This window comes from Tropicimonas sp. TH_r6, from assembly GCF_033101155.1.
Classification (GTDB): Bacteria; Pseudomonadota; Alphaproteobacteria; order Rhodobacterales; family Rhodobacteraceae; genus Tropicimonas.
Genome location: NZ_JAWMPX010000028.1, coordinates 1 through 56,698, shown reverse-complemented (window position 1 = coordinate 56,698; position 56,698 = coordinate 1). Strand labels below are relative to the sequence as shown.

Sequence of the window (56,698 nt, the reverse complement as noted above, 5' to 3'; positions counted from 1 at the left end):
GGGCGAGCTGACCGCTTCCGGCACCGCCCAGGGCGGCATCTGGCACCTGGCGCTGGCCGGCCTGCTGAACGCCGAGGGCATGGACCCGGAAGCGATCCGCTGGATCCCGTCCAAGGGTGCGGCACCGGCAATGAAAGAGCTGATGGCTGGCGGTGTTGACGTTGTTACCGTTGCGCAATCCGAAGCCAAGACGCTGATTGAGCAGGGCGAATTGAAGGGGCTGGGCTACATGCACTCCGAGCGCATGGCTGCTCTGCCGGACATCCCGACCACTGCCGAAACCCTCGAGTCCGGTTGGACGCTGGCCGCTTTCATCACCGTTTCCGGCCCCGAGGGCATGGATAGTGAAATCGCGTGCTCCTACGAGAAAGCCGCTCTGAAGGTCATGGGCTCCCCCGAATGGGCCGAGTTCAAAGCCTCCCGCGGCTCTGATGTCGTTCTGATGGGCACCAATGAACTGAACAAGTTCGTTGCCGAGTCCGATGTCGCCCTTGGCGAGACCATGAAAGCGATCGGCCTGGCAAAGTAAGCCATTTGGCGGCGGGCCCGGTTGCGGGCCCGTCCTCTTCTTCGAATACCGACTGGCGTGTCCCTGTTGCGCCATTCCAACTGTCCGGGGCGGCCTCTCCCTCGTTTCCGCTGCCCCGGACCCTTTCTCGCCAAAACAGACGAGACCAGATCAATGATAAACAAAGACATCGTCACCGGCGCTCTCCTGATCGGCTTCGGCGGTTGGTTCGCCTGGGAAGCGCAGTCCTTCCCGACCATGGGCGGCATGACCTATGGTCCCGGCCTCTTTCCGACCATCGCGGGGCTCGGCCTCGTACTTTGCGGCACGCTGATCCTCATCACCGGCCTGGTCCAGGGCGTGCCCGCCGCGGCTGCGCCGGAAGAGGAGCCTCGATCCAACTGGCCGTTGATCAATGCGTTGGCTGTGATCGGCTGTGTTGTCTTCTTCGCCTTCGGACTCGACATTCTCGGCTTCCACCTTGTGGCCTTCCCGCTTCTCCTGGTCCTGCTGCTCCTGTTCCGGATCGTTTGGTGGAAAGCGCTTATCCTCGCCGGGTTCGTGACCATGCTGGTCCATCTCATCTTCTATTCCTTCCTGCATGTCCCGCTGCCCTGGGGCCTGCTTGAACCGATTGCCTGGTAGGGAGAGCCTGAATGCTTACGGAAGTCCTCCTGACGGTGCTTGCGCCGAACAACCTCGCCATCATCGCCGCAGCGACCTTCTATGGCTGCTTTGTCGGCGCCGTTCCGGGGCTGACCGCGACCATGGCGGTCGCGCTGCTCGTCCCCTTCACCTTCTTTCTCGACCCGATCCCCGCGATCTCCGCAATCGTCGCCACCACGACGACCGCCATCTTCGCGGGCGACATATCGGGCACGCTGTTGCGCATCCCCGGCACGCCCGCCTCGGCGGCCTATGTCGATGACGCGCATATCTTGTCCCAATCGGGCAAGGCGCGCACATCGCTCTTCGTCTCGCTGATCACGGCCGCGATTGGCGGCGTTGTCGGTGTCATCATCCTGATGATGATCGCGCCGCAACTCGCGCGCATCGCCATCAGCTTCTCAAGCTACGAGACCTTCTGGCTCGCCTGTCTCGGCCTGACTTGCGCCATCTTCGTCGGCGGCGGGACAGTGCCAAAGAGCTTCGCCTCGCTCTGTATCGGGCTTGCGGTTGCCTGTGTCGGCATCGACGTTGCCGTCGGCCATCCGCGCTACACGTTCGGCTCTTTCGACCTGCTGGACGGCATCTCCTTCATCCCCGCGATGATCGGTATCTTCGCCTTCTCCGAAGTGCTGCGGAACGTGCAGATCCTCGACAAGCCGCAGGAAACCATCATCCACGCCACCGAAAAGGTCGGCGCGGCGCTCAAGGGCGCGCTGAAGGCGGTCTTTACCTACCCGGTGACGGTTGCGCGCTCCTCCGTGCTCGGGACATTTGTCGGCGCGCTGCCCGGGGCAGGGGCTGATATCGCGGCCTGGATCGCCTATGCGCTGGCCCGCCGCTTCGGCAAGAACCCGGAGAAATTCGGCAAGGGCTCGCTCGAAGGCGTGGCCGCTGGCGGTTCCGCCAACAATGCCGCCATCGGGGGCGCCTGGACGCCGGCGCTGGTCTTCGGCATCCCGGGCGACTCGGTCACCGCCATTGCCATCGGCGTGCTGCTCCTGAAGGGCATGACCCCTGGTCCGCGCATCTTCATCGACCAGCCAGAATTGACGTCGGCGCTGTTCGGCTCCTTCCTCGTGGCCAATGTCATGATGGTCCCGGTCGGCATCCTCGCCATTCTCGCCTCGACCTTCATCCTCAAGGTGCCGCGCGCCGTGATGGCGCCGGTGATCCTGCTCTTCTCGCTGGTCGGCGCCTTCGCCATTGCCGGCACGGTGACGGCGGTCTGGATCGTTCTCGCGCTCGGCCTGGTTGGCTATTACATGGAGAAGGTCGGCATCCCGCTGGCTCCGGCCATTCTCGGCATCGTGCTCGGCAAGATCATCGAAGACAATTTCATGGTCTCGATGATCAAGGCGCAGGGGGATCTCTCGGCCTTCTTCGAGCGGCAATATTCCATGGTTCTCGGCATTATCACGCTCGGCCTCTGGGCCCTGCTGATCCTGCGAGCGGTCCGAGAGATCGCCAGGCCGAAGCCGCAAGCAGAAGAAGGACTGGAGTAATGAAGGGTAGAAACTGGCTGCGCGATCAGATCGCAAACGGGCGCTGTGTCCGGGCGATCTGGATCGATCTCGGTCTTCCGGCGATTGCCGAGGCGGCTGTCTGGGCTGGCTGGGACTGCGTCGTGCTCGACAACGAGCATGGTCCCGCCGGGCTGGAGACGACGATGAACGTGTTGCGCGCGGTCGAGGCGGCGGGCGGACATTGCATCGTGCGGGTGCCGTGGAACGACCCGGTCTATCTCAAGCGGGTGCTGGAGATCGGCGCCAAGTCGGTCATGGTTCCGATGATATGCAACAAGGAGCAGGCACAGGCGGCCTCCGATGCCTGTCGCTACCCGCCGAAGGGCACGCGCGGCTATGCGGCGCCGGTCGGACGGGCCACCCAATACGGCATGAATACCGGCTACCTGGAGACGCATGACGAGGAGACCTTCGTTATCGCCCAGATCGAGCACAAGGACGCGGTTCCCAATATCGCCGAGATCGCAGCAGTGGACGGGATCGACATGCTGCTGCTCGGACCCAATGACATGGCCGGCACGGTTGGCCTTCTGGAGCAGCTCGACAAGCCCGATGCCGAGGCGCTGGCCGCCGAGACCGAGCGGCGCATCCTGGAGACGGACAAGCTCATGGGCACCGTCTCGCGCCCGGCCTGGAGCCACAAGGAGCTCAAGGAGCGTGGACATAACCTCGTCGTGGGGGCGGTCGACATCCTGTTGATCATGGAGGCCTTCAAGAAGGCCAACGCTGCGATGGCGGCAGAGTTCGGGGATGATCTCGAAGCGCAAGAGGCATCAAAGACCTACTGACGCCTCGGCGACCGGCTGGACAGGGAAGCGGCGCTTGGCGCCGCTTCTTTTTTATTTGTGTCCAGCGGGCAGAGGTCTCATTCGCTGCGCCTGCAAAGGAGTGATCTGAAAGCCGTGTCAGTGCCTGCCCTTGGGATGGCGTTGGCACGGCGGTTTCGTCTTGGCTCCGTGCCAAGGGAGCTAAACCCGGACTATGTCGGTCAATCGTAAGGGATCCGCCCTCAGGCGGCGTTTTCGGCCTCTGCCATCGCCTCTGCCGTTGCTTCGAAGGCAAGCAGGATCGAGGCATGGCGATTTGTAAACTCCCGCGCCGGCAGGAGCGTTTCCAGATCTTCGAAAGGCGCTTCGGGTACAGGTCCGTCTTCGCGCAGCATGGCCGAGAGCTGGTCGCGCGCGATGTCGATCTCTTCCCGGCTGCGCCCGATCACATGGGCGCCAAGCACCGAAGCAGCAGCCTGACCAAGCGCGCAGGCTTTCACATCCTGAGCGAAATCGACAATGCGCCCGTTCTCCATCCGCAGGTCGACCGTGACGGTCGAGCCGCAGAGCGGCGAGCGGCGGTGCGCGGTGGCGCAGGGTTGCTCCAGCCGGCCCAGATGCGGGATGTCGGCCGCGAGCGCCAGGATGCGCCCGGAATAGAGCTTGACGAGGTCGAGATCGGTGGCCATGAGCCTGTCCTGTACGCGGCATAAGGAGAGTTCTTATGTAGCCTCGCCGCGTTGATTTGCAAAGGAAAGAGAATGGCATTCGATCCCCAAAGTCTGCGCTTTGACGCACAGGGCCTGATCCCCGCCATCGCCCAGGATCCGGAGACCGGCGAGGTGCTGATGATGGCCTGGATGAACGAGGAGGCGGTCCGGCGCACGCTGGAGACCGGCAAGGTAACCTATTGGTCGCGCTCCCGGAAATCCTTCTGGGTCAAGGGAGAGAGCTCGGGCCATACGCAAAAGCTCATCGATCTGCGCGTTGATTGCGATCGCGATTGCCTGCTTGTGATGGTCGAACAGATCGGCCCGGCCTGCCACACGAACCGCCGCAGTTGCTTTTTCACCGCGATCCGCAATGACGCGGAAGTGATCCTCACGGATCCGATGGAATAGTCGCAGCAGGGAGGCTTGAAACCGGCCGCGTTCGGGTGCAAAGGGCGGACAAGGATTCCGAACATGACCTCTCTTCCCGCCTCGCTCTGGCTCAAGATCTTGCTGGGTGCCGTGATCGGCATGATATCGGGCGCGCTGGCGCGCTGGATCGGAATGCCGCTGCCCTGGATGCTCGGGCCCATGCTTGGCTGCGGCGTGGCGGCTCTGGCCGGTGCTCCCGTCCACGGTCCGTCCGGGCTGCGTGTGATCGTCATCCCGATCATCGGCGTCATGCTCGGTGCCGGCTTCCATCCCGGCCTGTTTGACCATATCGGGACCTGGACGGGCACGCTTCTGCTCCTGCCCGGTTTTCTCATCATGGCGACATTCGTGAGCTACACGTTTTATCGACGCGTTGGGGGCTATGCGCCGGTCGATGCCTTCTTCTGCGCGGCGCCGGGCGGGCTGAACGAGATGATTGTGCTGGGCGGGCAGGCCGGCGGCGACGAATCCCGAATTGCGCTCGCCCATGCGCTCCGTGTCTTCCTGACGATCTCCGGCATCGCGCTTGTCTTCGCGCTGCTGCTCGACATCCGGGCGGTGCGTGGCGCTGCGAGCTGGGTTGCCGTGACGGATCTCAGCCTTCTCGACGCCGCTCTTCTGCTGGCCTGCGGTGTGATAGGTTTCTACGGCGGAAAGTGGCTGCGCCTGCCGGCGCCGCAGCTTTTCGGGCCGATGATCGCCTCGGCGGCGGCGCATATGCTGGAATGGGTCACCGTTCCGCCGCCCTCGCTGCTCGTCATCGCTGCGCAGCTCACCATTGGCACGGTCCTCGGCTGTCGTTTCGCCGGCGTGTCGCTGCGGGAAATGGGGCGCGACATGCTGCTCGGGCTGGGGGCCACGATGCTCCTGCTCTGCGTTACCACCGTATTCGCGGCTTTGCTTGGTCCCGTCGCCGGCACCTCACTGCCGCAAGGCGTGCTGGCCTATTCGCCGGGCGGGCTGACCGAGATGTCGTTGCTCTCGCTCGCCATGGGGCAGGACGTTGCCTATGTCTCGACCATGCATGTCGCTCGGATCGTGATGATCCTCTTCGGCATGCCGCTGGTTTTCCGGCTGATCGGCAAGACGCTCATCGACGCATCGCGCAAGGATCGATAGCGCGTCGTGCATTTGCGCCGGAATCGCGTCCGCACGGTTCCCATGACGAAGTTTCGAAGATAGCGCCTGGCCGTAGAGGCAGCGTTCACACCGGCCTCAAGATGCGGCGCCCGTTCGGGCGCCGCTGAGAGCTCAGTTTTCGGTCTCGGCCTCGTCCTCGCCGTCCTCGGCCTGTTCCGCAATCCGCGCCACGGAGACGACTTCCTCTCCCTTGGCCGTATCGAAGACGCGCACGCCACCGGCGCCGCGGGAGCGGAAGGAGATGCCGTCGACGGGGCACCGGATCGACTGGCCGTTGGAGGTGGCCAGCATGATCTGGTCATCGGGGTCGATCGGGAAACAGGCCACGAGCGGGCCGCCGCGCATGGCGCGGTCCATCGCCGCGACACCCTGGCCGCCGCGTCCGCGCACCGGGTAGTCGTGGCTGGAAGAGGTCTTGCCGGCGCCGCGGGAGGTGATCGTCAGGATCAGGTCCTCGAGAGCCGACATCTCCGCGTAGCGTTCCGGGGAAAGCTGTCCGCCCTCAACGGTTTCCTCGTCATCGGGCTCCGCATCGTCCGGTGCACCGGCCACAAGGCGACGTTGCTTGAGATAGGCGACACGCTCGTCCGGCGAGGCTTCGAAGTGGCGGATCACTGACATCGACACGACCTCGTCGCCAGAGGCCAGACGGATGCCGCGCACGCCGAGAGAGGCGCGCGAGTTGAAGACGCGGACATCGGTCGAGCGGAAGCGGATGGCGCGGCCGAGCTTGGTGACCAGCATCACATCGTCATCCTCGGAGCAGATCCGGGCGTTGATGAGCCGCGTTTCGGCATCCTCGCCCTCGAACTTCATCGCGATCTTGCCGTTGCGCATGACGTTGGTGAAATCGGAGAGCTTGTTGCGGCGTACCGTTCCCGCAGAGGTCGCGAAGACGATCTGCAGGTCGCCCCAGTCTTCCTCGTCGCGGTCCACCGGCATGATGGCGGCAATAGAGACGCCGACCGGGATTGGCAGGATATTGATGATCGCCTTGCCCTTGGCCGTACGCCCGCCCAGCGGCAGGCGCCAGGTCTTGAGCTTGTAGGCCATGCCATCGGTGGTGAAGAACAGGAGCTGCGTGTGGGTGTTGGCAACGAAGAGCGTGGTGACCACGTCATCATCCTTGGTCGCCATGCCCGACAGCCCCTTGCCGCCGCGACGCTGGGCGCGGAAATCGGCCAGCGGGGTGCGCTTGATATAGCCGGTCTGGGTGATGGTGACGACCATGTCCTCGCGCTCGATGAGGTCTTCGTCCTCCATGTCGCCGGACCAGTCGACGATCTCGGTGCGGCGCGGAACGGCGAATTTCTCGCGGACCTCTTTCAGCTCGTTGCCGATGATCTCCATGATCCGCTCGCGCGAGCGCAGGATGGCCAGGTAATCGAGGATTTTCTTGGCCAGTTCTTCCAACTCGTCCGTGACTTCCTTGACGCCCATTGCTGTGAGGCGCTGCAGGCGCAGCTCAAGGATGGCGCGGGCCTGGGTCTCGGAGAGATTGTAGGTCCCGTCCTCGTTCATCTTGTGGGTCGGGTCGTCGATCAGGCGGATGTAATCGGCGATATCCTCGGCAGGCCAGCGCCGCGTCATCAGCTTGCTGCGCGCTTCGGCCGGATCGGCGGAGGCGCGGATGGTGGCGACGATCTCGTCGACATTGGTGACGGCGACGGCGAGGCCGCAGAGAATGTGGCTGCGCTCACGGGCGCGGCGCAGCTCGTAGGCCGTGCGGCGGGCGACGACTTCCTCGCGGAAGTCGAGGAAAGAGGTGAGGAACTGGCGCAGGGTGAGCTGTTCGGGACGGCCGCCATTGAGCGCCAGCATGTTGCAGCCAAAAGAGGTCTGCATCGGCGTGAACCGGAAGAGCTGGTTAAGCACGACATCCGGGGTTGCGTCGCGCTTGAGTTCGACCACGACACGGACGCCGACACGGTCGGATTCGTCCTGCACATGGGCCACGCCTTCGATCTTCTTGTCGCGCACCATCTCGGCGATCTTCTCGATCATCGTGGCCTTGTTGACCTGATACGGGATCTCGTCGAGCACGATGGCATAACGGCCCTGACGGATCTCCTCGACGCGGGTCTTGGCGCGGATGATGACCGAGCCGCGTCCTTCGAGATAGGCCTTGCGCGCGCCCGAGCGGCCGAGCATCACGGCGCCGGTCGGGAAATCGGGGCCGGGGATGTATTCGATCAAGTCCTCGGAGGTGAGGTCCGGGTTTTCGATCATCGCCAGTGTCGCGTCGATCACTTCGCCAAGGTTATGCGGCGGGATATTGGTCGCCATGCCGACGGCAATGCCGCCAGCGCCATTGACCAGCATGTTGGGGAAGCGGGCCGGCAGGACGGAGGGCTCGCGGTCCTTGCCGTCGTAATTGTCCTGAAAATCGACCGTGTCCTTGTCGATATCGGAGAGCAGAAACGCGGCCGGCTTGTCCATGCGGACTTCGGTGTAGCGCATGGCGGCGGCGTTATCGCCGTCCATGGAGCCGAAATTGCCCTGCCCATCCAGAAGCGGCAGCGACATCGAGAAGGGCTGCGCCATGCGGACAAGCGCGTCGTAGATCGCGCTGTCGCCATGCGGGTGGTATTTGCCCATCGTATCGCCGACCGGGCGGGCCGACTTGCGATAGGACTTGTCGTGCGAGTTGCCGGTCTCGTGCATCGCGTAGAGAATGCGCCGGTGCACCGGCTTGAGCCCGTCGCGCAGGTCGGGAATGGCCCGGCTGACGATCACGCTCATCGCGTAGTCGAGATAGGACGCTTTCATCTCCTCGGAGATGTCGATCGTCGGGCCATCATAGCCGGGACGCTCGGGACGTTCGTCTTCGGGGCTTTCGGGGGGCTGCGGGGTATCGGTCATGTCTGCCTGCGTTCTCTGTTGCGCACCGCTATATCTGGATGAGGCTTCTTAGCAGGTCCGCGATATGGGGTGCAATGGTAGCGTATGAAATGCTTTGAGGAAGCTGCCGGAGACGGCTGTTCCGGCATGATCCGCAGCGTTGGGGCGGAGTGTGGCGCGGATTGTGTCGGGGGCAGGAAAAGCTTCGGGACCGCAGTCGGGAGCCGCGCGCTGATCGGGCGCCTTGCTTTGGCACTTCCTTGCCTGCGCAGCGAAAGCGCGCTCCATACGCTCACCGGGGCCGCGCGCCGGTTCTCCGGTCCAACAGAAAAAGGGCCGCGCCGGATTGCTCCGGCGCGGCCCATTCGTGCGTGGCTTCTTGGAGCCGCTATTCGGCCGGCATGCTCGCCGCGTCGCTCGGTTTTGCGAAGCGCAGGAACACGACCAGCGTCCCGGCTGCGATCACGACCGCGGCGATGTTGGAGATCGTCGGGTCAAGCCCAAGGCCGATCTTTGCCTGCAGGATGAAGGCTGCGTCGACGGCTGTCATGAAAACGGCCGGGACGGTCGCGATCCAGTGGAACTTGGAGCGCTGGACCAGCCAGATCGCGGCGGACCAGAGCACCATCATCGACAGCATCTGGTTCGACCAGCCGAAATACCGCCAGACGACGGAGAATTCGACCTTGGTGATGAAGAAGGCGACCACGAAAAGGGGGATCGCGATCATCAGGCGCTTCATCACGTCTGCCTGGTTGAGACGGAAGGTCTCGGCCAGGATCAGGCGGGTCGAGCGGAACGCCGTGTCGCCGGAGGTGATCGGCAGGATCACAACGCCGAGGATGGCGAGGAAGCCACCGAAGGCGCCGAGCAACGTGTTGCAGACTTCATTGACGACCGCAGAGGGCGACCCGGAGGCGATGACAGCCTGCAGCGCGTCGGAACTCTCGTAGAAGGAGATACCGGCGGTGACCCAGATCAGCGCGATGATGCCTTCGACGATCATGGCGCCGTAGAACACCATGCGGCCCTTGTTCTCGTTGCGGATGCAGCGGGCCATGAGCGGCGACTGCGTCGAGTGGAAGCCGGAGATGGCGCCACAGGAGAGCGTGATGAACAGGAGCGGCCAGAGCGGCAGGTCGTTCGGGTGAACGTTGGCGCTGAAGTCCAGGTTCGGGATCAGTTCATAGCCACCAAAGATGAGACCGCCGAGCACGCCGAAGGTCATGAAGAGCAGCAGTGCGCCGAAGATCGGGTAGAGCTGGCCGATGATCTTGTCGATCGGCAGGATCGTGGCGATGAAGTAGTAGACGAAGATGCAGAAGACGAGCAGCTGCACGTTGAAACCGGTCATGGCCGAGAGCAGCTTTGCCGGGCCGAGGATGAAGACGACACCCACGAGCAACAGCAGCACCACGGAGAAGACACGCATGATCTGCCGCGCGGTCATGCCCATCATGTCGCCGACGACTTCCGGGATCGACTTGCCGCCGGAGCGGACCGAGAGCATTCCGGAGAAGTAGTCATGCACACCCCCGGCGAAGATCGAGCCGATCACCACCCAGAGCAGCGCCTGGGGGCCGTAGAGGGCGCCGAGGATCGGGCCGAAGATCGGGCCGAGGCCGGCAATGTCGAGAAGCTGGATGAAGAAGACCTTCCAGGTCGGCATGTTGATATAGTCAACGCCGTCTTCCCGGGTCCAGCAGGGGGTCTTGCGCTCTGGTTCCGGGACGAAGATCCGTTCGACCAGTACGCCATAGGTGAAGTAGCCAAGTATCAGGACACCGACACAGGCAAAGAAAAAAAGCATCCCTTCGCTCCTTGTTTTTCTTGTTTTTTTTGTGCGCGCAGCGTCAGGCGCGTCACAATTCCGTGAACCTCGCCTACGCCGATGCCCAATTGTGTCAACTGATGCAGGGGAATGGCCGCTGCCCGCTCAGGGCATCGCTTTTGGTATGCATCCGTGTGCGGTTGAAACCGGCCTGAAAAGTACTTATTTATCGCCGCTTCGCGTCGCGCGGCGCTCTCGACCGGTCCAGTCCGGGAGCCGTCCGTTACCAGGCAAAAGCGTGGGGCGCGGCGATAGAACGCTGTTGTCTCAAATGGGATGAAACTGCCGACTCTCGGGTAGTTGCTCATTTGTTGGGCAGAAGCGAGTTCGGGTGCGGGGCGGTGATTCCGGCACTCACGGTGAGTCGAATCGGCCAAGCTTCGCCAATCGGGGCGCCGCGGCGAAAAGATTGACGTTAGGGTGCCGGCGCCTTGTTGCGTGCGCAGGGCCCCGCGTGTATCAGGCCAATCAACGAAAATCGCACCGAGGTGAAGAAAATGCGTCGAGTGGTTGTCACCGGTTTGGGAATGGTCACGCCGCTGGCCTGTGGGGTCGAAGAGACCTGGTCGCGGCTTCTGGACGGGCAGTCGGGCGCGGGGGAGATCACGCGTTTCGACAATTCCCGCGTGACTACGAAATACGCCTGCGAGATCCCTTTTGGCGATGGCAGCGACGGGACCTTCAATCCCGACGACTACATGGCTCCGAAGGAGCGCCGGAAGGTTGACGACTTTATCCTCTACGGGATCGCGGCGGCGGACATGGCCGTGCGCGACGCGGGCTGGATGCCGGAAGACGAAGAGAGCCGGTTGCGCACGGGCGTGATGATCGGCGCGGGGATCGGCGGATTGTCGGCGATTGCCGATACGGCGGTGATGATGGCCGAACGCGGCCCGCGTCGTGTCTCGCCCTTCTTCATTCCTTCGGCGCTGATCAACCTTGTCTCCGGGCAGGTCGGGATTCGCTACGGGTTCAAGGGTCCGAACCATGCCGTCGTGACTGCCTGCTCGACCGGTGCACATGCGATCGGCGACGCGGCGCGTCTTATTCAGTGGGGCGACGCCGATGTGATGATCGCCGGTGGAGCCGAGAATCCGATCAGCGAAATCGGGATTGCCGGGTTCAACGCTTGCAAGGCGCTGTCGACGAAGCGGGGCGACACGCCGACAGAGGCCAGCCGTCCCTGGGATGCCGATCGCGATGGTTTCGTGATGGGCGAAGGCGCGGGCGTTGTGGTTCTCGAAGATTACGAACATGCCAAGGCGCGTGGTGCGAAGATCTATGCCGAGATCCTGGGCTACGGTATGTCGGGAGATGCCTATCATATCACGGCGCCGTCCGAGGATGGCGATGGCGGCTTCCGGTCGATGCAGGCTGCGCTGAAGCGGGCCGAACTGGAACCGTCGGCGATCGACTATATCAATGCGCATGGCACCTCGACCATGGCGGACACGATCGAGCTGGGCGCCGTTGAGCGGTTGCTGGGCGACGCGGCGAAGACGGCGACGATGTCGTCGACCAAGTCCTCTATCGGGCATTTGCTGGGCGCGGCTGGCGCGGTTGAAGCGATCTTCTGCATTCTGGCGATCCGGGATCAGGTCGCGCCGCCGACGATCAACCTTGAGACCCCGCCCGAGGGTGCGGTTCTCGACCTGGCCGCGAACGAGAAGCGGGAACGTGAGATCAACGTCGTCCTGTCCAACTCCTTCGGCTTTGGCGGTACCAATGCGAGCCTTGTCATGGGCAAGGTCACGGAGTGATGGCGCGGGCGATTGCCTCCAATGCGCTGACCATCGGCATTGTTGTCTTGTTAGCCCTGGCCAGCGTCGTGGCATGGGGGCGGAGCGAGTATGCGGGCACGGGTCCGTTGGAGGAGGCGATTTGCCTTCAGGTGCCGTCCGGCGCGTCGATGACCTCGGTTTCGACCGATCTCGCGGCGCGCGGAGCGATCAGCAATCCGACGATCTTTCGTATCGGTGCTGATTACACGGAGCGGGCCGATCAATTGAAGGCGGGCAGCTACCTTTTGCCAGTTGGCGTGTCGATGGAGCATATCCTCGACGCGGTCACGGTGTCCGGACCGCCAAGCTGCGGCACGGATGTCAATCTCCAGATCGGTGTGAACGTGGCGCGGATGATTGTGCGGGAGCTCGATCCGGCGAACCAGGAGCAGATCGAACTGGCGCGGGTCGATGTCGGGGCGGATGCCGCGCCGATTGATGACGGGATGCTGCTGGAGAGCGCAATCGCGGGTGAAACGGTGACCCTCGGGTCCTTGATGGAGAGCCCGAGCACGCGGTACCGGGTCACGCTCGCCGAGGGCGTTACGAGCTGGCAGGTGGTCGCGGCGCTGAAGTCGGTTGAGTTCCTGAGCGGCGAGATCGCCGAGGTTCCGGCGGAAGGGTATCTCGCGCCGGACAGCTACGAGACGACTCGCGGCGGCGACCGGACAGCGATTCTTGCCCGGATGGAAGAGAAGCAACGGGCGATTCTGTCGGAACTCTGGCAGGTGCGTGAACCGGGGCTTCCGGTCGAGACTCCGGAAGAAGCCCTCACGCTGGCCTCGATCGTGGAGAAGGAGACGGGCGTTGCGGGGGAACGGGAGTTGGTCTCCAGCGTCTTTGTGAACCGTCTGGAGAAGGGTATGCGGCTGCAGACGGACCCGACGGTGATCTATGGCATCACCGAGGGCAAGGGCGTGCTTGGGCGCGGCCTGCGACGCAGCGAGCTCGACCGGGCGACCCCGTACAATACCTATGTTATTCAGGGTCTTCCGCCGACACCCATTGCCAATCCGGGTCGCAATGCGATCTTCGCGGCATTGAATCCGTCGGAGTCGGATTACCTGTTCTTTGTCGCCGATGGCACGGGCGGGCATGCTTTTGCGACCACTTTGCGGGAGCATAATCTCAACGTTAAGAAGTGGCGCGAGATCGAAGCACAGCGGGCCAATCAGTGAGAAATGGTTAACAAACAGTAACTTGCCGTACGGTGTTCCGTTGCGGGGGCTCACGCCGAGCTTGACTCTCCGAACGGTCCAAAGTAGAAACAAGACACGCTGGATGAAGTGGGTAAGCACCGGGGCCGAGAGGCTCACGGTGCTTTTTCATTTCGCTCGTTCGGAGGGAATGAGCAAGAGCAGGTTCAAAAAATGGATAAATACAGCAAATCCGAAACTTCGGGTGAATTCGTCGGTCAGTATTTTGATCAGGCCGCGGAAATCTATCGCAGCTCCAGCAAGGAGCTGACCGATATCGTTCGTGAAATTGGCGATGGCAAGACCGATCGCGCAAAGAAGCTCTCGCCGGTTCTTACCGAGATCCGGAAGGCTTCCATGGCTATGATGGAGGAAGCGAGAAATGTCGAAGACCTTCGCAGAAAGCTCGTCGGGAATGTTTCTGAGCAGAGCTTCGACCTTGCCGGGGCCCGCGATGAAATCGGGTGCCGAATGGCTCGCATCCGCGCCGCAAGCGGAGCAGGAAGCGTTTCTTGAGGGGCTGAGCGAGCACGCATTATGTGCTCTGCCATGGCTTTTCGAGTTCTGGGCGCTGCCGCATCAGCTTCCCCCGGCCGGGGATTGGAAGACCTGGGTGATCCTGGGCGGCAGGGGCGCGGGCAAGACCCGCGCTGGCTCGGAATGGGTCCGGGCACAAGTTGAGGGCGGTCGACCGGATGAGCCTGGCCGCTCCAAGCGGGTCGCGCTGATCGGAGAGACCTTCGATCAGGTTCGCGATGTGATGGTTTTCGGGGACAGCGGCATTATCGCCTGCTCGCCCCCGGATCGCACGCCGGTTTGGCATTCTGGCAAACGGGCACTCATCTGGCCCAACGGAGCAATGGCCCAGGCGTTTTCCGCCCATGAGCCGGAAGCGCTTCGGGGACCGCAATTTGATGCGGCCTGGGTCGATGAGCTTGCGAAATGGAAAAAGGCGGATGAGACGTGGTCGATGCTGCAATTCGGGCTTCGGTTGGGTGACAATCCACGCCAATGCGTGACAACGACGCCGCGGGACGTGGCGATCCTGAAGGAGCTTCTGAAGCGGGAGTCGACGGTTGTGACTTCGGCCGCAACAGAGGCGAACCGGGCAAACCTGGCGGACAGCTTCCTTGATGAGGTCCGGACGCGGTATGGCGGCACCCGACTTGGGCGACAGGAGCTGGACGGCGTGCTTGTCGAGGATACCGAGGGGGCGCTCTGGACCTCCAAGGCGATCGAGGCAGCTCGGGTCGAAGAGCTTCCGGAGTTTGACCGGATCGTTGTGGCGGTGGATCCGCCGGTGACAGGCAACAAGGGGTCTGATGAATGCGGAATCGTGGTCGTCGGGGCGGTGACTCAGGGCGACCCGAAGGATTGGGAAGCCGTTGTGCTGGAGGATGCGACTGTTTCGGCGGCGTCTCCACTGCAATGGGCACATGCGGCGGTGGCCGCTCTTGAGCGCCACGGTGCGAGCAAATTGGTTGCAGAGGTGAATCAGGGTGGCGACCTCGTGAAGACGGTGCTGAACCAGATCGATCCGATGTTGCCCTACAAGGCCGTCCGGGCCCGGCATGGGAAGATCGCACGGGCGGAGCCGGTGGCAGCGCTCTACGAGCAAGGCCGGGTTCGACATGTCCGCGGGCTTGAAGAGCTCGAGGAGCAGATGTGCAAGATGACGGTGCGGGGCTATGACGGTAAGGGCTCTCCGGACCGGGTCGATGCGCTGGTCTGGGCTATGACGGAGCTGCTGCTGGACCCGGCGGCGCAATTCAGGCGGCCGACGATCCGGACGCTGTAACGGGCAATCACCACAGGATTGGAAGGATGTGCGGCGCGCTCGAGCAGGGGCGAGGCCCGTCTTTCCGTGTGCCCGCCCCCTGCCACATTGGCAGGGGGCCGGGCGAGCAACGCCGGGGCGGCGCCCCAAGGAAACAAGGAGCAAGAGCGCATGGTACTGGATTTCCTGCGACGGTCCGGCATGGAGGCCGGCCCCGCTGAACCGCCCGAGCAGAAAGCCTCGGCCACGGGGCCGGTGATCGCCTGGCAAGGGGGGGGGCGCGTCGTCTGGTCGCCTCGGGACTCAGCGTCGATGACGAAGAACGGGTTCGTCAACAACCCGATCGGGTATCGCTGCGTGAAGCTGATCGCGGAGGCCGCAGCGGCGATCCCGCTGACCTGTCAGGACGCGGAACGGCGCTACGATGTGCATCCGGTTCTTGACCTGATCAACCGCCCGAATGGCGGGCAGGGGCGTGCGGAGCTGATGGAGGCGTTGATCGGGCACCTTCTGTTGTCGGGAAACGGCTATGTTGAGGCCGTGGGCGACGGCGGGCTGCCCTTCGAGCTTCATGTGCTGCGGTCGGACCGGATGAACATCGTGCCTGGTACTGACGGTTGGCCGATTGCCTATGATTACGTCGTCGGTGGCAAGAAGGTTCGCTTCGATATGACGGCGGAGATCCCGCCAATTTGCCACATCAAGAGTTTCCATCCGACGGATGACCACTACGGGCTCTCGCCGATGTCTGCGGCAGCGGCGGCGGTGGACGTGCACAACAGCGCGTCGGGTTGGTCCAAGGGCTTGCTGGACAATGCGGCGCGGCCTTCGGGGGCGATCGTCTATCGCGGTGCGGATGGCGGGCCGGGGACGCTTTCGGCCGATCAATATGACAGGCTGCTCTCCGAGATGGAGATGCACCACATGGGGGCGCGCAATGCGGGCCGACCGATGCTGCTGGAAGGTGGATTGGACTGGAAGCAAATGGGCTTCTCGCCCTCCGACATGGAGTTTCAGGAGACCAAGCGAGATGCAGCGCGAGAGATCGCGACGGCCTTCGGTGTCCCGCCGATGTTGCTCGGAATCCAAGGCGACGCCACCTACGCCAATTACCAGGAAGCGAACCGGGCTTTCTACCGATTGGCGGTTTTGCCGATGGCTGAGCGGGTGACGGCGGCGGTATCGGATTGGCTCTCTCGGTTTTCGGGGTTGCCGGTTCGGCTGGCGCCGGATCTCGACAAGATCCCGGCCCTGGCCGTGGAGCGCGAGGCGCAATGGGCGCGGATCGGGGCGGCGGTCTTTTTGACCGATGCTGAGAAGCGCCAGCTCCTGGGACTTCCGCCGCTGGTCGACGAAAGCTGAGTTTCTGGAGGATATCAAGATATGACGGATGTTTACGGCGCGGGTCTCGAGCGGAAATTCTGCCAGTTGGAGGCCACTCTGACGGTCACGGATGGCGCGACGATCGAGGGCTATGCCTCGTTGTTCGGTTTGAAAGATCAAGGTGGCGACGTGGTGCAGCCAGGCGCCTATCAGGCCTCGCTGAAGGTGCTGACCGAGAAGGAGCGCAGGGTAAAAATGCTCTGGCAGCATGACCCGGCTCAGCCGATCGGCGTTTGGGATGAGGTTCGCGAAGATGAGCGCGGGCTTTGGGTCAAGGGCCGGATCCTCACGGATGTCGAGAAAGGCCGCGAGGCTGCCACGTTGATCGAAGCGGGCGCGATTGACGGCCTTTCGATCGGCTATCGTACGAAGCGGGCCGAGAAGGACGGGCAGGGGCGGCGGCTCTTGCACGATCTGGAGCTTTGGGAAGTGTCGCTTGTGACTTTTCCGATGCTTCCGGAAGCGCGGGTTGGGTCGAAAGGTGAATCGCTCGACGAGCCCGACCCGATGAAAGAACTGGCGGAGGCGCTGGAGGCGGCCCGCTGCGAGATGGCGGAGCGCTGAGCCGCCGACCCCAAGCGACAATCAGGAGATATGCTGATGAGCACAACCGAGACCAAGGCTCGGGACGGGCAAACTGCGCCCGAAATCAAGACGGCCATGGTAGGGTTCTTGAGTGAATTCAAGAACTTTCAGGCCGACATCAAAACCAAGCTTCACAACCAGGAAGAGCGACTTACCATGCTGGATCGGAAAACCATGTTTGCCGGGCGTCCCGCCCTCTCCACCGCCGCCGAAGAAGGCGCCGCGCCGCATCAGAAAGCCTTCGAGTCTTATCTGCGGTCGGGGGACGAAGACTCGCTGCGCGGTCTGGAGATGGAGAGCAAGGCGCTCTCGACAGCTGTAGCTGCCGATGGCGGCTATCTTGTCGATCCGGAGACATCTGAGACCGTCGCGACGGTTCTGTCTTCTTCTGCTTCGATCCGGGCCATTTCCAATGTGGTGAATGTCGAGGCAACGTCGTTTGACGTACTGATCGACCAGGGCGCCATGGGCTCGGGCTGGGCGACGGAATCCGATGCGACGATCGAGACGGATTCACCGCAGATCGAGCGAATCTCCATTCCTCTGCACGAGCTTTCCGCGATGCCGAAAGCCTCGCAACGTCTGCTCGATGACAGTGCGTTCGACATTGACGGTTGGCTGGCCGACCGGATCGCGAAGAAGTTCTCCCGCGCCGAGGCCGCTGCCTTTATCAATGGCGACGGCGTTGACAAGCCGACGGGCTTCCTGACCCACACTATCGCGGATGACGCCACTTGGAGTTGGGGAGAGATTGGCTATGTTGCGACCGGTGTCGATGGGGCCTTTGGCTCGGCCGACTCGCTGATCGATCTTGTCTATGCTCTGGGAGCTGAGTACCGCGCCGGCGCGACTTTCGTGATGAACTCCAAGACCGCCGGTATGGTCCGGAAGCTCAAGGATGGCGATGGCCGCTTCCTGTGGTCTGATGGTCTTGCGGCTGCTGAACCGGCTCGCTTGTTGGGCTATCCGGTTCTGATCGCGGAAGATATGCCGGACATTGCAACTGATGCTGCCGCCATCGCATTTGGTGAGTTCGCCGCCGGCTACACGATTGCCGAACGCCCGGATCTTCGCGTCCTTCGCGATCCGTTCTCGGCCAAGCCGCATGTTCTCTTCTATGCGACCAAGCGGGTTGGCGGTGATGTCAGCGACTTCGCCGCGATCAAGGTCCTGAAATTCTCGGCCAGCTGAAACTGACCGTGATGGCCGGTCCGGATCCACTTCCGGGCTGGTCGGCAGGCACGCGTCGAGAGTTCTTCGCCGTATTGTCCAGTTGCTTCCCCTCCGTCGAGCAATGCGGGGCGCATGCCTGCCAACGATCTTTTGAGGGGCAGATCTATTCGGAGAGTTGAATGATGCTAGTCGAGCAGACCTCTACGCCTGCCGCGTCTCTGCCGGTTGCGGACTTTCGGGATCACCTGCGTCTGGGCACCGGGTTTGCCGACGAAGGCGCAGAAGATAGCCTGTTGGAGACATTTCTCCGGGCGTCGATTGCCGCGGTGGAAGCCTGGACCGGAAAGGTTCTTCTTGAGCGCGACTTCAGTTGGAGCCTCGCACAGTGGCGCGACGGGCGCGCCCAGACCTTGCCGGTTGCACCGGTCAGCGAGATTCGAGAGGTGCGGATAATCGATTGCCTCGACTGGGAAGTGATTGTCGAGTCCTCGAAATACAAGTTGCAGCAGGACACGCATCGACCCGTGGTGATGGCCAGAGGCGCGCGGTTACCAACGATCCCGCCGCAAGGGGCTGTTCGCATCGAGTTCACGGCCGGTTTTGGTGAGAACTGGAACGATGTGCCGGCAGACCTTGGGCAAGCCGTGATGTTGCTTGCGGCATATTACTACGAGTATCGCCATGAAATGCGGGTCGGCGGTGCGGTGATGCCATATGGCGTTTCTTCCTTGGTCGACCGTTGGCGCAACGTTCGGCTAGTGGGCGGAGGCTCGCGATGAGCGTTCGAGGACCTGAACTGAGGCGCAGACTCATCCTGGAAGCCTTGGAACGAACGCCTGACGGGTCAGGTGGGTATGTCGAGGCTTGGATTGAGATCGGAACACTATGGGCGGAGGTCAAGGCAGGCTCGGGGAGAGAGACGGAGTCCGACTTCCTGACGCTTTCTTACGTTCCATATCGGATCACTGTCCGGTCGGCGCCGCCGGGAGATTCTCGCCGCCCCACGCCTGATCAACGGTTTCGTGAAGGTAGTCGAATCTATCGGATTCTTGCGGTTGCGGATGCAGACACGCGGGGGCGTTTTCTGGTTTGCTACGCTCGTGAAGAGGAGGCCTCGGCATGAGTTATGGTGCTTCGGCGGCGCTTCAAACGGCCATCTATCAGCATCTCAAGGCGGACCCGGGGGTTTCCGGCCTCGTTGGCGACGATGTTTTTGACGCGGTGCCATCTGGCATCGTCCCTTCGGTCTATATCAGTCTCGGACGAGAGGACGTCGTTGCCCGGAATGACAAATCGGGCTGCGGAGCGGTGCATCGATTTACTGTCAGCGTCGTGAACGAGGGTGCCGGCTTCCAGGCTGCGAAGACGATCGCTGGTGCAGTTTCGGATGCCTTGCACAATCAAAACCCGCCCCTCGACCGAGGCCGAATTGTACGCATGCAGTTCCTTCGAGCAAGTGCTCGCAGGATCGGTGAAGGGGCCCGGCGGCGCATCGACCTGTTGTTCGAAGCGCGGGTCGAAGATTCCTGATAAATCAACAAACTAACTGGACGGAGAACAGCCATGAGTGCTCAAGCCGGCAAGGATCTACTGATCAAACTGGACATGACTGGAAGCGGTGATTTCGAAACGATTGCGGGGCTTCGAGCCACGCGCCTGAATTTCAATTCCGAAACGGTCGACGTCACCACGATAGAAAGTGAAGGCGGCTGGCGGGAGCTTCTTGGAGGTGCGGGGGCTCGAAGCGCGTCTCTGAGTGGATCCGGAATATTCAAAGACGAAACGACCGACGAGCGCGCTCGACAGATCTTTTTTGAAGGATTGACGCCATCCTTTCAGGTGATTGTTCCTGACTTCGGGACCGTAGAGGGACCGTTCCAAGTGACGTCTCTGGAATACTCCGGCAGTCATGATGGAGAAGCAACTTTTGAAATCGCGATGGCGTCGGCAGGGGCCATTGCCTTCACGGCATTCTGATCCATGGCGAATCCCTGGGCAGGAGAAGTTCTCATTCATCTCGATGGAAAGCCTCATGTTTGCAAGCTCACCCTTGGTGCTTTGGCGGAGCTTGAAGGCGGTCTTGAAGACGAGACATTCGTAGAACTGGTCGAACGTTTTGAAGCCGGTCGGTTTCGGGCTCGCGATGTGCTGGCGCTTGTTGTCGCTGGATTGAGGGGGGGGGGCTGGCAAGGCTCGACAAAAGACCTTCGGACGGTCGAGATTGACGGCGGTCCAACGGAGGCTGCACGTGCGGCTGCGCAGATGTTGGCGCGAGCATTTGCTATGCCCGAAACGGGGCGCTGAGGCAGTGGATTGGGCGGGATTGATTCGCCTTGGACTGAGAGAACTTGGTCTTGACCCCAAGGTCTTCTGGAAACTGACCCCAGTCGAGTTGCTGGTGAAGCTCGGAATGGATTCCGCCAAACCAGCCCTATCGCGTGTACGCCTTGACGAACTGGCGCGCGCTTACCCGGACAAGAAGAAGGAAATCTAGAATGGCCATTGATCTTGATGGCGAGGAGGGCTTTGAAGGCCAGGTAGACGCTCTGGAGAACAGCCTTGCTGATGCCGGCCTCATGGTTGAGAGCTTCGGAAGCGAATTGCAGAAGATGCAATCAAATCTGTCAGAGACAAGCGCAAGCGTCGGGAAGCTGTCTTCGAGCATAAGTAGCGGCCTTCGCGGTGCCTTTGACGGGTTGATATTCGATGGAATGAAAGCGTCGGACGCCTTGTCTACAGTGGCGCAGTCCATTGTGAACGCAACCTATTCTTCAGCGATCCAGCCGGTCACCCAACAGCTCGGAGGCGTTCTGGCTAGCGGACTTGCCAGCATTGGCGCCGCCGCCTTCGCGAAAGGTGGGAGTTTTTCCCAGGGTCGTATCATGCCGTTCGCGAAGGGTGGTGTTGTCACAAGCCCGACGAACTTTCCGATGCGTGGAGGTGTCGGCTTGATGGGAGAGGCCGGTCCCGAGGCAATCATGCCGCTGACACGCGGAGCGGACGGCAGCTTGGGCGTGCGCGCAGAAAGCGGAGCTCAACGCACGGCACAACAGGTTGTCGTAAATATCTCCACGCAAGATGTCGAAAGCTTCCGACGCAGCCAAAGCCAGGTCGCCTCTCGAATTGGGCGCGCGTTGGGGCGCGGCCAACGCAACCGCTAACAATCAGGAGGCCATGAAATGGGATTTCATGAAGTTCGCTTTCCCGCGGCAATCAGCTTCGGATCCATCGGTGGTCCGGAACGGAAAACGGAGATCGTTTCCTTGGCCAACGGGTTCGAGGAGCGCAACACTCCCTGGGCACATTCCCGACGTCGTTACGATGCCGGCCTTGGTCTTCAGACCCTCGATGAGTTGGAGGAGTTGATATCCTTTTTCGAAGCCAGGCGTGGACAACTCTATGGCTTTCGTTGGAAAGACTGGACGGACTACAAATCGTCGCGTCCGTCAGATCCCGTCGATCCAACGGATCAGGCATTGGGCACTGGCAATGGCGCAAAAACACAATTCCAATTGGTTAAGGTCTACAGTTCCGGTGGTGAATCATACTCCCGCCCGATCTCCAAGCCCGTGGAAGGAACGGTCCGTGTCGCTTTGGACGGTGTAGAATTGATGCAAGGGCTGGATTGGGCGATCGACACTCAATCCGGAACTCTTGCATTTGTCCGGCCTCCAGGGGACGGAAATACGGTTACTGCCGGATTTGAGTTTGACGTACCTGTTCGGTTCGACACCGACGCCGTAAGAATCTCTGCTGTCGGCTTTGATGGGGGTGAAGTCCCGGATGTCCCGGTTGTGGAGGTGCGTGTCTGATGAGCTACAACAACTCTGAAACACAAGCGCTGTACGATCATCTGCTCACAGGTGCCACAACCACATGCCGTTGCTGGATGATCGAGCGGAAGGATGGTTGGAAGCGGGGCTTCACCGACCATGACCGTGATCTCGTCGTCGATAGAAATACCTATCTCGCGAGCACCGGGCTCACGGCCAGCGCACTTGAAACGACAACAGGCATTTCTGTAAACAACACGGAAACGATTGGTGCAATTTCTGATGTTGGTATTACTGAAGACGATATCGAATCGGGACGGTTCGATAGGGCGACGATCACTTGTTTTCTTGTTAATTGGAAAGAGCCGAATCAGAGACTAATTCGTTTCACGGGTTCTCTAGGTCAAATAGCTAGAAAAGATAGCACATTTACCGCTGAATTGCTCGGTATGACGGAATGTCTCAATCAGCCACAAGGCAGAGTGTATCAACGTGATTGTAGCGCGGTTTTGGGAGATTCCAGGTGTAGATTCAATACAAACACAGCAGGATATTACGTTGAACTCCCTGTCGTAGAAGTGGAAGAGGCGCGAGTATTCCGATTTGACTCATTCGACGACATTTCCGCAGCATGGTTTGAGAGAGGTCGCCTACTGATCCGCGATGGAATAGGCGAAGGGCTTTGGAGCTGGATCAAGAATGATCTTGTAGTCGATGGTCAGCGGGAATTAACACTCTGGCAGGGTTTGAGGGCGGATATTCGCGCTGGCGACCTTATCCGGCTCGAGGCTGGTTGTGACAAGTCAGCTTCGACCTGTGCGGCTAAATTTGGAAACTTTAAGAACTTTCGAGGGTGTCCTCATATTCCGGGCGAAGATTGGCTTACATCATATCCGCGAAGCGGAGAAGATTACGGTGGTGGAAGCATGAATGTATCGATTGTATAAAAATTGCCTCCGGAGGTAAAATGCAAGAAAAAGTGGTTGAAATCGCTCGAGAGTGGATAGGTACGCCTTATCGTCATCAGGCCTCTTTGAAGGGAAGTGGCGCAGATTGCCTGGGACTAATCCGGGGTGTTTGGAGAACCATCTATGGTCAAGAACCTGAGGCAATTCCTAGGTACACCCCTGATTGGTCCGAACCATCAGGCAAGGAGCGACTATGGAGTGCCGCGTCAAGACATCTCGAACAGCGTTTCCCCTGCGGTGTTCCAGAGCCAGGCGATGTCCTTCTGTTCCGGATGCGTCGCGGCAGTGTTGCGAAACATCTTGGAATATCCTCGCAACGAAACGGCGTGCCCTGTTTGATCCATGCATACCAAGGTCATAGCGTGCTTGAAACGACGCTTTCCGTTCCGATGAGAGAACGGATCGTAGCCAGATTCGCATTTCCTGAAAGGAAAGACTAATGGCAACAATTCTGCTATCAGCAGCCGGCGCCGCAATCGGCGGTACATTTGGTGGAACGGCATTTGGCCTCTCCACAGCTATTCTTGGCCGGGCGATTGGTGCAACCTTAGGGCGTGTAATTGATCAGAAACTTCTTGGTGGCGGGAGCGAGGTGGTCGAGACCGGACAAATTGAACGTTTTCAGCTGACTGGGGCAAGTGAAGGCACTGCTGTTGGACGCCACTATGGACGCTTGCGGATGGGGGGGCAGGTGATTTGGTCCACCTTATTCAAGGAGTCGGTGAAAACCGAGGACGTTGGTGGAAAAGGGGGAGGAAGAAGTACCACTACAACCAAAACTTACAGCTATTCTGTCAGCTTGGCGGTCGGTCTTTGCGAAGGTGAAATCCTGGGAGTCGGCAGAATTTGGGCCGACGGAATGGAGGTCTCTCGCGAGGATGTCGAAGTGCGGGTATATTTTGGGTCTGAGAGCCAATTGCCCGACCCCAAAATAGAGGCGATTGAAGGTACAGAAAATGCGCCGGCTTATCGTGGACTTGCGTATGTTGTTTTTGAAGATTTGCAATTGTCAAAATTTGGCAATCGCGTTCCCCAATTTTCCTTCGAGGTTCTGCGCCCAACCAGTCCAGAATTTGTTCCGGAAGGCGAGGAGAACCTTTCCAGAACTGTTCGGGCGGTGGCTCTCATTCCTGGAACCGGGGAGTACTCACTCTCTGCCAGCAAAGTCAATTACACAAATGGTTTTGGGTGGTCTGATCCAGCTAACCTGAACTCAAATAGTGGAAAGACAGATCTGCGGACCTCATTGGATCAATTGGCCACAGAGTTGCCTTTGTGCAATTCTGTATCTCTCGTCGTCTCCTGGTTCGGAAGTGACTTGCGTTGCGGAGAATGTCAGATTGTTCCGAAGGTTGAGCAAACTGAATATGACGGTGACAAGATGGCATGGGCTGTTAGCGATTTGCAGCGCAAAGACGCACAGGAGGTTCCCAGGAAGTCTGATCGTCCAGTGTACGGCGGTACGCCTTCTGATGAGGCTGTCGTGGAGGCGATCAAGGCCATAAAAGAAGACGGGAAGTCTATTGTTTTTTACCCCTTCATTCTAATGGATCAGGTGGATGGGAATGATCTGGTAAATCCGTGGGATGGTGCGGAGGGACAACCAAGCTTTCCTTGGCGCGGCAGAATAACAACCAGATTGGCTCCTGGTGTAGCCGGCAGCACTGACGGGACAGCGGCCGCCGAAAACGAGGTTGATGCATTCTTTGGTCAGGCAAGGCCTGAAGACTTCACGTGCGACCGTGAAACAGTTTCATTTCATGGTGATCATGAATGGTCTTTTCGTAGATTCATTCTCCACTATGCGTATCTTTGCGTGCAAGCCGGTGGCGTTGATGCATTCTGTATTGGAAGTGAATTGCGAGGACTGACGCAGATTCGTTCGGACGGTGATCGTTTCCCTGCTGTAGATGAATTGGTGTCTCTTGCACGAGATGTCAGAGCGATAGTTGGGCCAGACACAAAAATCAGCTATGCGGCCGATTGGAGCGAGTATTTCGGATATCACCCCCAAGATGGCTCTGGCGACGTCTTCTTTCACCTCGATCCTCTTTGGGGAAGCGATGATGTCGACTTTATTGGTATTGACAATTACATGCCGCTATCGGATTGGCGAGACGGAGTTGATCATGCAGATGCAGAATGGAAGTCTATCTACAATGCGGAGTACTTGAAAGCCAATGTTGCGGGGGGGGAAGGTTACGACTGGTATTACGCCGATGAGGACGGGCGCGATGCGCAAGTTCGACTTCCAATAACCGACGGCTTGCATGGAGAGCACTGGATCTATCGTTACAAAGACATTCGGAATTGGTGGAGCTGCGAGCATCGTGAGAGAGTTGGTGGTGTCAGGAAATCGACACCGACGGCCTGGGTGCCCGAGAGTAAACCAATCTGGTTCACCGAAATTGGGTGCGCAGCAATCGACAAAGGAACAAACCAGCCCAACAAATTCGTTGATCCCAAATCTTCCGAGTCACGGGTTCCGTGGTTCTCCTCGGGTTTGAGAGATGACTTTATCCAAATGCAATATATCCGAGCGACTTACCAGTTCTGGGAAGATGGGTCGAACAATCCCGTTTCGTCAGTCTTTGGCGGGAAAATGGTCGATGTTTCGCGCGCGCATGTTTGGGCTTGGGATGCCCGGCCATATCCCGATTTTCCGGCTCGAACGGATGTCTGGAGTGACGGCGAAAACTACCGGCTTGGTCATTGGCTGAATGGTCGTGCAACGTCAGAGTCACTCGCTGCCGTCGTTGCGGACATTTGCGGACATGCTGGCGTGACTGATATCGATGTGTCCGAGCTGTATGGTCTTGTTCGAGGCTACGGCATCGATGAGACGTCTGGTGCTCGTTCATCTCTGCAACCGCTTGAATTGGCATATGGATTCGATGCATCTGAGCACGATGGTTTGCTACGTTTCAAGAGCCGAAACGGAATTCCGAGCTTGGAACTAGCCGAGGAAACCTTGGTTGGAGACGGCGAAGCGGTGCTTTCGCTGCAACGATCGGCGCTTGGGGAATCTGCGGGGAAAGTCCGTGTCAACTATATTCAGGCGGATAGCTCTTTCGAAACTCGAACTACCGAAGCAAGTTTGCCAGATGAAGAAAACTCTGCGGCCTCCTCTTCGGACTTGGCTATTTGCCTGACCGATACAGAAAGCAAAAGGATAAGTGAGCGATGGCTCGCGGAAGCTCGTATTGCTCGCGATAACGCTACGTTCTCTCTTCCGCCTTCCTGCGCGCATGTTCAGGTTGGTGACGTAGTCCAACTGACGTATGGTGACAGGAAAGCCAATTTCCGTGTTGATCGGATGGATATCGGCGAGGCATTGGAGATCGAAGCGGTTCGAGTTGAACCAGATCTTTTCCGTCCGTCAACAGATGTTATATCTGCAGTAACCTTGCCATTGCCAAGGGTATCCACGCCGGTTTTTGCGAAACTGCTTGATCTTCCCTTGATCTCGGGCGACGAGGACCCTGTAGCACCATATGTTGCTGCGTACTCGTCTCCCTGGCCCGGTGCGGTAGCTGTTTACTCATCGTCAGAAGACGAAGGTTATTCTCTCAACTCTTTCGTTGAAAGCCCATCCGTTATCGGTGTTACGGAGACCCTTCTGAAGGCAGCAGCGGCGGGGGTTCCGGACTTAGGTGCTTGCCTGAGAGTTCGGATTTATGGAGGCGCACTTTCGTCGGTGACCCGTACGGCATTGCTGAATGGTGCGAATGCCCTGGCCATTGGAGATGGCGATGGAGGCGACTGGGAAATCATCCAATTCGGGCAAGCAGAATTGGTTGCCGAGGATACTTACGAACTGAGTTATCTTCTTCGAGGGCAACTCGGTACGGATGCTGTTATGCCATCGGAATGGGCTGCTGGAAGCAAAGTCGTTGTTCTTGACAGTGACCTGTCCCAGATAAACCTCGCCTCATCGTCGAGAGGACTTGAACGAAACTATCGAATTGGACCGTCGGACAAAGGATACGCCGACGACTCATTTGTACATGTCGTGCATTCGGCCTCCAGCGCAGGGTTGCGGCCATATACACCGGTTCATCTGAAAGCGGATTGGCAATCTGACGGTTCGTTGCGTGTGAATTGGGTGCGCCGGACCCGGATTGACGGGGATAGCTGGGAAGGACTTGAGGTTCCTCTTGGCGAAACGTCCGAACAGTACCTCGTTCGCGTTGTTCAAGGGGACAACGTCCTTAGAGAAGCGGAGACAGAAGAGCCGAACTGGCTATACGACGCAGAGATGAGAGCCGCAGACGCACCAAGCGGTGCGTTTGAAATCCGGGTTGCACAATTGTCCGAGCGCTATGGCGTCGGCCCATTCCAAAGGATCGAGATAAATGAGTGAAACCAGAACCTTCCAGTTGCCGCTGCTCCAAGCGAGTCAAGCGCAGAAGCATATTTCCGTCAATGAAGCTCTCGTACGTCTTGACGGCTTGGCTCAAATCACGATCCAATCGAAAAGTGTTTCGTCGCCGCCCGCGAGTTTCTCGGATGGCGATTGTTATGCGCTTCCCGCCGGGTGCTCGGATGATTGGGAAGGCCAAGATGGCAAGCTCGCTCTCGCAAGCAATGGCGGATGGATCTATGTTGCTCCTATGACCGGTTGGTCGGCATGGCTGGTGGATGAACATAGCCGGGCTACATATCTGCAAGAAAGCTGGCAGTCGGGTGTGATGGCGGTCTCGTCGAATGGGGCTGCTGCCAAGTTCGAAATAATTGAGGCCGAGTATGACATCGTTGCCGGCGATGAACAGCCTGTTGGTCTGGAAATCCCGGCAGACGTTGTGATCTTTGCGTGCTCGGCGCGGGTTGCGGACCCCATTGAGGGGACTTCGACGAGTTGGACCCTCGATCTGAATGCAGGAGAGATAGTCTTCGGAACGGGGATGGCACTGGAAGCGGGTTCCTATTGTACAGGGATCCTGGGGCAGCCAACCGCGAATTACTCGCCGAAATCAGTTCGTGTTGTCCCTGTGGGCGGAAGCTTCACTGGGGGTAGGCTCCTGATTGCGGCCCATTTCTACCGTATCACGTTGCCGAATTGAGGCATCACGACTGGATGAGGACCACCGTGTAGTGTGGTTTTGATCTTTTCGACGGGCATCTGGATGCTTAAATTGAGAAAAGACCTGCGTCCAGGAGAAGTATCAATGCTCGATCCGCGAGACCGTATTCAGGAAGTAGATCCTGTTTGGAGCCGTATTCGGAAGGAAGCAAATCAGGCTGTTTTGGACGAACCGCTTCTGGGAGGGCTTGTTCATTCTAGCCTTCTGCATCATCGAACACTTGAACAGGCGCTTGCCTATCGAATCTCTCTGAAGCTGGGCTCCGGCGAAATGTCCGAGCAAATCTTGCGAGAAATCGGTGACGAGGCATATGCCCACGATACCGACCTCGGAGCTGCGGCGCGGGCCGATCTTGTGGCAACATTGGAACGAGATCCTGCGACGCATCGGATGCTACAGCCCATCTTGTTCTTCAAGGGGTTCCAGGCGTTGCAGGCCTACAGGGTCGGTCACTGGCTTTGGCAGCAGGGGCGCTCGGATCTGGCCTATTTCCTCCAGATGCGGATTTCGGAGGTTTTCGGGATCGATATACATCCGGCGGCGCGTCTCGGGCGCGGTATCATGATCGACCATGCCCATTCGATTGTTATCGGTGAGACAGCCGTGGTGGGGGACAACGTTTCCATGCTTCATTCCGTGACGCTTGGCGGTACCGGGAAAGAAGATGGCGATAGGCACCCGAAGATCGGTGACTGCGTGTTGATCGGGGCTGGGGCGAAGATCTTGGGGAATATAACGATTGGCGCCTGCAGCCGGATTGCAGCGGGTTCAGTGGTTCTCGACGATCTTCCTGAGCATGTAACTGCAGCAGGGGTGCCGGCTCGCATCGTCGGCGAGGCGGGATGCTCTCAACCTGCGGTCTCGATGGATCAGATGCTCGACGAGCATTGAACACCTGACATCAAACGAATGCGGCCTGCCCGAAATGGGCAGGCCGCTTTTTTGTATTCAGAGTCGGGTCAGGCTAGCATGCCGAGGGGGTTCTCCAGGTTCTCCACGATGGCCTGAAGGAGTTGAGCCCCAAGGGCGCCGTCGATCACGCGGTGGTCGACCGAGAGGGTCACCGACATCACAGTTGCGATGGCCAGTTCTCCATCTTCTCCAACCACCGGCTTTTTTGCACCTGCACCAACTGCGAGAATCGCGCCGTGGGGCGGGTTGATGACGGCGTCGAAGTTGTCGATGCCGAACATGCCGAGATTCGAGATGGCGAAGGTGCCTCCGACATATTCGTGCGGAGCGAGTTTCTTGTCGCGAGCACGACCGGCGAGATCCTTCATTTCTGCGGAGAGCGCCGAGAGCGACTTCATCTCGGCGTCTTTCAGAACCGGAGTGAAAAGGCCACCATCGATGGCGACGGCAACGGCGACATCGGAGGGCTTGAGCTGAAGCATACGGTCGCCGGCCCAGACACGATTGGCCTCGGGGACTGTTTGCAAAGCGAGTGCGCAGGCCTTGATGATGAAGTCATTGACCGAAAGCTTCACGCCGCGAGCTTCCAACTGCTTGTTCAGCGTGGAACGGAACTTGAGCAGGGCGTCGAGTTTGATGTCTCGGCGAAGGTAGAAATGCGGGATCGTCTGCTTGGCCTCGGTGAGGCGGGCGGCGACGGTCTTGCGCATGCCGTCGAGCGAGACCTCCTCGAAATCGCGGTCGGCATATGTCTTGAGCACCGCATCAGTCGAGGGGCCGGTCGGGGCAGTCGTCGCGGCCGGGGCAGCTTTCGGCGCTTCGGAGGCTGGCGCCGGGGCAGGGGCTGCGGTGGCGTTGATCACGTCGGCCTTGACGATACGCCCGCGCGGGCCGGAGCCCTGGATCTGGCTCAGGTCCAGCCCTTTGTCGGCGGCGATGCGGCGGGCAAGCGGTGAGGCAAAGATGCGCGTACCGTCAGACGCGGCGGGCGAAACGGGTGCCGGAGCCTGGGAGGTTTCGGGTGCGGTCACCTCTTCATCAGCAGCGGGCGCAGCCTTTGGAGCAGGAGCCGCGGCGGACGCTGTTCCGATATCATCGGCGCTTTCGCCCTCGGCCAAAATCACCGCGATAGGCGAGTTGACTGCGACGCCTTCGGTGCCCTCGGCCACGAGGATCTTGCCAATCACACCCTCGTCCACGGCTTCGAACTCCATCGTCGCCTTGTCGGTTTCGATCTCGGCCAGGAGGTCGCCGGACGACACCTCATCCCCTTCTTTCACCAGCCATTTCGCCAGCGTGCCTTCCTCCATGGTCGGAGACAGAGCAGGCATCAGAATTTCAGTCGGCATGTCTCTTTCCTCAGCGGTAGGTGACTTGCTTGACAGCCGCGATCACATCATTTGTGGTCACGAGCGCGAGCTTTTCGAGATTGGCGGCATAAGGCATGGGAACGTCCTTGCCGGTGCAGTTGATCACCGGCGCGTCGAGATAGTCGAACGCGTTCTCCATGAGATAGGCCGAGAGGTGGTTGCCGATGGAGGCAACAGGCCAGCCCTCTTCCACGGTCACGCAGCGGTTGGTCTTCATGACCGAGGCCAGCAGCGTGTCATAGTCGAGCGGGCGCAGCGACCGCAGATCGATCACTTCGGCCTCGATCCCGTCTTCGGCAAGCTTTTCAGCGGCTTCCAGCGCGTATTGCATGCCGATGCCGAAGGAAACGATCGTCACGTCCGAGCCTTCGCGCCAGATCCGGGCCTTGCCGAACGGCACCGTGTAATCTTCCAGATCCGGGACCTCGAAGCTACGGCCGTACAGGATCTCGTTCTCCAGGAAGATCACCGGGTTCGGGTCGCGGATGGCACTTTTCAGCATGCCCTTGGCATCGGAGGCGCAATAGGGTTGCACCACTTTCAGGCCCGGGATCTGCGCATACCAGGCGGCATAATCCTGGCTGTGCTGGGCGCCAACGCGAGCGGCCGCGCCATTGGAGCCGCGGAAAACGATCGGGCAGCCCATCTGGCCGCCGGACATGTAAAGCGTCTTGGCTGCGGAGTTGATGATATGGTCGATCGCCTGCATGGCGAAGTTGAAGGTCATGAACTCGACGATCGGGCGCAACCCGCCAAAGGCGGAGCCAACGGCGATGCCGGTGAAACCATGCTCGGTGATCGGCGTGTCGATCACCCGCTTGGCGCCGAACTGGTCGAGCAGACCCTGGGACACCTTGTAGGCGCCCTGGTACTCGGCCACTTCCTCGCCCATCAGGTAGACGGCCTCGTCGCGCGTCATCTCTTCGGCCATCGCATCGCGCAGCGCCTCGCGGACGGTCTGCTGCTTCATCGCGGTGCCTTCCGGGTAATCCGGCTCCAGTACGGCGCTCGGAACCGGCGCGGCAGGGGCTGCAGCGGCAGGGGCCGCGGCGGGCGCGGCTGCCGGGGCAGGGGCTTCGGCGGGGGCGGCGCTCAGCGCGGCCTCAACATCCTCACCTTCCTCAACCAGGATCGCGATCGGTGCGTTCACCGCCACGCCCTCGGTGCCTTCGGCCACGAGCAGCTTGCCAACGATTCCCTCGTCGACCGCTTCAAACTCCATGGTTGCCTTGTCGGTCTCGATCTCGGCCATGATGTCGCCGGAAGACACGGTGTCGCCTTCCTTGATCAGCCAGCGCGCCAGGGTGCCTTCCTCCATGGTCGGCGACAGCGCGGGCATCAGAATCTCGGTTGCCATTCGTCTTTTCTCCGTACTGTCTGTGGCTTACGCGTCGGCGTAGATGTCGGTCCAGAGCTCTTCGAGCGCGGGCTCGGGGCTCTGCTTGGAGAATTCGGCGGATTCGTTGACGATATCCTTGATCTCCTTGTCGACCGCTTTCAGCTCTTCTTCCGTCGCATGTTTGCCCGTCAGCAGCAGCTGGCGCACGCCCTCGATCGGGTCGCGCTCTTCGCGCATCTTCTGAACTTCTTCGCGCGTGCGGTACTTGGCCGGGTCCGACATGGAGTGGCCACGATAGCGATAGGTCTTTACCTCGAGGATGTAGGGACCCTTGCCGGCGCGGCAATGCGCGACCGCCTTCTCGGAGGCGGCCTTCACGGCCAGCACATCCATCCCGTCAACCTCTTCGCCGGGAATCCCAAAGGCTTCGCCGCGCTTGTAGATCTCCTGGGAGGAGGTCGAGCGCTGCTGCGCCGTGCCCATCGCGTATTGGTTGTTCTCGATGACGAAAATCACCGGAAGATCCCAGATCGCGGCCATGTTGAAGGTCTCGTAAACCTGGCCCTGGTTGGCCGCGCCATCGCCGAAATAGGTGAAGGTCACGCGCTGGTTGTCATTATACTTGTCGGCGAAGGCGAGACCGGCGCCGAGCGGCACCTGCGCGCCGACGATGCCGTGGCCACCATAGAAATGCTTCTCCTTGGAGAACATGTGCATCGAGCCGCCCTTGCCGCGCGAGTAGCCGCCCTCGCGGCCCGTCAGCTCGGCCATCACGCCCTTCGGATCCATGCCGCAAGCGAGCATGTGACCGTGGTCGCGATAGGAGGTGATGCGCTTGTCGCCCTCTTCGGTCGCGGCTTCGAGCCCGACCACGACGGCCTCCTGGCCGATATAGAGGTGACAGAAGCCGCCAATCAACCCCATCCCGTAAAGCTGTCCGGCTTTCTCCTCGAAACGCCGGATCATCAACATGTCCCGATAGTAGCCGAGCAGCTCCTCCTTGGAGACATTCGGTTTCTTGGTGGTCCGTCGCGCTGCCATCCGCAGGGCCTCCCTCGCCAAAGAATAGTTTAACGTTGAATTACATCTAGCAGAGGCGCGCGCGCAACGCACAGGAAAAACGTATCGCATGTGCGGGGAATCCGCTTTTCAACCCCGAAAAGCCGTCATGCGCCTGGTGGGACGCTCGCACGCCTTTTTGCATGGCTCGACCTTGTGACCCTGCGTCAGTTTTGCGGTAGACTTGGGGGTATAGGCAGGCATTCCGACAAGATTCGTATTTCGAACACCAATTTTTTTACGCGGAGGATAGACCATGCATGCGATTCTTCATGACCTTCGGCTTGCGGGGACGGCGCCCTCGACCGATTTCAATCTCCTTGTGAACCAGACGACCCAACTCGTCAGCGCTCTGGCGCGGCTGAGGCAATACGCGTTGGCGCAGAGCGGGCCGATTACACTCGACATCATGTGCCACGGCTTCGAAAGCCATAACGATTTTGTGCACCAGCGCACGGTGCTGGACGGGATCGGCGGGGGCGGGCTACAGCTCTGCCGCGAGAACCTGCGTCATCTCAATGTCCAGCATTTCGGCGAGTTGGACTCGGTGGTCTCGACCATCACCGTCTATGCCTGCAGCGCCGCGGAAACGGCTCCGGGCTATGAAGGCACAAGCCGGGACGGCCAAAGATTGTTCCAGGAAATGGCCCACTATACCAATGCACGGATTCGCGCTGCCGACGCCACGCAATGGTACTGGCGGCGGCGGAGGGCCATTGTTGCGGGCGGGGTGATCGATTTCGCCGGTTGGGACGGAAATCTATACGAGTTCAGCCCGGATGGAACCGTGATGATGGTGGAGTCGCACGCACTCGGCGCGCCGCGCTGATACGTTCGCCAGGGGAACGCAGGGCTAGCGAATGACGATCTCGTCCACGCGGATCAGGCCCAGCACATCGCGGGCCTGCTGGTCCAGCAGGTCGAGGTCGAGATAGTCCTCGGAGAGGCGGTGCGTCTTGTTGCGCATCCCTGCCACGGCAAGCTCCAGCTCCGCGCGTTCGGCTTCCAGTGTCCGGGTCTCCGCCTCGATCTCGATCCGGCGGAACAGACCATAGTCGCCCTGCACGGCGGCGAACGTGAAATACATCGCCAACAACATGAAACCTGTCAGGAAAACGGCGGAATTTACCGCCGGATGCGAATTGGAATTGCCCATACTCTGCCTCAGGGCCGCCTCGTGAACCGGGCGGCGTTGAGGACACCTTGCCACAATCGGTACGACAAGCGAAACCGTCACTTGGTTTCGCTTGCCACCAGCAGGGCAGAAGTGAGTCGCCGCTGCAACACCTCGCCAGTGCCTGTCGCCCGGTGCCGCGCGATCCTCCCGGTTCCCGCGGACACGACGCCCGAACGGACGCCCGGTCGACCCCGCTTTCGGATCAGGTCCGAACGTCCGGTCCGTCACGGCCCGTACGTTCGGAAATCCCGGCGATTGCATCTGCCGCAGCGATGATCTCGGCCAGCGCCTCCTGCGGATCACGGTTCATCGCGGCCGGGTCTTCGCAGACATCTTCGAGATAAACCCGAAGCGTCGCGCCGACCGTGCCAGTGCCCGAGAGCCGGAAGACAGCGCGCCCGCCGCCTTCGAAGCCGATCCGAATGCCCTGTCCGGCCGAATGCGAGCCGTCCACCGGGTCGTCATAGGCAAACTCATCCGCGCTCGCGACGGTCTTGCCGGCGAATACCTTGCCCGGCAACGTGTCGAACTGCGCCCGCATCGCGTCCATCAGCCCTTCGGCGGCGGTGGCGTCCACGCCCTCGTAGTCATGGCGCGAATAGTAGTTGCGGCCGAATTCGCCCCAATGGTCGTCGAGCATGGCCTGCACGGATTTCCCGTTCACAGCCAATATGTTGAGCCAGAGAAGCACGGCCCACAGGCCGTCTTTCTCCCGAACGTGATCGGACCCCGTCCCGGCGCTCTCCTCGCCGCAAAGCGTGGCGCGGCCGGCATCCAGAAGGTTGCCGAAGAATTTCCAACCCGTTGGCGTCTCGTAGCAATCCATGCCGCGCGCGGCTGCGACGCGGTCCACAGCGCCCGAGGTCGGCATAGAGCGTGCCACGCCCGCCAGCCCCTTGGCATAGCCCGGGGCCAGATGCGCATTCGCCGCCAGCACGGCCAGCGAATCCGAGGGCGTCACGTAGGCGCCCCGGCCGACGACCATGTTGCGGTCGCCATCGCCATCGGACGCCGCGCCGAAATCGGGCGCATCCTCGGCAAACATCGCGTCCATCAGCTCTTTCGCCCAGATTGGGTTGGGATCCGGGTGCCCGCCGCCGAAATCGGGGGAGGGGGTGCCATTCACCACCGTGCCCCGCGGCGCGCCGAGGCGGCCTTCGAGGATCTCGGTCGCGTAAGGCCCGGTCACGGCATGCATCGCATCGAACCGGATGCGGAAGCCGGTGTCGATGAGCCTCGCGATTGCGTCGAAATCGAACAGCTCCTCCATCAGCGCGGCGTAATCGGCAACGGGGTCGACCACCTCGACATCCATGTCGCCCATCTTCGACAGACCGAGCGTGGACAGGTCCGCATCGTCGCATTCGAGCGTGTCATAGGAGCTGATCTGCTTGGTCGCGGCAAAGATCCGGTCCGTCACCTCTTCGGGCGCCGGTCCACCATTGGGGGTGTTGAACTTGACGCCAAAATCCTCGTCCGGACCGCCGGGATTGTGGCTCGCGGACATGATGATGCCGCCATCGGTTTCGCGGATACGGATCAGGTTGGAGGCGGCCGGGGTCGACAGGATCGCGTCCTGTCCCACGATCACCTTCGCGCAGCCCTGCGCCGCCGCCATGCGCAGGATCACCTGCGCGGCGTGATCGTTGAAATAGCGCCCGTCGCCGCCCAATACGAGCGTCTTGCCGGCGACGCCGCCAATGCCGTTCAGGATCGACTGGATGAAATTCTCCAGGAAATGCGGCTTCATATAGACATTGGTCTTCTTGCGCAGCCCCGAGGTCCCGGGCTTCTGCCCCTCGATCGGCTGTGTCTGAACCGTAATGCGTTCCATGGCTCACTCCCTTCGGCCGGATTCTTTCATGATTTGAGCGGAGCGCAGCACGGCCTCGTGCCGGCCAAGCTCCGAGACACCGACCGGAAGACGGCGGCGCCAATTGGGATGGGTGTCGACCGTGCCCGGCAGGTTGTCCTGCTCGACCACGCCGAGGATATCGGCAAGTTGCAACGCCACGAGCCGGCTCTTCACCGAGCCGACGAAACGGTGCAGTGCATCGGCACTGCCATCCTCCGTGCCGGCCAGCCGGTCGAACCCCGCAACTTCGCTGCGCCGCCAGTCCAGCGCGTTGGGATAATCCGCATCGTCCAGGTAGCCCAGCTCATGCCGGATCTCGACATCCCGCGCGGCGCGCCAGCCTGCCCAGACCGGCACATCATGGCTGCCAAACGAGGCCAGCGCGGCCTCCGTGTAGTCTTCGGGGGGGCGGAATTCGGCATGGTTGGGCTGCTCGAACATGCACAGCCGACAGCCAAGCAGGCCAGACCGGCTCATCGCCTCCTGCAACCCGTCCGGCACATTGCCCAGATCCTCGCCGATCACCACAGCGCCGGCCCGAGCCGCTTCGATACGGACCACTGCCAGCATCGCTTCGCGCGGCATCACCACATAGGTTCCCGGTGCATCCGTCTCGGTCGGCACCCAGAAGGCGCGTTCGAACCCGAGCACATGGTCAATCCGCAGGAGCTTGGCAAAGCGCATCTGCCGCCGCAGCGTCTCGGCCAGCGGGCGGAAATGCATCGTCGCCAGCGCATGCGGGTTGAAGGGCGCCAGCGCCCAGACCTGCCCGTCGGGCGAAAAAGCATCCGGCGGCGCGCCCAGCGACACGCCGGGCGCAAAGACCGCCCCGTCGGACCATGTCTCCGCTCCATGCGGATGGGTGCCCACGGCGAGGTCGAGATAGAGACCGTAGCGCATCCCTTCGACCGCAGCGGCCTCGGAAACGGCGGCGAGCTGTTCCTCGGCCTGCCATTGCAACCATGAATGGAAGCGGATCGCCCGCGGGTTGGCCTCGCGGAAATCCACCACGGCGGGCGAAAAGGCGTCCTGCAGTTCGGCGTCCCAGTGCAGCCAGTACGGACCATGCAGATCAGAAAGCGCCTGATGCGTCGCGAACCGGTCCAGCGAGCCGCCCTCCGCCTCCATCCAGGCGTCGAAACCGGCATCGCCCCCCCTCGCTTCGAAGGCGTCAAAGGCCGTTTCGAGTGCGGCGCGATGGGCCGGGACGATCTCCGGATAGTCGATCAACGTGTCGGAAGCGGTCGGGCGCGCGTCGCCCAACCCGATATGCATGGTCGCCAGCCGTCGCCGATGCGACGGAGAATAGGGGCTGAAGGCGTTGCGGTCGGTCGGGAACCCGGCATGGACAGGGTTCAGTCCGACGAAGCTCGCGCCGACCCGGCCAAGCGCCGTGACCGCCTGTTTCAGATCGTGATAATCGCCCAAACCGCCTTCCTCTTCGATGCGCAGCCCGTAGAGCGGCAGCGTGATACCCCAGCCCGGCGGTGGCAGTTCGAGATGCGGCGGCGCGACGAGCAGCGTCGTCTCCTCGCCATCGAGCGAGAGCACATGGATGCCGATGGGAAGCGGGGGCAGGGTCACCTCTGTGCCCGCCGGCAGCACCGGCTCGGGTCCGGCGGGCAGCGTTTCCGTCTCGCCGTCCTCCCGGATCAACCGGATCGCCTCGGCCGGCGCTTCGAGCACCGCCTTCGCCTCGGCTTCCGGTTCCAGGATCATCCAGCGGGGCAGGGCGCGCCGGGACAGCTCCTCGCGCAACCGGGCCAATGTCTCCTCGACCTCCGCGTCGGTGCCGACCGCGAAGCCCATCGCATCCAACAGAGCCGTGTCGGTGGCCGCGCCAGTGGTCCGGAGCGTGCCTTTCTGGTCCCAGTAATCGTCGTAAATACCAGCGAGATGCGCCAACTCGCGCAGCGCACCGCTCATAGGAGCGATTCCAGTACGAAAATGGCGACTGTCTGGGCTTCCACGCTGACCTCCAGCTTTCTCACCGGGATCTCTCCGCGACCCGGGTCTGCCGTGTCGATCGACCAGAGCCAGCGCGTGTCCTTGGGAGGGATGGGCAGGCGCACCTTGGAGGCACCGCCCGCGTTGAAGACGGCAAAGACCGCGTTCTCGGTCGCGGCGAAGATCGGCGTGCCGGAGGCGGTGCGCATCTCGACGCAGACCAGCTTCAGCCCCGGATCGACCCAATCCGGCGTCGTCATCGGCTTGCCGTCAGGACGCCACCAGAACAGGTCTTCGCGCCCGTCAATGCGACGCTCGCGGCTGTGCAGGAAGACCTTCTGGCGCAGGATGGGGTGTTCGCGGCGGAACTTGATCATCTCCGCCGTGAACTCCATCATTTCCATGTCGGCGTTTTCCCAGTCGATCCAGGAGGTCTCGTTATCCTGCGCATAGGCGTTGTTGTTGCCGTTCTGGCTGTTCGACAGCTCGTCGCCAGCCAGCAGCATTGGCGTGCCCTGGCTCATCATCAGCGTGGCGATCATCGCCCGTTTGCGCCGGTTGCGCGCCTCGGTGACCTTGGGATCGTCGGTCGGGCCTTCCCAGCCGAAATTGTCGGAATAATTCTCCGAATGGCCGTCGCGATTGTCCTCGCCATTGGCCAGGTTGTGCTTGCCGTTATAGCTGACCGTGTCCTGCAGGGTGAAACCGTCATGCGCGGTGATCAGGTTGACGCTCGCCGTGGCCGGGCGCCCCGAATGGTCGAACTCCGCCGCCGAACCGGTCAGCCGGCCGGCGAGATCGGGCGCGCGGCCGGCATCGCCACGCCAGAACCGGCGAATGCCGTCGCGGAAACGGTCGTTCCACTCGAGGAAGGGGGCGGGGAAGCCGCCGAGCCGGTAGCCGCCAGGGCCGACGTCCCAGGGCTCCGCAATCAGCTTGACCTGCGTCAGCACCGGGTCCTGGCGGATCGCGTCGAAGAAGCTCGCGCCGGCGTCGAAGCCGTAATCCGTGCGCCCCAGCGTCGAGCAGAGGTCGAAGCGGAAGCCGTCCACATGCATGACCTGCACCCAGTAGCGCAAGCTGTCCATCACCATGCGCAGCACCATCGGGTGGTCGAGATTGAGCGTGTTCCCGGTGCCGGTATCGTTGATGTAGTAACGCTTGTCCTGAATCAGGCGGTAATAGGAGCGGTTGTCGAGGCCGCGGAAGCTCAACGTCGGGCCGAGCTCGTTGCCCTCGCAGGTGTGGTTGTAGACCACGTCGAGAATGACCTCGATCCCGGCATGGTGCAGCCGCGCCACCATCTGCTGGAATTCGCTGATCTTGCCCTCGGAGAGATAGCGCGGATCCGGCGCGAAGAAGCCAAGTGTCTGGTATCCCCAGTAATTCTCCAGTCCCTTGTCGAAGAGGAACCGGTCGGTCAGGAAGCTGTGGACGGGCAGAAGCTCGATGGCGGTGATGCCGAGCTTGGTGAAATAATCCAGCATCGTGTCCGTCGCCAGCCCGAGGAAACAGCCCTCCGGCGCCACATCCGGATGGAGCTGGGTCAGCCCCTTCACATGGGCTTCATAGATGATCGTGTCGGCAATGGGCGTGCGCGGGTGATTGTCATAACCCCAGGAGAAAGCCGTGTCCTCGACCACGCAGCGCGGCATGTAAGGCGCGGAATCGCGAGTGTCGAAGCTGAGGTCGCGCGCATTGGAGCCGATTTGGTAGCCCATCAGCGCGTCATGCCAGACCGGCTTGCCCGTCAGCCGCTTGGCATAAGGGTCCAGCAGCAGCTTGTTGGGGTTGAACCGATGTCCTTCGTCCGGCCGGTAGGGGCCGTGAGCGCGCAGCCCGTAGAACTGTCCCGGGCGCAGGCCCGAGATATAGCCAAACCAGACATCGCCGTCGCGCTCCGGCAGCCGCAGCCGCTGGGTCTCGGTCTTGCCATCCGAAGAGAACAGGCAGACCTCCATCGCGGTCGCATGTTGAGAGAAGACGGCGAAATTAACGCCGTCTCCATCAAAGGTCGCGCCGAGCGGTGCCGGGCGGCCGGCCGAAATCACGAATTCCGGGTGTCTCACGAGGTCCTCGCCGCAGCCTTGTAAAGTGCCGCATATTCGGCCGCCGAGACCTCCCATCCGACGGGGTGTTTCATTCCGTTGCGCTGGATCTGTTGGTAGAGCTTTGGCTCGTCCCAGATATCGCACAGCTCGTTCAGTGCGGCCACCAGCGCATCGCCCGACCCGGGCGCGTGTTGAAGGCCGGTGGCGACCTTGCCAATCTTCGTGGCCACCGTCAACGGAATGATCGTGTCGGCCAACCCGCCGGTTTTCGCGACGACCGGCACCGTGCCATAGCGTAGCCCGTAAAGCTGGGTCAGCCCGCAAGGTTCGAAGCGCGATGGCACGAGAATGGCGTCGCCACCGGCGATGATCCGATGGCTGAGCGGCTCGTCATAGCCGATGCGCACCGCAACCTGGCCTGGGTTCTCCGCTGCGGCCTCGAGGAATCTCTCCTCGAAATACGCGTTGCCGGAGCCGAGCAGGCAAAGCTGGCCGCCGCGTGCGATCAAGCGGGGCAGGGCCTGCAGCAACAGGTCCATCCCCTTCTGATCCGTCAGCCGCGAGACCACGACGCAGAGCGGCCCGCCCTCCGGGTCCAGCCGCATCTCCTCGCAGAGTGCCGCGCGCGCCTTGGCCTTGCCGCGCAGGACCTTGTAGCTCTCGATATGGGTATCGGTCGCCGGGTCCCAGTAATCGGTGTCTATGCCATTGAGAATGCCGGTGAAATTCTCGCCCTTGAATTGCAGGGTGCCGTCGAACCCCATGCCGAATTCGGGCGTCTTCAGTTCCTCGGCATAGGTCGGCGAAACGGTGTTGACCTTGTCGGCATAGGCGATGCCCGCCTTCAGCGCCGAGATCCGGCCGTAGAATTCGAACCCGCCAGCGTTGTAGCCCTCCATCGGCAGGCGAAGCCGATGGACCATGTCGGCGCCGGCCGTGCCGGTGAAGGCGATATTGTGGATCGTCATCACCGAGCCGACCGTATGCGACGCGCCGAGACGCTGCATGTAAACCGGCGTCAGCCCGCCCTGCCAGTCATGCGCATGCACGACATCCGGCTTCCAGCCATGGATCTGGCCTTCATTGGCCAGCCGTGCGCCGATCCAGCAAAGCGCCGCGAAGCGCTCCGGGTTGTCCCACCAGTCGAAACCGTCCGGCGCCGCGTAGGGGCCGCCATCGCGGTAGTAAAGATGAGAGGCGTCAAGAACATAAAGCTCAAGCTCGCCGATCTTGCCGAAGAGAACCTGGACGGGACCTCCGAAGAGGTCCCCGTCCGTCATCACCTGCCGTCCCTCGCCAAGCGCCTTGAGGATCTTGGGGTAGCCCGGCACCAGCGTGCGCATTTCCACGCCAACGCCTTTCAAGGCTGCCGGCAGGGCGCCGGCAACATCAGCCAGCCCGCCCGTCTTGATCAGCGGGGCGATTTCCGAGGCAACGGAGAGGACTTTCATGACAGCGCGGCTTCCCTTCTGTCGAGCATGTCCTGGGTGATCAGCGTGATTCCCTTCTCGGAGACGCGGAACCACTTCGCGTCTTCCGTGGGATCTTCGCCCACGATCAGCCCTTCAGGGACAGTCACGCCACGGTCGATCACTGCATTGGTCAGCCGCGCATGGCGGGCAACTGTCGCATAGGGCAGCACGACCGAATGGTCGAGCACCGCGTAGGAATTGGTGTTCACCATGGTTCCCAGCAGCGAGTTGCGAATTTCCGTACCGGAGACGATGCAGCCGCCCGAGATCATCGAGGAAATGGCCATGCCGCGCCGGTTTTCCTCGTCATGGATGAATTTCGCCGGCGGCACCGATTCCGAATAAGTCCAGATCGGCCAGTCCTGATCCCAGAGATTGAGCTCCGGGGTGAAATCGGTCAGGTCGATATTGGCCTTCCAGAAAGCATCCACCGTTCCAACGTCGCGCCAATAGGCCGGGCCGGCCGGGTCGGACTTGACGCAACTGTCGGAGAAGCGATGCGCCACCGCCTTGCCGTTCTTGACGATATGCGGGATCAGGTCATGACCGAAATCATGGCTGGAATTGGTGTCCTTGGCGTCTTCGAGCAGCAACTCCCGCAGGAATTTCCAGCTGAAGACATAGATTCCCATCGAGGCCAGCGTCACGTTCGGATCGTCGGGCGTGCCGGGCGGATCCTCGGGCTTTTCCATGAAGTCGATGATACGGGAACTCGCGTCCACATCCATCACACCAAAGGCCGACGCCTCTTCGCGCGGCACGGTCAGGCAGCCGATGGTCACATCCGCGCCGGCCTCCACATGCTGCTCCAGCATCATCTCGTAATCCATCTTGTAGATGTGATCGCCGGCGAGGATGACGATGTATTCGATGTGATAGCTGTCGATGATGTCGATATTCTGGTGCACGGCATCGGCGGTTCCGACATACCAGTTCTCGCCGCCCATCCGCTGGCTGGCGGGCAGGATGTCGAGGAACTCGTTGCGCTCGGCGCGGAAGAAGCCCCAGCCGCGCTGGCAGTGGCGGATCAGCGAATGCGCCTTGTATTGCGTGGCAATCGCCATCTTCCGGATGCCGGAATTGAGCGCGTTGGACAGCGCGAAATCGATGATCCGCACCTTGCCGCCGAAATAGACGGCGGGCTTGGCGCGGGTGTCGGTCAGTTCCTTCAGACGGCTGCCGCGGCCGCCGGCCAGCACGAAGGCCATCGCCCTCGAGGAAAGTCTCACGTGAGAGTTCGGCATGGTGTGGTTCTCCTCCTGATGGTCCTGTCGTCAGTCGCTTTCGCGCACCAAGATGACGGTTGAAAGCGGCGGCAGCGTCACGGGCGACGAATAGTCCTGCCCGTGCCATGGCGTCTCCTCCGCCGTGACGCCATTCATGTCGCCACGTCCCTCGCCGCCATATTCCTTGGCATCCGTGTTGATCGCCGTCCGCCACTTGCCCGATGACGGCAGCCCGATCCGATAGCCGAAACGTTCAATGGGCGTGAAGTTGCAGGCCACCACGACTTCCGGATCCTCCGGCGCGCCGCGACGGATCCAGGCATAGACCGAGTTGTCCATGTCATTGGCTTCGAGCCACTCGAACCCGCCCGGCTCGCAATCCTTGCGATAGAGCCCGGGCGTGTCGCGATAGGTGAAGTTGAGATCACGGATGAGCTTCTGCACCCCGGCATGGGTGTAATACTCGGTCGCGGCCCAATCGAGCTGGTCATTGTTGTTCCACTCGGCCCATTGGGCGATCTCGTTGCCCATGAACAGCAGCTTCTTGCCCGGATGACCCCACATGAAGCCGTAAAAGGCGCGCAGATTGGCGAATTTCTCGCCTTCCAGCCCCGGCATCTTGTTGATCATCGAGCCCTTGCCGTGGACCACCTCGTCATGGCTGATCGGCAGGATGAAGTTCTCGCTGAAGGCATAGTGGATGCCGAAGGTCATCTGGTGGTGATGATGCCGGCGGTGGATCGGATCGCGCTCGATATAGTCGAGCGTGTCGTTCATCCAGCCCATGTTCCACTTGAAGCCAAAGCCCAGCCCCCCGGAATCGACCGGCTTGGACACGCCGGGGAAGGAGGTGCTCTCCTCGGCCGCCGTCATGATGCCCGGTACCTCGCCATAGCAGATCATGTTGGTCCGCTGCAGCAGGTCGATCGCTTCGAGATTTTCGCGCCCGCCATCCTTGTTGGGGACCCATTCGCCGGCTTCGCGGCTGTAGTCGCGATAGAGCATCGAGGCCACGGCATCGACCCGGAGCCCGTCGACGTGATATTCCTCCAGCCAGTAAAGTGCGTTGGAAATCAGGAAGTTGGCGACTTCGGTGCGGCCGAAATTGTAGATCAGGGTGTTCCAGTCCTGATGGAAACCTTCTTTCGGGTCCGCATGTTCGTAAAGGGCCGTTCCGTCGAACTGGCCGAGGCCGTGAACGTCGGTCGGGAAATGGCCGGGCACCCAGTCGAGGATGACGCCAAGCCCGGCCTGGTGCGCCGCTTCCACGAGGTCGCGGAATTCATGCGGCGGGCCGTGGCGGACGGTCGGGGCAAACAGGCCGATGGGCTGGTAACCCCAGGACCCGTCAAAGGGGAACTCGCTGATGGGCAGGAATTCGATATGGGTGAAGCCCATATCCTTGGCATAATCGACCAGCTCCACAGCCGCTTCCTGATAGGAAAGGGGGCGGTTGCCCTCGTCGACCTTGCGCTTCCAGCTTCCCAGATGCACCTCGTAGATCGAGACCGGCGCGTCATGCGCGTTCTTTTCGCGGCGGTGATGCATCCAGCCATCATCGTCCCAGCCATAGCCGGAGATGTCGCGCACCACGCTGGCCGTCGCCGGGGGATGTTCGGCGCCGAAGCCCACCGGGTCCGCCTTGGCGGCCATGAGCTGGCCCTGCGCGCCGATGATCTCGTATTTGTAGGGCGCGCCTTCGCCAATGCCGGGCAGGAAGATCTCCCAGACGCCTGTCGCGCCGCGCAGCCGCATCGGGTTGCGCCGCCCGTCCCAGGAATTGTAGTCGCACACGACAGACACCCGCTGCGCATTCGGCGCCCAGACCGCGAAATGCGTGCCCTGGACCCCCTGATGCTCCATCACATGCGCGCCCAGCACCTGCCAGATCCGCTGATGGGTGCCCTCGGCGAGCAGGTATTCGTCCATCTCGCCGATAACCGGGCCGAAACGATAGGGATCCTCGTTCTCCCAGGTCTCATCATTCGCATTCATGCCGCGCAGCCGATAGGATTCGCGTCCTGCGAGCTGGCCGCAGAAAACGCCGGGCACACCGTCGAAATGCGAGAGCGGGAACTCCTCATGCTCGGTGATCACCGTCATGTGGACCGCGCCGGGGTCATACACCGTGACCCAGACACTGCCATCCTCGGCCTCATGGGGACCGAGAATGGAGAACGGATCTCTCAAGGCGCCTGCTGCGATCTGCTGAGCCGTGTCGGGGCTCAGCGGCATTTGCGGGTATTTGGCTGGGGTATCGGTCATAATCTCAAGCTACTCCTGTAGACCCCATCCGCAAGCGCGGAATTTCATTCTGCGGCGAGATCGACCAGTGGGGCCGCCTCTACGTCCCAGACATCCTTCATGTAACCGCGAATGGTGCGGTCCGAGCTGAACCAGCCGGTGCGCGCGGTGTTGAGCACCGCCATGCGCGCCCAGTTCGCCTGGTCCTGGAAGGCCGTGTCCACCTCGCGCTGCGCACGCCAGTAGTCGGAGAAGTCCGAGCAGACCATGAAATAGTCATGATGGCAGAGGTTATCCGTGATCATGTGGTAGCGGCCCGGCTCATCGGGGCTGAAGCGGCCCGACCGGATCGCGTCCAATGCGCGGGCGAGGCGCGGATCGTCGGCAATGGCGCGGGCGGCGTGACCGGATTCGGCGCGGCGCTCCATGACCTCATCGGCGGTCATGCCGAAGAGGAAGAAGTTTTCCGGCTTCACCAGATCGCGGATCTCCACATTGGCGCCGTCCAGCGTGCCGATGGTCAGCGCGCCGTTGAGCGAGAACTTCATGTTGCCCGTGCCGGAGGCTTCCTTGCCGGCGGTCGAGATCTGCTCCGAGAGATCGGCGGCCGGGATCAGGCGCTCAGCGAGCGACACGTTGTAGTTCGGCGGGAAGACCACCTTGAGATAGCGCGAGGTCAGCGGATCGCTGTTCATCATCTTGGCCATGTCATTGGCCAGGTGCACCATTTCCTTGGCATAGGTGTAGTTCGGGAAGGCCTTGCCGCCGAATATCTTCACCCGCGGCACCCAGTCGGCGTTCGGATTGTCGCGAATTTCCAGCCAGTGGGCGATGGTCTCCAGCAGGTTCATGTGCTGGCGCTTGTATTCGTGGATCCGCTTGACCTGGATGTCGAAGATCGACTCAGGATCGACGCTCACCTCAAGGGTCTCGGCGATCCAGTTCGACAGGTCGACCTTGTTGGCGCGCTTGGCGGCCGAGAATTTCTCGACCCAGGCCGTGTCATCGGCGGAGGGCTCCAGCTTCAGCAGGTCCTCGGCGTGATCGACCCAGCTGTCGCCGATCGTGTCGGTGATGAGCCCGGCAAGACGCGGGTTGCAGGAGAGCAGCCAGCGGCGCGGCGTGACGCCATTGGTCTGGTTGACGATGCGGTCGGGGTGCAGCTCGTGCAGCTCCTTGAAGACGGTGGTCTTCTGTAGCTCGGTATGCAGCGCCGCGACGCCATTGACCTTATGGGCCATGATGAAGCCCAGCGTGCCCATATGGACCTTGCCGTCCTGGTGGGCGTTGACATGGTTGGTGCCGGTCTCGCGGCGATGCAGGTCGTCGATGCGGTCGATCAACTGCATGTGGCGCGGCAGCAGACGACCCATGCGGGCCTCGCCCCAGGTCTCCAGCGCCTCGGGCAGAAGCGTGTGGTTGGTGTAGGAGATCGTGTTGCGCGCAATGCCAACGGCCTCTTCGAAATCGATGCCGCGCTCGTCATGCAGGATGCGCACGAGTTCCGGGCCGGCAATCGCCGGGTGGGTGTCGTTGATCTGGATCGCGGCCTTCTTGGGCAGCAGGCGCAGATCGTCATACTCGCTCTCGAAGCGGCGAATGATGTCGCGGAGCGAGGCGGCGGTGTGGAAGAATTCCTGCTTGAGACGCAGCTCCTTGCCCTGATCGGTGTGATCGTCAGGGTAGAGCACGCGGGAAAGCGTGCGCGCCAGCGCTTCGGGCTCGGCGGCGGCGGCATACTCGCCCCGGTTGAACCGGGCGAGGTCGAAGCCATGCATCGGCCGGCCTTCCCAGAGGCGAAGCGTGTTGCCCCAGCGGCCTTTCCAGCCGATGACCGGCGTGTCATGCGCCATGGCGATGAGCATCTCGGAGGGGTACCAGTTGGCGCGGCTGCCGATCTCCTGCACATGGCCACCAAAGCCGATATCGATCGAGACTTCGGGGCGAACGAATTCCCAGGCATGGGTCTGGCTCAGCCAGTCTTCCGGCTCCTCGACCTGGCGGCCATCCTCGAAGCTCTGGCGGAAAAGGCCGTTTTCGTAGCGGATGCCGTAGCCCATGGCCGGCAGGCCCAGCGTTGCCTGGCTCTCCATGAAACAGGCCGCAAGACGGCCGAGGCCGCCATTGCCGAGCGCGGCATCGGGCTCGTCCTCGATGATCTCGTCCCAGGGCACGCCGAGTTGGCGCAGCGCATCCGTCACCGACTCCTCAAGGCGCATGTTGACGACGGCATCCTTCAGGAGCCGGCCGATCAGGAATTCCAGCGAGAGATAATACACCCGCTTGCGTTGCTCCGCATAAGCGCGCCGCGTCGCCTCGAACCAGCGATCCACGATCTTGTCACGCACGGCATAGGAGAGCGCCATGCGCCAGTCATAGATCTGCGCATGGGCGGCGTCCTTGCCCTGCGTATAGGTCAGGTGATGGAGAATGGCGGCTTTCATATCGGCGGAAGTCATGGTCGGCGTTCCTCGTCTGGGCCGCGGGGAGGGAGGGTGCGGCACGGAATTCTTCATTGGGGGTTATTGACGAGGTGCGGCAATGGCGCAAGCCCCGTCGCAGGCAACGTCCGGTCATGCCCGGTGGCGGCGACGCTTTTGCAACGGCGCAGGTAAACAAGGCGTTCAGAGCGAAGACCCCGGTCAGAACAAGGGCGGGAGCGGTTCAGTCGGGATGCTGCATTGCAGAATAAGAATAGGTATAATTCGAGATTGGGGCGGGGCGAGAAAGCCGTTCTGCGGAATTTGTAGACGCTTTGTGGACGGGAATGCGGCCTTTGGCCGTGATCCCGTGACCATTCGCTTTCAATGCAAATGCCTTCAAACGGCCCCCAATCCGCCAATGGACAAAGGCATCCTGCGCGGGGTTGCATCAGCTTTCGCCGCTAGATCCCGGTGAGCTTTCCATAGGCGCCAAGCGCGAAGAGCAAGGGCGCGCCGGGGCGGTGGGTGACCTGTTCGACCTGACCGAGGACGATGGTGTGATCGCCCGCGCCATGGGCGGCGAAATGGCGGCAGTCGAGCCGGGTCAGGCAGCCTTCGATCAGCGGGACGCCGGTCTCGGAGGCCGTCCAGTCAATCCCGTCGAAATCCTCTGCGCGTTCGGCAAACCGCTGCGAGACGTCCAATTGGCGGGCCTCCAGCACATGGATCGCGAAATCCTGCGCGCCTACGAAGGCGTCGTGGCGCGGCGACAGGATCGCCGGGCACCAGAGCACCAGCGCCGGATCGAGCGAAACGGAGGTGAAGCTGTTGGCGGTGAAGCCCAACGGACCGTCCGGACCGCGGCAGGTCACCACCGTGACACCGGTGGCAAAGGCGCCAAGCGCGGTGCGCAGGGCACGTTCGCGGCCGGGGCCGGGGGAGAAGCTCTCGGAATCCATCTGTTTCGTCCGTCTGGTTTCTGCGCGGCTCAAGGCACTTCATGGCCCAGGGCGGCAGTGTATAGCCCGTACCATGTCTCGCGGTCCATGTTGACCTTGAAAGCATCGGGGATGTGGCGAATGCGTTCCAGCTTGTTGGTCCCGATCACCGGCAGGATGCAGGCGGGATGCGCCAGCAGCCAGGCGACCGCGACCGCCATCGGCCCGACCCCGTCGCGCTCCGCGACCCGGTGCAGTTCTTCGTTCATCTGGCTGTGCCCGGAAGAGAGCATCGCGCCGCCAGCCAGCGGCGACCAGGCCATCGGCGCGATGCCGTGGCGTTGCAGCCAGGCCAGCTCGCCATTGGTCAGAGGCTGATGCGCCAGCAGCGAAATCTCGATCTGGTTGGTCGCCAGCCGCGTGTCCATCGCCGCCTGCAGCAGCTCCCAGTCATGCGGTTGGAAGTTCGACACGCCCACGGCGCGGATCTTGCCCGCGGCCACAGCCTCGTCCAGCGCGCGGCCCGTCTCGAACGGGTCCATCAGCGGGTCTGGCCGGTGCAGCAGGAAGAGGTCGATCCGCTCGACATGCATCTTGCGCAAGGAGCGGTCGATGGAGGCGGAGATATGGGCCGGCGAGGTGTCGTAATACTTCACGCTGCGGTCGGAAAACCTGCCGATCGGCGCGACGATATCGCATTTGGTCACGATCTCCATTTGCGCCCGCAGCGCCGGCGCGTCCTTCAGTGCCTTGCCGAGCAGCCCCTCGGTCTTGTAGCCGCCATAGATATCGGCCAGGTCGAAAGAGGTGATGCCCTGTTCAAGGCAGGTCTCGATCTTGGCCTGAACATGGGCCGGCGAGGTGTCGGTATCGTCGCTGAGCCGCCACATGCCATACACGATGCGGCTGAGGTCCAGCCCCACGCTGAGTTCCACCCGTTCCATGCGATATCCTTTCGCTGCCCCCATTGCCGATAGCGCGCGCCGCGCTCCATCTCAACCGCTTCCTGCCTGCTTTTCTCCGTGTCGGCGGATGGGCGCGGCCGTGCCGCACTGCCCTTTGCCCGCAATCCCCGATATTGGCGGTGGGAGAAGAACCAAGACGGGAGAGCGCCGATGTGTCGATGGGCAGCCTATGCCGGCCCCGAGATCTTTCTCGAAGAGGTGGTGAGCCGGCCGGGCCATTCGCTTGTTGCCCAGAGCCTCGAGGCGGCCAAATGCCCGACCCAGACCAATGGCGACGGGTTCGGGCTGGCCTGGTATGACGCGCGCCCCGAGCCGGGGCTCTATCGCGACATTTATCCGGCCTGGTCGGACCCGAACCTGCGGGCGATCTGCGAACAGGTCCGCTCCGGGCTCTTCCTCGCCCATGTCCGCGCCTCGACCGGAACCGCGACCAGCCGCAACAATTGCCACCCCTTTGCCGTGGGCCACTGGAGCTTCATGCATAACGGCCAGGTGGGCGGTTTCGAGGGCTTCCGCAAGCAGGCGGACATGCTGATCCCGGACTCGCTCTACGCGCATCGCAAGGGCGCTACGGACAGCGAGGTGCTGTTCCTTTTGGCTTTGGCCGAAGGGCTGGAAGAGGCGCCGGTCGCCGCGATGGAACGGGCGGTGGGGCAGTTGGAGGCGCTGTCTCGGGCACATGGCGACGGGCCGCATATGCGCTTCTCGGCGGCTTATAGTGACGGCGACGCGCTCTATGCGGTGCGGTATTCCTCCGACGAGACGGCCCCGACGCTCTTCTATCGCTATTCCGAGACCCGCGCCGGTTTCGCCGTGGTGTCCGAGCCTCTGGAAGTGGATGAGAGCGGCTGGCGAGAGGTGCCGGCGGGGCAGGCGGTGCGCTTCGGACGGGACGGAGCCGTCGAGACCTGGGCGTTCCGGCCCGCGTGATCGGTGGGCGGGACGCGTTGCGCTCCGTGCCATTCAGCGCCTGTGGCGAACCTCACTCCGCCGGCGCGCGACGGCGCAAGACCGCGAAGATCGTCTCGTTGCCGGGTTCGGGGTGGCGCGGAATCATCAGCGACAGCGCCAAAGAGCCACAGGCCATGCAGGCGGCCAGCACGAAGACCAGCGCCGGCGATGTCAGCCAGAGATAGCCGAGCGCGGCCGGAAGGAAGACGGCGGCGATATGGTTGATCGTGAAGGCGACAGCGGCGGTGGGGGCCATGTCGGCCGGATCGCCAATCTTCTGGAAATAGGTCTTCAGCGCTAGCGCCAGGCCGAAGAAGATATGGTCCAGCACATAGAGCGCGGCTGCCAGCGTCACGCCCCAGCCAAACATGTAGATGCCGCCATAGGCGGTGAAGATCAGTGCCAGCCCGGTATATTCGAAGATCAGCGCCCGGCGTTCGCCAAAGCGACCGACCGCCCAGCCAAAGATTGGCGCCATGGCCATGTTGGCGACCAGTGTGATCAGGAAAAGTGACGCGATTTCATGCACTTCAAATCCGAACTTCTCCACCATCATGAAGCCCGCAAAGACGACAAAGATCTGCCGCCGCGCGCCGGCCATGAATTGCAGCGCGTAGTAGAGCCAGTAGCGGCGGCGCAGAACGAATTTCTTCACCTGCGGCGTCGGGCTTTCGAATTGCGGGTAGAGGAACAGACACAGCACCGCCACGCAGGCCGTGAACAGACCGGCGGTCATGTAGACGCTGTTATAATCGAGATCGAAGGCCTTCCAGGTCGAGACGATCAGCCCATAGGCGACCAGCGTCGCCGCCGAGCCCGTGGCCAGCATCCAGCCGAGCACTTTCGGCGCGCGGTCCTTCGGGATCCATTGCAGCTGTAGCGACTGGTTGACGGTCTCGTAATAGTGAAAGCCGATCGAGCTGAGCATGGTGATGGTCAGGATGCCGCCCAGGCTCGGGAACCAGGCGGTGAGCGCCGTGGCCACCCCCAGCAGCGCCAGCGATATGAGCCCCAGCACCTGTTCCCGCATGATACGGATCAACGCGATGACGAAAATGGCGAGGAAGCCAGGAATCTCGCGCACCGTGTGCAGCCAGCCGATATCCGATCCGTCGAAATCCGCCACCTCGATGACGAAATTGTTCAGCAATGCAGACCATGTGGCGAAGGCCACCGGCATGGCGGCGGCCATGACGAAGAGAAGCGTGATCGGCCGGCGCCAGAAGGGCAGTGCCTGAGCTTGAGCGAGAGAAACCGTTTTCATGCCTCGCCCATAGACCCGCTCTGCCCTCTTGGAAAGCGAAATGGGCGTGCATCCGCGCAGGGCAGGGCTGCGGTGCGCGGGGCTGATCTGGATCAAGGCGACGCGCCTTACCTTGCGCCAGTTTATATGGCAAATTCGGAATATAACGCGCGCATGGGGACAAGATGGATATTCTGGGAATCGTCGAACGGATCGGCGAGGCGCCGAGCGCGGCGCTGTTCGGTCTGGTCACGGGCATGCTGTTCGGCATCGCCGCACAGCGGTCGAATTTCTGCCTGCGGGCGGCAACGGTGGAATTCGCGCGTGGCGGGCTGGGACCGCGCATGTCGATCTGGTTGCTGACCTTCTCGACGGCGATGGTCTGGGTACAGGGCGCGCAGATGCTCGGCCTGATGCGGGCGGAAGATGCGCGAATGATGGCGGTGCCGGGGACATGGTCCGGCGCGGTGATTGGCGGGCTGATTTTCGGCGCTGGCATGGTGCTGGCGCGCGGCTGTTCGGGGCGCTTGCTGGTGCTGGCGGCGACGGGGAACCTGCGGTCCGTGGTCTCGGGGCTGGTCTTCGCCGTGGTGGCGCAGATGACGCTGGGCGGCTGGCTCGTGCCGGTGCGCGAGGCGCTGGCGGGGATCTGGATCACGCCGGGAGGGACCAATGTCGACCTGCTGGCGGCGCTGCACCTGCCACAGGCGACCGGTCTTGTGCTCGGTCTCGGGCTGGCGGTGCTGGCGCTCTACCTGTCGAAGAAGAACGATCTCGGGGTGATGAAGCTTTTCATGGCCTCGGGCGTGGGCTTTGCCGTGGCGGTTGGCTGGGTGCTGACCTACGGGCTGAGTCAGGTCGCCTTCGAACCTGTTCAGATCGAAAGCGCAACCTTTACAGGCCCTTCCGCCCATACGTTGATGTTCTTCCTGGTGCCGGACACGGTGTTGGAGTTTGACATCGGGCTGGTGCCCGGCGTCTTCCTCGGCGCGTTCATCGCGGCGGCCTGGGCGGGCGAGTTGAAGGCGCAGGGCTTCGAGGGGGCCGGCAATATGCAGCGCGCGATGATCGGCGCGGCGGCGATGGGCTTTGGCGGCATGCTGGCGGGCGGCTGCGCGATTGGCGCGGGCGTGACGGGAACGTCGATCTTCGTCGGTACGGCCTGGCTGGCGCTGACCTGCATGTGGATCGGCGCAGCACTCACGGATTACCTTGTCGACCAGAAGAGGGGCGCTGCGGTCACGGCTTGAACTTGCCCGGCTGCGGCAGTGTCGGTCCGGCTCATCCTCCAGCGCGGGTATCTCGGGCGTCCACGTCCCGTTCTGTCGGGCAAATGATGCGACGCCCTCAGGCCGACCTGTCGAAGAACGGAGCGACGCGGGCGCGCACGAAATCCCAGACATTCGGCGCTCCGCGCTTTACCTTCGCGCCAACCCGGCTGTCGATCTGGTCCAGCGTCACGTCGTAGTCGATCCAGCTGCCGCCGCCGGAGGCATGGTTCTGCAGCAAGGGCTGTACCCGGTCGAGCGACTTGGCGAAAACTGCATCCGGGCTCTCGGCCGCCTCGAACTCGTCCCAGAGCGCGCGAAACATGGCCGCCTGCTCGGCGGGCAGCAATCCGAAAAGACGGTCGGCGGCGGCCTCTTCCTTGGCCGCCTGCTCGGCGGCATCATGGGCGAGATGGATCGGCATGTCGCCGGCATCGATCTCGACGATGTCATGAAGAAGCAGCATTTGCAGCACCCGGTCGATACGCACGTCCGGCCCGGCCTGGTCGGCCAGCACAAGCGCATACATGGCGATATGCCAGGAATGCTCGGCGGAGTTCTCGCGCCGGGAATTATCGCCGATGGGCGTTGCGCGGAGCACCCCCTTGAGGCGGTCGATCTCGTCGAGAAAGGCGAATTGGGCGGTCAGGCGATCTGTCATGGAGCCGCTCTACGCCGGGCTGAACAGTCTTGCAAGGCGCGCCGACGGCACGGCCCCGGGCGGGGGCAGCGGGCGGGGCGCCAGCCCTGGGACGTGTACGGGGTCCGGATGAGTCTATTCCTCTAGCGGAGCCCGGGCGCAGGCGCGCGCGCGTGTCGGGACAGGACCGGTTTGTGCCCGGCGCCCGGGCGTCGGGCGCGCTTCGTTGACCTCATCCGTCTTGCCGGTTCCGCACTTGCGTGGATCGGGTCCAATTCAGCCGATGTCATCCGCTAACAGCCGCAATAGGCAGCAAAGCCATAAATAATTGAGGAAATTTTTGTATACCTTCGCATACCATCTTTCCGCGGAGCCCCGATTGCGCTATGACGCGGCTCAGATCAACCACGGATTCGGAAAGGGACACCCATGACCAAGATCAAGGTGGACAACCCCATCGTCGAGATGGACGGAGACGAAATGACCCGGATCATCTGGGATTTCATCAAGCAGAAACTGATCCTGCCCTACCTGGATCTCGACCTGCTCTATTACGACCTCGGGATGGAGGAGCGCGACCGCACCGAGGACCAGATCACCATCGATGCGGCCGAGAAGACCAAGGAGATCGGCGTCGCGGTGAAATGCGCCACGATCACGCCGGACGAGGCGCGGGTCGAGGAGTTCGGGCTCAAGAAGATGTGGCGCTCGCCCAACGGGACGATCCGCAACATCCTCGGGGGCGTCGTCTTCCGCCAGCCGATCATCTGCCGCAACGTGCCCCGGCTCGTGCCGGGCTGGACGCGCCCCATCGTCATCGGTCGCCACGCCTTTGGCGACCAGTACAAGGCGACCGATTTCAAATTCCCCGGCTCGGGCAAGCTGACGATGAAATTCGTCGGCGACGATGGCACGGTGATCGAGGAAGAGGTCTACCAGGCGCCGTCTTCGGGCGTCTTCATGGGCATGTACAATCTCGACGACTCGATCCGCGATTTCGCCCGGGCCTCGTTCAATTACGGCCTGAAGATGGGCTGGCCGGTCTATTTGTCGACCAAGAACACCATCCTCAAGCAATATGACGGCCGGTTCCTGGAGCTGTTCCAGGAAGTGTTCGACGCGGAGTTTGCGCAAGCGTTCGAGGATGCGAAGATCTGGTACGAGCATCGCCTGATCGACGACATGGTCGCCTGTGCGATGAAGTGGAACGGTGGCTTCGTCTGGGCCTGCAAGAACTACGATGGCGACGTTCAGTCCGACACCGTGGCGCAGGGCTTCGGTTCGCTTGGCCTGATGGCCTCGCAGCTGATGACGCCGGATGGCAAGATCGTGGAGGCCGAGGCCGCCCACGGCACCGTGACGCGCCACTACCGCCAGCACCAGAAGGGCGAGCAGACCTCGACCAACTCGACGGCCTCGATCTTTGCCTGGACCGGCGGGCTGCATCACCGCGCCAAGCTCGACGAGAACGTGGCGCTTGCCTCCTTCGCCTCGACGCTGGAGCGGGTGGTTGTCGACACCATCGAGGCCGGTCACATGACCAAGGATCTCGCGCTGCTGGTCGGTCCGGAGCAGGGCTGGCACACGACGACCGGCTTCCTTGAAAAGATCGACGAGAACCTGAACAAGGCGCTCGCGCTCTGATCCACGCGCCTTTGGGCCATTTTCCGACCCGGTCTTCCCTTGGGAGGCCGGGTCGTTCTGTCTTGATACTGCCGCTTGCCGCTGTGCGGGTCTTTCAGTGACCGGGACGTGGACAGAGCTGCCCCGCGCCGCACACGCATTCATGGACGTGTCAAATCAGCGCTTAACGGCAATGTCGATTTCGGGCCAGTGAAGCAGGTCTGCACAGGAAAATGACCCACACGCCGAGACACATGGGCGTCCGGGCAGATGGGATGAGGTCGTGGAAGGAATACCGCCCGTGAGAGCTTGCCGAAGGTTGGCTAGCCTTCCGCCTCCTTCACCCGGCGTTCCAGATACAATCGCGCGCGGCGTTCGGACAGACGGATCCGGATGGAGGTGAGATAGGTCTCCTCCATCGTGGTCGAGGTCGCGCCGAGCTGCTTGGCGACCTCGTTGAGGATATCCTCATCCCCCAGTTTCTCGTAAGCGTCGATGGCATCTTTCGCCAGCGTATCCGCGAGATCTTCCAGAACACCCATTCTCGGCCTCAGCGCGTGTTTTCTGTGAGGCGGCGGCGCACATAGGTTTCGACATTGTCGAGCATCGGCTGCATGTACGGTTCCTTGAAGAAATGGTCCGCGCCGTCCATCTCCTCATGCGTGATGGTGATGCCCTTCTGCTCATGCAGCTTGCCCACAAGTGTCTGGGTATCCTTCGGCGGTGCAACACGATCTGCAGTGCCGTTGATGATCAGGCCCGAAGACGGGCAGGGGGCAAGGAAGGAGAAGTCATACATGTTCGCCGGCGGCGAGACCGAGATGAAGCCGGTGATCTCGGGGCGGCGCATCAGCAACTGCATGCCGATCCACGCTCCGAAAGAGAAACCGGCCACCCAGCAATGCTTGGCGTTCTGGTTCATCGACTGCAGGTAGTCGAGCGCGGAGGCGGCATCCGAGAGCTCGCCGATCCCCTGGTCGTATTCGCCCTGAGAGCGGCCGACACCACGGAAATTGAAGCGCAACACGGTGAAGCCCATGTTGTAGAATGTGTAATGCAGGTTGTAGACGACCTTGTTGTTCATCGTGCCGCCAAATTGCGGATGCGGATGCAGGATGATCGCGATAGGGGCGTCCTTTTCCTTTTGCGGGTGATAGCGGCCCTCAAGCCGCCCTTCGGGTCCGGGAAAGATCACCTCGGGCATGTTTTGCCTTTTTCCTTGTCGCGGGCCTGAGCCGGGGCTGTTGACCCTTTCGGTCAGGCAATCTAGATCGTCAATGAATGCCACTGCGTTACATGCACGGCTCGAGGCAGTTAAGCCTCCCTGCCGGTGGCGTCAAGTTTTGCGGGAGGTCGGGCGATGAAACTGAGCACCAAGGGGCGCTATGCGATGGTCGCGTTGACCGATCTCGCGCTGGTTCCGCACGAGAAACTCGTGACGCTGGCGGAGATATCGGAGCGTCAGGATATCTCGCTGCCCTATCTCGAACAGCTCTTCGTCAAGCTGCGCCGGGCCGGACTGGTGGAATCGGTCCGCGGACCGGGGGGCGGCTACCGGTTGGGGCGCGTCCCCGAGCAGATCCGCGTGGCGGAGGTGCTGGCGGCGGTCGATGAGACGGTGAGTGCGTTGCATACCGGAGCGGGCGCCAAGGGCGGGGTCTCGGGCAGCCGGGCGCAATCGCTCAACAACCGGCTCTGGGAAGGGCTGTCGGCCCATGTCTATGTCTATCTGCACCAGTCGCGGCTGTCGGATGTGGTGGCCAATGATCTGGCGCCTTGTCCCGCGGTTCCCTCGATATTCCAGGTCGAGGATGATCACAGCTGAGATTTGCACCGCCTGACGGCGGCAGGGTT

General features: G+C 61.7%; 51 protein-coding genes (1 of these 51 cut by a window edge). 31 read left to right on the top strand and 20 right to left on the bottom strand.

Annotated features, from left to right (window positions below; genetic code table 11):
* The 4 genes from R3X27_RS20710 to R3X27_RS20695 form a co-directional block, all read left to right on the top strand.
* Positions 1-529 carry the 3' portion of a tripartite tricarboxylate transporter substrate binding protein gene (locus R3X27_RS20710; protein ID WP_317710799.1) on the top strand. The gene continues 455 nt to the left of window position 1, outside the view, so only the last 529 of its 984 coding nucleotides appear in the window; its start codon lies beyond the left edge, outside the window; its stop codon occupies positions 527-529.
* A 153-nt stretch (positions 530-682) separates the two neighbouring features.
* The gene (locus R3X27_RS20705) at positions 683-1,153 is read left to right on the top strand and encodes a tripartite tricarboxylate transporter TctB family protein (protein WP_317710798.1); all 471 of its coding nucleotides are present in this window, start codon (positions 683-685) and stop codon (positions 1,151-1,153) included.
* Positions 1,154-1,164: 11 nt separating this feature from the next.
* Positions 1,165-2,679, top strand: a complete 1,515-nt coding sequence (locus tag R3X27_RS20700; RefSeq protein WP_317710797.1) for a tripartite tricarboxylate transporter permease — start codon at positions 1,165-1,167, stop codon at positions 2,677-2,679.
* Complete coding sequence (locus tag R3X27_RS20695; protein ID WP_317710796.1) at positions 2,679-3,488, top strand: HpcH/HpaI aldolase family protein; 810 nt, start codon at positions 2,679-2,681, stop codon at positions 3,486-3,488. The genes R3X27_RS20700 and R3X27_RS20695 overlap by 1 nt, the downstream gene beginning before the upstream one ends.
* A gap of 221 nt (positions 3,489-3,709) precedes the next feature.
* Here R3X27_RS20695 and R3X27_RS20690 read toward each other — a convergent pair whose 3' ends face one another.
* On the bottom strand, positions 3,710-4,156 hold the full coding sequence (locus R3X27_RS20690; RefSeq protein WP_317710795.1) for an iron-sulfur cluster assembly scaffold protein: 447 nt from the start codon (positions 4,154-4,156) through the stop codon (positions 3,710-3,712).
* A gap of 72 nt (positions 4,157-4,228) precedes the next feature.
* On the opposite strand from R3X27_RS20690, the gene hisI reads away from it, so the two are divergent.
* Together hisI and R3X27_RS20680 are read left to right on the top strand one after the other, a co-directional pair.
* Positions 4,229-4,588 (top strand): phosphoribosyl-AMP cyclohydrolase, encoded by a 360-nt coding sequence (gene hisI, locus R3X27_RS20685; protein WP_317710794.1) that lies wholly within the window; start codon positions 4,229-4,231, stop codon positions 4,586-4,588.
* A 63-nt stretch (positions 4,589-4,651) separates the two neighbouring features.
* Positions 4,652-5,728 carry an AbrB family transcriptional regulator gene (locus R3X27_RS20680; protein WP_317710793.1) on the top strand — a complete coding sequence of 359 codons (1,077 nt, stop codon included), beginning with the start codon at positions 4,652-4,654 and terminating at the stop codon, positions 5,726-5,728.
* Positions 5,729-5,860: 132 nt separating this feature from the next.
* Here the strand turns inward: R3X27_RS20680 and gyrA are convergent, their stop codons facing one another.
* Positions 5,861-8,611 carry a DNA gyrase subunit A gene (gyrA, locus tag R3X27_RS20675; protein WP_317710792.1) on the bottom strand — a complete coding sequence of 917 codons (2,751 nt, stop codon included), beginning with the start codon at positions 8,609-8,611 and terminating at the stop codon, positions 5,861-5,863.
* 367 nt (positions 8,612-8,978) lie between these two features.
* Positions 8,979-10,400 (bottom strand): carbon starvation protein A, encoded by a 1,422-nt coding sequence (locus R3X27_RS20670; RefSeq protein WP_317710791.1) that lies wholly within the window; start codon positions 10,398-10,400, stop codon positions 8,979-8,981.
* 518 nt (positions 10,401-10,918) lie between these two features.
* Between R3X27_RS20670 and fabF the strand changes: the two genes are divergently transcribed.
* From fabF to cysE, 20 genes are all read left to right on the top strand, one after another.
* Positions 10,919-12,181, top strand: a complete 1,263-nt coding sequence (gene fabF / locus R3X27_RS20665) for a beta-ketoacyl-ACP synthase II (protein WP_317710790.1) — start codon at positions 10,919-10,921, stop codon at positions 12,179-12,181.
* On the top strand, positions 12,181-13,380 hold the full coding sequence (gene mltG / locus R3X27_RS20660) for an endolytic transglycosylase MltG (RefSeq protein ID WP_317710789.1): 1,200 nt from the start codon (positions 12,181-12,183) through the stop codon (positions 13,378-13,380). The genes fabF and mltG overlap by 1 nt, the downstream gene beginning before the upstream one ends.
* A 192-nt stretch (positions 13,381-13,572) precedes the next feature.
* Complete coding sequence (locus tag R3X27_RS20655; protein ID WP_317710788.1) at positions 13,573-13,914, top strand: hypothetical protein; 342 nt, start codon at positions 13,573-13,575, stop codon at positions 13,912-13,914.
* Positions 13,853-15,196 carry a DNA-packaging protein gene (locus tag R3X27_RS20650; protein WP_317710787.1) on the top strand — a complete coding sequence of 448 codons (1,344 nt, stop codon included), beginning with the start codon at positions 13,853-13,855 and terminating at the stop codon, positions 15,194-15,196. The genes R3X27_RS20655 and R3X27_RS20650 overlap by 62 nt, the downstream gene beginning before the upstream one ends.
* Before the next feature lie 150 nt (positions 15,197-15,346).
* A complete protein-coding gene (locus tag R3X27_RS20645; RefSeq protein ID WP_317710786.1) occupies positions 15,347-16,537 on the top strand; it encodes a phage portal protein in 1,191 nt (396 codons plus the stop codon).
* 21 nt (positions 16,538-16,558) lie between these two features.
* A complete protein-coding gene (locus tag R3X27_RS20640; RefSeq protein ID WP_317710785.1) occupies positions 16,559-17,122 on the top strand; it encodes an HK97 family phage prohead protease in 564 nt (187 codons plus the stop codon).
* Between the two features lie 36 nt (positions 17,123-17,158).
* Positions 17,159-18,334 carry a phage major capsid protein gene (locus tag R3X27_RS20635; RefSeq protein WP_317710784.1) on the top strand — a complete coding sequence of 392 codons (1,176 nt, stop codon included), beginning with the start codon at positions 17,159-17,161 and terminating at the stop codon, positions 18,332-18,334.
* A gap of 161 nt (positions 18,335-18,495) precedes the next feature.
* Positions 18,496-19,095, top strand: coding sequence for a head-tail connector protein (locus R3X27_RS20630; RefSeq protein WP_317710783.1), 600 nt, complete (start codon positions 18,496-18,498; stop codon positions 19,093-19,095).
* On the top strand, positions 19,092-19,439 hold the full coding sequence (locus R3X27_RS20625; protein WP_317710782.1) for a head-tail adaptor protein: 348 nt from the start codon (positions 19,092-19,094) through the stop codon (positions 19,437-19,439). Before R3X27_RS20630 ends, R3X27_RS20625 begins: the two co-directional genes overlap by 4 nt.
* Complete coding sequence (locus R3X27_RS20620; RefSeq protein ID WP_317710781.1) at positions 19,436-19,846, top strand: DUF3168 domain-containing protein; 411 nt, start codon at positions 19,436-19,438, stop codon at positions 19,844-19,846. The genes R3X27_RS20625 and R3X27_RS20620 overlap by 4 nt, the downstream gene beginning before the upstream one ends.
* A 33-nt stretch (positions 19,847-19,879) precedes the next feature.
* Entirely contained in the window at positions 19,880-20,293 is a 414-nt protein-coding gene (locus tag R3X27_RS20615) for a phage major tail protein, TP901-1 family (protein WP_317710780.1), read from the top strand.
* Between the two features lie 3 nt (positions 20,294-20,296).
* A complete protein-coding gene (locus tag R3X27_RS20610) occupies positions 20,297-20,620 on the top strand; it encodes a gene transfer agent family protein (protein ID WP_317710779.1) in 324 nt (107 codons plus the stop codon).
* 19 nt (positions 20,621-20,639) lie between these two features.
* On the top strand, positions 20,640-20,810 hold the full coding sequence (locus R3X27_RS20605) for a phage tail assembly chaperone (RefSeq protein WP_317710778.1): 171 nt from the start codon (positions 20,640-20,642) through the stop codon (positions 20,808-20,810).
* A 1-nt stretch (position 20,811) separates the two neighbouring features.
* Entirely contained in the window at positions 20,812-21,477 is a 666-nt protein-coding gene (locus R3X27_RS20600) for a phage tail tape measure protein (protein ID WP_317710777.1), read from the top strand.
* An 18-nt stretch (positions 21,478-21,495) separates the two neighbouring features.
* The gene (locus R3X27_RS20595) at positions 21,496-22,128 is read left to right on the top strand and encodes a DUF2460 domain-containing protein (RefSeq protein ID WP_317710776.1); all 633 of its coding nucleotides are present in this window, start codon (positions 21,496-21,498) and stop codon (positions 22,126-22,128) included.
* Complete coding sequence (locus R3X27_RS20590; RefSeq protein ID WP_317710775.1) at positions 22,128-23,036, top strand: DUF2163 domain-containing protein; 909 nt, start codon at positions 22,128-22,130, stop codon at positions 23,034-23,036. Before R3X27_RS20595 ends, R3X27_RS20590 begins: the two co-directional genes overlap by 1 nt.
* Before the next feature lie 20 nt (positions 23,037-23,056).
* A complete protein-coding gene (locus R3X27_RS20585) occupies positions 23,057-23,497 on the top strand; it encodes an NlpC/P60 family protein (protein WP_317710774.1) in 441 nt (146 codons plus the stop codon).
* Positions 23,497-27,420 (top strand): glycoside hydrolase/phage tail family protein, encoded by a 3,924-nt coding sequence (locus R3X27_RS20580; RefSeq protein WP_317710773.1) that lies wholly within the window; start codon positions 23,497-23,499, stop codon positions 27,418-27,420. Before R3X27_RS20585 ends, R3X27_RS20580 begins: the two co-directional genes overlap by 1 nt.
* Positions 27,413-28,120, top strand: coding sequence for a DUF2793 domain-containing protein (locus tag R3X27_RS20575; protein WP_317710772.1), 708 nt, complete (start codon positions 27,413-27,415; stop codon positions 28,118-28,120). The genes R3X27_RS20580 and R3X27_RS20575 overlap by 8 nt, the downstream gene beginning before the upstream one ends.
* 105 nt (positions 28,121-28,225) lie before the next feature.
* Complete coding sequence (gene cysE / locus R3X27_RS20570) at positions 28,226-29,032, top strand: serine O-acetyltransferase (protein ID WP_317710771.1); 807 nt, start codon at positions 28,226-28,228, stop codon at positions 29,030-29,032.
* Positions 29,033-29,100: 68 nt separating this feature from the next.
* Here cysE and R3X27_RS20565 read toward each other — a convergent pair whose 3' ends face one another.
* Genes R3X27_RS20565 through pdhA form a run of 3 tightly spaced genes read right to left on the bottom strand, consistent with a single transcriptional unit; the run spans position 29,101 to position 32,803 of the window.
* On the bottom strand, positions 29,101-30,402 hold the full coding sequence (locus R3X27_RS20565) for a pyruvate dehydrogenase complex dihydrolipoamide acetyltransferase (RefSeq protein ID WP_317710770.1): 1,302 nt from the start codon (positions 30,400-30,402) through the stop codon (positions 29,101-29,103).
* 10 nt (positions 30,403-30,412) lie between these two features.
* Entirely contained in the window at positions 30,413-31,780 is a 1,368-nt protein-coding gene (locus R3X27_RS20560) for a pyruvate dehydrogenase complex E1 component subunit beta (RefSeq protein WP_317710769.1), read from the bottom strand.
* A gap of 27 nt (positions 31,781-31,807) precedes the next feature.
* Positions 31,808-32,803 (bottom strand): pyruvate dehydrogenase (acetyl-transferring) E1 component subunit alpha, encoded by a 996-nt coding sequence (gene pdhA, locus R3X27_RS20555; RefSeq protein WP_317710768.1) that lies wholly within the window; start codon positions 32,801-32,803, stop codon positions 31,808-31,810.
* Between the two features lie 274 nt (positions 32,804-33,077).
* Here pdhA and R3X27_RS20550 point away from each other — a divergent pair, with 274 nt between their 5' ends.
* Positions 33,078-33,650 carry a hypothetical protein gene (locus tag R3X27_RS20550; RefSeq protein ID WP_317710767.1) on the top strand — a complete coding sequence of 191 codons (573 nt, stop codon included), beginning with the start codon at positions 33,078-33,080 and terminating at the stop codon, positions 33,648-33,650.
* A 24-nt stretch (positions 33,651-33,674) separates the two neighbouring features.
* On the opposite strand, the gene R3X27_RS20545 is transcribed toward R3X27_RS20550, so the two are convergent.
* The 10 genes from R3X27_RS20545 to R3X27_RS20500 all read right to left on the bottom strand — a co-directional run bounded on the left by R3X27_RS20545 (position 33,675) and on the right by R3X27_RS20500 (position 49,098).
* Entirely contained in the window at positions 33,675-33,977 is a 303-nt protein-coding gene (locus R3X27_RS20545) for an FtsB family cell division protein (RefSeq protein ID WP_317710766.1), read from the bottom strand.
* Between the two features lie 223 nt (positions 33,978-34,200).
* Positions 34,201-35,832, bottom strand: a complete 1,632-nt coding sequence (locus R3X27_RS20540; protein ID WP_317710765.1) for an alpha-D-glucose phosphate-specific phosphoglucomutase — start codon at positions 35,830-35,832, stop codon at positions 34,201-34,203.
* 3 nt (positions 35,833-35,835) lie between these two features.
* Positions 35,836-37,779, bottom strand: a complete 1,944-nt coding sequence (gene malQ / locus R3X27_RS20535; RefSeq protein WP_317710764.1) for a 4-alpha-glucanotransferase — start codon at positions 37,777-37,779, stop codon at positions 35,836-35,838.
* On the bottom strand, positions 37,776-39,869 hold the full coding sequence (gene glgX, locus R3X27_RS20530) for a glycogen debranching protein GlgX (protein WP_317710763.1): 2,094 nt from the start codon (positions 39,867-39,869) through the stop codon (positions 37,776-37,778). The genes malQ and glgX overlap by 4 nt, the downstream gene beginning before the upstream one ends.
* Positions 39,866-41,302 (bottom strand): glycogen synthase GlgA, encoded by a 1,437-nt coding sequence (gene glgA / locus R3X27_RS20525; protein ID WP_317710762.1) that lies wholly within the window; start codon positions 41,300-41,302, stop codon positions 39,866-39,868. Before glgA ends, glgX begins: the two co-directional genes overlap by 4 nt.
* Positions 41,299-42,567 (bottom strand): glucose-1-phosphate adenylyltransferase, encoded by a 1,269-nt coding sequence (gene glgC, locus R3X27_RS20520; protein WP_317710761.1) that lies wholly within the window; start codon positions 42,565-42,567, stop codon positions 41,299-41,301. Before glgC ends, glgA begins: the two co-directional genes overlap by 4 nt.
* A 30-nt stretch (positions 42,568-42,597) precedes the next feature.
* Complete coding sequence (glgB, locus tag R3X27_RS20515) at positions 42,598-44,814, bottom strand: 1,4-alpha-glucan branching protein GlgB (RefSeq protein WP_411572518.1); 2,217 nt, start codon at positions 44,812-44,814, stop codon at positions 42,598-42,600.
* Positions 44,815-44,858: 44 nt separating this feature from the next.
* Positions 44,859-47,252, bottom strand: a complete 2,394-nt coding sequence (locus R3X27_RS20510; RefSeq protein WP_317710760.1) for a glycogen/starch/alpha-glucan phosphorylase — start codon at positions 47,250-47,252, stop codon at positions 44,859-44,861.
* 425 nt (positions 47,253-47,677) lie between these two features.
* Positions 47,678-48,175 carry a flavin reductase family protein gene (locus tag R3X27_RS20505; RefSeq protein ID WP_317710759.1) on the bottom strand — a complete coding sequence of 166 codons (498 nt, stop codon included), beginning with the start codon at positions 48,173-48,175 and terminating at the stop codon, positions 47,678-47,680.
* A gap of 29 nt (positions 48,176-48,204) precedes the next feature.
* The gene (locus tag R3X27_RS20500; RefSeq protein WP_317710758.1) at positions 48,205-49,098 is read right to left on the bottom strand and encodes an aldo/keto reductase; all 894 of its coding nucleotides are present in this window, start codon (positions 49,096-49,098) and stop codon (positions 48,205-48,207) included.
* Positions 49,099-49,269: 171 nt separating this feature from the next.
* On the opposite strand from R3X27_RS20500, the gene R3X27_RS20495 reads away from it, so the two are divergent.
* Positions 49,270-50,049 carry a class II glutamine amidotransferase gene (locus R3X27_RS20495; RefSeq protein WP_317710757.1) on the top strand — a complete coding sequence of 260 codons (780 nt, stop codon included), beginning with the start codon at positions 49,270-49,272 and terminating at the stop codon, positions 50,047-50,049.
* Positions 50,050-50,101: 52 nt separating this feature from the next.
* Here the strand turns inward: R3X27_RS20495 and R3X27_RS20490 are convergent, their stop codons facing one another.
* Entirely contained in the window at positions 50,102-51,334 is a 1,233-nt protein-coding gene (locus R3X27_RS20490) for an MFS transporter (RefSeq protein WP_317710756.1), read from the bottom strand.
* 164 nt (positions 51,335-51,498) lie between these two features.
* Between R3X27_RS20490 and R3X27_RS20485 the strand changes: the two genes are divergently transcribed.
* The gene (locus R3X27_RS20485) at positions 51,499-52,563 is read left to right on the top strand and encodes a YeeE/YedE family protein (RefSeq protein ID WP_317710755.1); all 1,065 of its coding nucleotides are present in this window, start codon (positions 51,499-51,501) and stop codon (positions 52,561-52,563) included.
* 97 nt (positions 52,564-52,660) lie between these two features.
* Here R3X27_RS20485 and R3X27_RS20480 read toward each other — a convergent pair whose 3' ends face one another.
* Positions 52,661-53,242 (bottom strand): HD domain-containing protein, encoded by a 582-nt coding sequence (locus R3X27_RS20480; protein WP_317710754.1) that lies wholly within the window; start codon positions 53,240-53,242, stop codon positions 52,661-52,663.
* Positions 53,243-53,650: 408 nt separating this feature from the next.
* On the opposite strand from R3X27_RS20480, the gene R3X27_RS20475 reads away from it, so the two are divergent.
* Positions 53,651-54,865, top strand: a complete 1,215-nt coding sequence (locus R3X27_RS20475) for an NADP-dependent isocitrate dehydrogenase (protein WP_317710753.1) — start codon at positions 53,651-53,653, stop codon at positions 54,863-54,865.
* A 302-nt stretch (positions 54,866-55,167) separates the two neighbouring features.
* On the opposite strand, the gene R3X27_RS20470 is transcribed toward R3X27_RS20475, so the two are convergent.
* Together R3X27_RS20470 and R3X27_RS20465 are read right to left on the bottom strand one after the other, a co-directional pair.
* A complete protein-coding gene (locus R3X27_RS20470; RefSeq protein WP_317710752.1) occupies positions 55,168-55,386 on the bottom strand; it encodes a hypothetical protein in 219 nt (72 codons plus the stop codon).
* A gap of 8 nt (positions 55,387-55,394) precedes the next feature.
* Positions 55,395-56,048, bottom strand: coding sequence for an alpha/beta hydrolase (locus R3X27_RS20465; RefSeq protein WP_317710751.1), 654 nt, complete (start codon positions 56,046-56,048; stop codon positions 55,395-55,397).
* A 156-nt stretch (positions 56,049-56,204) separates the two neighbouring features.
* Between R3X27_RS20465 and R3X27_RS20460 the strand changes: the two genes are divergently transcribed.
* On the top strand, positions 56,205-56,669 hold the full coding sequence (locus R3X27_RS20460) for an Rrf2 family transcriptional regulator (protein WP_317710750.1): 465 nt from the start codon (positions 56,205-56,207) through the stop codon (positions 56,667-56,669).
* The last annotated feature ends 29 nt before the right edge of the window (positions 56,670-56,698 follow it).

What these genes read in the sequence shown, in the direction of transcription:
- R3X27_RS20705 (WP_317710798.1), top strand. Translation starts at nt 683, where the DNA reads ATGATAAACAAAGACATCGTCACCGGCGCTCTCCTGATCGGCTTCGGC.
- R3X27_RS20700 (WP_317710797.1), top strand. Translation starts at nt 1,165, where the DNA reads ATGCTTACGGAAGTCCTCCTGACGGTGCTTGCGCCGAACAACCTCGCC.
- R3X27_RS20695 (WP_317710796.1), top strand. Translation starts at nt 2,679, where the DNA reads ATGAAGGGTAGAAACTGGCTGCGCGATCAGATCGCAAACGGGCGCTGT.
- R3X27_RS20690 (WP_317710795.1), bottom strand. Translation starts at nt 4,156, where the DNA reads ATGGCCACCGATCTCGACCTCGTCAAGCTCTATTCCGGGCGCATCCTG.
- hisI (WP_317710794.1), top strand. Translation starts at nt 4,229, where the DNA reads ATGGCATTCGATCCCCAAAGTCTGCGCTTTGACGCACAGGGCCTGATC.
- R3X27_RS20680 (WP_317710793.1), top strand. Translation starts at nt 4,652, where the DNA reads ATGACCTCTCTTCCCGCCTCGCTCTGGCTCAAGATCTTGCTGGGTGCC.
- gyrA (WP_317710792.1), bottom strand. Translation starts at nt 8,611, where the DNA reads ATGACCGATACCCCGCAGCCCCCCGAAAGCCCCGAAGACGAACGTCCC.
- R3X27_RS20670 (WP_317710791.1), bottom strand. Translation starts at nt 10,400, where the DNA reads ATGCTTTTTTTCTTTGCCTGTGTCGGTGTCCTGATACTTGGCTACTTC.
- fabF (WP_317710790.1), top strand. Translation starts at nt 10,919, where the DNA reads ATGCGTCGAGTGGTTGTCACCGGTTTGGGAATGGTCACGCCGCTGGCC.
- mltG (WP_317710789.1), top strand. Translation starts at nt 12,181, where the DNA reads ATGGCGCGGGCGATTGCCTCCAATGCGCTGACCATCGGCATTGTTGTC.
- R3X27_RS20655 (WP_317710788.1), top strand. Translation starts at nt 13,573, where the DNA reads ATGGATAAATACAGCAAATCCGAAACTTCGGGTGAATTCGTCGGTCAG.
- R3X27_RS20650 (WP_317710787.1), top strand. Translation starts at nt 13,853, where the DNA reads ATGAAATCGGGTGCCGAATGGCTCGCATCCGCGCCGCAAGCGGAGCAG.
- R3X27_RS20645 (WP_317710786.1), top strand. Translation starts at nt 15,347, where the DNA reads ATGGTACTGGATTTCCTGCGACGGTCCGGCATGGAGGCCGGCCCCGCT.
- R3X27_RS20640 (WP_317710785.1), top strand. Translation starts at nt 16,559, where the DNA reads ATGACGGATGTTTACGGCGCGGGTCTCGAGCGGAAATTCTGCCAGTTG.
- R3X27_RS20635 (WP_317710784.1), top strand. Translation starts at nt 17,159, where the DNA reads ATGAGCACAACCGAGACCAAGGCTCGGGACGGGCAAACTGCGCCCGAA.
- R3X27_RS20630 (WP_317710783.1), top strand. Translation starts at nt 18,496, where the DNA reads ATGATGCTAGTCGAGCAGACCTCTACGCCTGCCGCGTCTCTGCCGGTT.
- R3X27_RS20625 (WP_317710782.1), top strand. Translation starts at nt 19,092, where the DNA reads ATGAGCGTTCGAGGACCTGAACTGAGGCGCAGACTCATCCTGGAAGCC.
- R3X27_RS20620 (WP_317710781.1), top strand. Translation starts at nt 19,436, where the DNA reads ATGAGTTATGGTGCTTCGGCGGCGCTTCAAACGGCCATCTATCAGCAT.
- R3X27_RS20615 (WP_317710780.1), top strand. Translation starts at nt 19,880, where the DNA reads ATGAGTGCTCAAGCCGGCAAGGATCTACTGATCAAACTGGACATGACT.
- R3X27_RS20610 (WP_317710779.1), top strand. Translation starts at nt 20,297, where the DNA reads ATGGCGAATCCCTGGGCAGGAGAAGTTCTCATTCATCTCGATGGAAAG.
- R3X27_RS20600 (WP_317710777.1), top strand. Translation starts at nt 20,812, where the DNA reads ATGGCCATTGATCTTGATGGCGAGGAGGGCTTTGAAGGCCAGGTAGAC.
- R3X27_RS20595 (WP_317710776.1), top strand. Translation starts at nt 21,496, where the DNA reads ATGGGATTTCATGAAGTTCGCTTTCCCGCGGCAATCAGCTTCGGATCC.
- R3X27_RS20590 (WP_317710775.1), top strand. Translation starts at nt 22,128, where the DNA reads ATGAGCTACAACAACTCTGAAACACAAGCGCTGTACGATCATCTGCTC.
- R3X27_RS20585 (WP_317710774.1), top strand. Translation starts at nt 23,057, where the DNA reads ATGCAAGAAAAAGTGGTTGAAATCGCTCGAGAGTGGATAGGTACGCCT.
- R3X27_RS20580 (WP_317710773.1), top strand. Translation starts at nt 23,497, where the DNA reads ATGGCAACAATTCTGCTATCAGCAGCCGGCGCCGCAATCGGCGGTACA.
- R3X27_RS20575 (WP_317710772.1), top strand. Translation starts at nt 27,413, where the DNA reads ATGAGTGAAACCAGAACCTTCCAGTTGCCGCTGCTCCAAGCGAGTCAA.
- cysE (WP_317710771.1), top strand. Translation starts at nt 28,226, where the DNA reads ATGCTCGATCCGCGAGACCGTATTCAGGAAGTAGATCCTGTTTGGAGC.
- R3X27_RS20565 (WP_317710770.1), bottom strand. Translation starts at nt 30,402, where the DNA reads ATGCCGACTGAAATTCTGATGCCTGCTCTGTCTCCGACCATGGAGGAA.
- R3X27_RS20560 (WP_317710769.1), bottom strand. Translation starts at nt 31,780, where the DNA reads ATGGCAACCGAGATTCTGATGCCCGCGCTGTCGCCGACCATGGAGGAA.
- pdhA (WP_317710768.1), bottom strand. Translation starts at nt 32,803, where the DNA reads ATGGCAGCGCGACGGACCACCAAGAAACCGAATGTCTCCAAGGAGGAG.
- R3X27_RS20550 (WP_317710767.1), top strand. Translation starts at nt 33,078, where the DNA reads ATGCATGCGATTCTTCATGACCTTCGGCTTGCGGGGACGGCGCCCTCG.
- R3X27_RS20545 (WP_317710766.1), bottom strand. Translation starts at nt 33,977, where the DNA reads ATGGGCAATTCCAATTCGCATCCGGCGGTAAATTCCGCCGTTTTCCTG.
- R3X27_RS20540 (WP_317710765.1), bottom strand. Translation starts at nt 35,832, where the DNA reads ATGGAACGCATTACGGTTCAGACACAGCCGATCGAGGGGCAGAAGCCC.
- malQ (WP_317710764.1), bottom strand. Translation starts at nt 37,779, where the DNA reads ATGAGCGGTGCGCTGCGCGAGTTGGCGCATCTCGCTGGTATTTACGAC.
- glgA (WP_317710762.1), bottom strand. Translation starts at nt 41,302, where the DNA reads ATGAAAGTCCTCTCCGTTGCCTCGGAAATCGCCCCGCTGATCAAGACG.
- glgC (WP_317710761.1), bottom strand. Translation starts at nt 42,567, where the DNA reads ATGCCGAACTCTCACGTGAGACTTTCCTCGAGGGCGATGGCCTTCGTG.
- glgB (WP_411572518.1), bottom strand. Translation starts at nt 44,814, where the DNA reads ATGACCGATACCCCAGCCAAATACCCGCAAATGCCGCTGAGCCCCGAC.
- R3X27_RS20510 (WP_317710760.1), bottom strand. Translation starts at nt 47,252, where the DNA reads ATGACTTCCGCCGATATGAAAGCCGCCATTCTCCATCACCTGACCTAT.
- R3X27_RS20505 (WP_317710759.1), bottom strand. Translation starts at nt 48,175, where the DNA reads ATGGATTCCGAGAGCTTCTCCCCCGGCCCCGGCCGCGAACGTGCCCTG.
- R3X27_RS20500 (WP_317710758.1), bottom strand. Translation starts at nt 49,098, where the DNA reads ATGGAACGGGTGGAACTCAGCGTGGGGCTGGACCTCAGCCGCATCGTG.
- R3X27_RS20495 (WP_317710757.1), top strand. Translation starts at nt 49,270, where the DNA reads ATGTGTCGATGGGCAGCCTATGCCGGCCCCGAGATCTTTCTCGAAGAG.
- R3X27_RS20490 (WP_317710756.1), bottom strand. Translation starts at nt 51,334, where the DNA reads ATGAAAACGGTTTCTCTCGCTCAAGCTCAGGCACTGCCCTTCTGGCGC.
- R3X27_RS20485 (WP_317710755.1), top strand. Translation starts at nt 51,499, where the DNA reads ATGGATATTCTGGGAATCGTCGAACGGATCGGCGAGGCGCCGAGCGCG.
- R3X27_RS20480 (WP_317710754.1), bottom strand. Translation starts at nt 53,242, where the DNA reads ATGACAGATCGCCTGACCGCCCAATTCGCCTTTCTCGACGAGATCGAC.
- R3X27_RS20475 (WP_317710753.1), top strand. Translation starts at nt 53,651, where the DNA reads ATGACCAAGATCAAGGTGGACAACCCCATCGTCGAGATGGACGGAGAC.
- R3X27_RS20470 (WP_317710752.1), bottom strand. Translation starts at nt 55,386, where the DNA reads ATGGGTGTTCTGGAAGATCTCGCGGATACGCTGGCGAAAGATGCCATC.
- R3X27_RS20465 (WP_317710751.1), bottom strand. Translation starts at nt 56,048, where the DNA reads ATGCCCGAGGTGATCTTTCCCGGACCCGAAGGGCGGCTTGAGGGCCGC.
- R3X27_RS20460 (WP_317710750.1), top strand. Translation starts at nt 56,205, where the DNA reads ATGAAACTGAGCACCAAGGGGCGCTATGCGATGGTCGCGTTGACCGAT.